General features: G+C 70.4%; 50 protein-coding genes (2 of these 50 only partly in view). 18 read left to right on the top strand and 32 right to left on the bottom strand.

Going from position 1 to position 57124, the window contains the following annotated elements:
* Positions 1 to 927: the 3' portion of an ABC1 kinase family protein gene (locus ACGFSB_RS30140; RefSeq protein WP_393405735.1), read on the top strand. 462 nt of this gene lie to the left of the window's left edge; 927 of the gene's 1389 nt are visible here — the last part of the coding sequence; its start codon lies beyond the left edge, outside the window; its stop codon occupies positions 925 to 927.
* A gap of 27 nt (positions 928 to 954) precedes the next feature.
* On the opposite strand, the gene ACGFSB_RS30145 is transcribed toward ACGFSB_RS30140, so the two are convergent.
* The 5 genes from ACGFSB_RS30145 to ACGFSB_RS30165 all read right to left on the bottom strand — a co-directional run bounded on the left by ACGFSB_RS30145 (position 955) and on the right by ACGFSB_RS30165 (position 4950).
* A complete protein-coding gene (locus tag ACGFSB_RS30145; RefSeq protein WP_393405737.1) occupies positions 955 to 1146 on the bottom strand; it encodes a hypothetical protein in 192 nt (63 codons plus the stop codon).
* Positions 1147 to 1264: 118 nt separating this feature from the next.
* Complete coding sequence (locus ACGFSB_RS30150; RefSeq protein ID WP_393405739.1) at positions 1265 to 1588, bottom strand: hypothetical protein; 324 nt, start codon at positions 1586 to 1588, stop codon at positions 1265 to 1267.
* The gene (locus tag ACGFSB_RS30155; RefSeq protein ID WP_393405741.1) at positions 1585 to 1953 is read right to left on the bottom strand and encodes a WhiB family transcriptional regulator; all 369 of its coding nucleotides are present in this window, start codon (positions 1951 to 1953) and stop codon (positions 1585 to 1587) included. The genes ACGFSB_RS30150 and ACGFSB_RS30155 overlap by 4 nt, the downstream gene beginning before the upstream one ends.
* Positions 1954 to 2121: 168 nt before the next feature.
* Positions 2122 to 2499, bottom strand: coding sequence for a hypothetical protein (locus ACGFSB_RS30160; RefSeq protein WP_393405743.1), 378 nt, complete (start codon positions 2497 to 2499; stop codon positions 2122 to 2124).
* Between the two features lie 162 nt (positions 2500 to 2661).
* On the bottom strand, positions 2662 to 4950 hold the full coding sequence (locus ACGFSB_RS30165; RefSeq protein WP_393405908.1) for an ATP-dependent DNA helicase UvrD2: 2289 nt from the start codon (positions 4948 to 4950) through the stop codon (positions 2662 to 2664).
* Between the two features lie 69 nt (positions 4951 to 5019).
* On the opposite strand from ACGFSB_RS30165, the gene ACGFSB_RS30170 reads away from it, so the two are divergent.
* Positions 5020 to 5262 carry a mycoredoxin gene (locus ACGFSB_RS30170; RefSeq protein WP_393405745.1) on the top strand — a complete coding sequence of 81 codons (243 nt, stop codon included), beginning with the start codon at positions 5020 to 5022 and terminating at the stop codon, positions 5260 to 5262.
* Between the two features lie 4 nt (positions 5263 to 5266).
* Here ACGFSB_RS30170 and nudC read toward each other — a convergent pair whose 3' ends face one another.
* From nudC to ACGFSB_RS30200, 6 genes are all read right to left on the bottom strand, one after another.
* Positions 5267 to 6214: an NAD(+) diphosphatase gene (nudC, locus tag ACGFSB_RS30175; RefSeq protein WP_393405747.1), complete on the bottom strand. Its 948-nt coding sequence runs from the start codon at positions 6212 to 6214 to the stop codon at positions 5267 to 5269.
* 58 nt (positions 6215 to 6272) lie between these two features.
* Positions 6273 to 7706, bottom strand: a complete 1434-nt coding sequence (locus tag ACGFSB_RS30180) for a dipeptidase (protein ID WP_393405749.1) — start codon at positions 7704 to 7706, stop codon at positions 6273 to 6275.
* A 10-nt stretch (positions 7707 to 7716) separates the two neighbouring features.
* The gene (locus tag ACGFSB_RS30185) at positions 7717 to 11349 is read right to left on the bottom strand and encodes a UvrD-helicase domain-containing protein (RefSeq protein ID WP_393405751.1); all 3633 of its coding nucleotides are present in this window, start codon (positions 11347 to 11349) and stop codon (positions 7717 to 7719) included.
* Between the two features lie 98 nt (positions 11350 to 11447).
* The gene (locus ACGFSB_RS30190; RefSeq protein ID WP_393405753.1) at positions 11448 to 12143 is read right to left on the bottom strand and encodes a hypothetical protein; all 696 of its coding nucleotides are present in this window, start codon (positions 12141 to 12143) and stop codon (positions 11448 to 11450) included.
* Between the two features lie 113 nt (positions 12144 to 12256).
* Complete coding sequence (locus ACGFSB_RS30195) at positions 12257 to 15559, bottom strand: ATP-dependent helicase (RefSeq protein WP_393405910.1); 3303 nt, start codon at positions 15557 to 15559, stop codon at positions 12257 to 12259.
* A 251-nt stretch (positions 15560 to 15810) separates the two neighbouring features.
* Positions 15811 to 16248 carry an MGMT family protein gene (locus ACGFSB_RS30200; RefSeq protein ID WP_393405755.1) on the bottom strand — a complete coding sequence of 146 codons (438 nt, stop codon included), beginning with the start codon at positions 16246 to 16248 and terminating at the stop codon, positions 15811 to 15813.
* Between the two features lie 200 nt (positions 16249 to 16448).
* On the opposite strand from ACGFSB_RS30200, the gene ACGFSB_RS30205 reads away from it, so the two are divergent.
* The 3 genes from ACGFSB_RS30205 (at position 16449) to ACGFSB_RS30215 (ending at position 22589) form a co-directional block, all read left to right on the top strand.
* The gene (locus ACGFSB_RS30205) at positions 16449 to 19280 is read left to right on the top strand and encodes a flippase-like domain-containing protein (RefSeq protein ID WP_393405757.1); all 2832 of its coding nucleotides are present in this window, start codon (positions 16449 to 16451) and stop codon (positions 19278 to 19280) included.
* Positions 19281 to 19341: 61 nt separating this feature from the next.
* Positions 19342 to 20886, top strand: a complete 1545-nt coding sequence (locus tag ACGFSB_RS30210) for an alpha/beta hydrolase (RefSeq protein WP_393405759.1) — start codon at positions 19342 to 19344, stop codon at positions 20884 to 20886.
* Positions 20887 to 21020: 134 nt separating this feature from the next.
* Positions 21021 to 22589, top strand: coding sequence for an alpha/beta hydrolase (locus ACGFSB_RS30215; RefSeq protein ID WP_393405761.1), 1569 nt, complete (start codon positions 21021 to 21023; stop codon positions 22587 to 22589).
* Positions 22590 to 22769: 180 nt separating this feature from the next.
* On the opposite strand, the gene moeZ is transcribed toward ACGFSB_RS30215, so the two are convergent.
* From moeZ to ACGFSB_RS30275, 12 genes are all read right to left on the bottom strand, one after another.
* A complete protein-coding gene (gene moeZ / locus ACGFSB_RS30220) occupies positions 22770 to 23948 on the bottom strand; it encodes an adenylyltransferase/sulfurtransferase MoeZ (protein ID WP_393405763.1) in 1179 nt (392 codons plus the stop codon).
* 63 nt (positions 23949 to 24011) lie between these two features.
* Complete coding sequence (locus ACGFSB_RS30225) at positions 24012 to 24761, bottom strand: spherulation-specific family 4 protein (protein WP_393405766.1); 750 nt, start codon at positions 24759 to 24761, stop codon at positions 24012 to 24014.
* A complete protein-coding gene (locus tag ACGFSB_RS30230; protein WP_393405768.1) occupies positions 24749 to 25702 on the bottom strand; it encodes an NAD-dependent epimerase/dehydratase family protein in 954 nt (317 codons plus the stop codon). The genes ACGFSB_RS30225 and ACGFSB_RS30230 overlap by 13 nt, the downstream gene beginning before the upstream one ends.
* Positions 25703 to 25897: 195 nt before the next feature.
* On the bottom strand, positions 25898 to 27142 hold the full coding sequence (locus ACGFSB_RS30235; protein ID WP_393405770.1) for a hypothetical protein: 1245 nt from the start codon (positions 27140 to 27142) through the stop codon (positions 25898 to 25900).
* 26 nt (positions 27143 to 27168) lie between these two features.
* Positions 27169 to 28932, bottom strand: a complete 1764-nt coding sequence (locus ACGFSB_RS30240; protein ID WP_393405772.1) for a glycosyltransferase — start codon at positions 28930 to 28932, stop codon at positions 27169 to 27171.
* Positions 28933 to 29133: 201 nt separating this feature from the next.
* The gene (locus ACGFSB_RS30245; RefSeq protein ID WP_393405774.1) at positions 29134 to 30771 is read right to left on the bottom strand and encodes a dipeptide ABC transporter ATP-binding protein; all 1638 of its coding nucleotides are present in this window, start codon (positions 30769 to 30771) and stop codon (positions 29134 to 29136) included.
* A complete protein-coding gene (locus tag ACGFSB_RS30250) occupies positions 30768 to 31757 on the bottom strand; it encodes an ABC transporter permease (RefSeq protein ID WP_393405776.1) in 990 nt (329 codons plus the stop codon). The genes ACGFSB_RS30245 and ACGFSB_RS30250 overlap by 4 nt, the downstream gene beginning before the upstream one ends.
* On the bottom strand, positions 31754 to 32746 hold the full coding sequence (locus tag ACGFSB_RS30255; protein WP_393405778.1) for an ABC transporter permease: 993 nt from the start codon (positions 32744 to 32746) through the stop codon (positions 31754 to 31756). Before ACGFSB_RS30255 ends, ACGFSB_RS30250 begins: the two co-directional genes overlap by 4 nt.
* A gap of 20 nt (positions 32747 to 32766) precedes the next feature.
* Positions 32767 to 34491: an ABC transporter substrate-binding protein gene (locus ACGFSB_RS30260; RefSeq protein ID WP_393405780.1), complete on the bottom strand. Its 1725-nt coding sequence runs from the start codon at positions 34489 to 34491 to the stop codon at positions 32767 to 32769.
* Between the two features lie 161 nt (positions 34492 to 34652).
* Positions 34653 to 34745, bottom strand: a complete 93-nt coding sequence (locus ACGFSB_RS30265; protein ID WP_344520500.1) for an Ms4533A family Cys-rich leader peptide — start codon at positions 34743 to 34745, stop codon at positions 34653 to 34655.
* A 78-nt stretch (positions 34746 to 34823) separates the two neighbouring features.
* On the bottom strand, positions 34824 to 36233 hold the full coding sequence (locus ACGFSB_RS30270; RefSeq protein ID WP_393405782.1) for a DUF3152 domain-containing protein: 1410 nt from the start codon (positions 36231 to 36233) through the stop codon (positions 34824 to 34826).
* 8 nt (positions 36234 to 36241) lie between these two features.
* Positions 36242 to 37294 carry an alpha/beta fold hydrolase gene (locus ACGFSB_RS30275; protein WP_393405784.1) on the bottom strand — a complete coding sequence of 351 codons (1053 nt, stop codon included), beginning with the start codon at positions 37292 to 37294 and terminating at the stop codon, positions 36242 to 36244.
* A gap of 219 nt (positions 37295 to 37513) precedes the next feature.
* On the opposite strand from ACGFSB_RS30275, the gene ACGFSB_RS30280 reads away from it, so the two are divergent.
* From ACGFSB_RS30280 to ACGFSB_RS30295, 4 genes are all read left to right on the top strand, one after another.
* Positions 37514 to 37735: a hypothetical protein gene (locus tag ACGFSB_RS30280; RefSeq protein WP_393405786.1), complete on the top strand. Its 222-nt coding sequence runs from the start codon at positions 37514 to 37516 to the stop codon at positions 37733 to 37735.
* 144 nt (positions 37736 to 37879) lie between these two features.
* Positions 37880 to 38521, top strand: a complete 642-nt coding sequence (locus tag ACGFSB_RS30285) for a TetR/AcrR family transcriptional regulator (RefSeq protein ID WP_393405788.1) — start codon at positions 37880 to 37882, stop codon at positions 38519 to 38521.
* Between the two features lie 140 nt (positions 38522 to 38661).
* Positions 38662 to 38889 carry a DUF3107 domain-containing protein gene (locus ACGFSB_RS30290; protein ID WP_055565193.1) on the top strand — a complete coding sequence of 76 codons (228 nt, stop codon included), beginning with the start codon at positions 38662 to 38664 and terminating at the stop codon, positions 38887 to 38889.
* Between the two features lie 196 nt (positions 38890 to 39085).
* Positions 39086 to 39358 carry a hypothetical protein gene (locus tag ACGFSB_RS30295; RefSeq protein ID WP_393405791.1) on the top strand — a complete coding sequence of 91 codons (273 nt, stop codon included), beginning with the start codon at positions 39086 to 39088 and terminating at the stop codon, positions 39356 to 39358.
* 33 nt (positions 39359 to 39391) lie between these two features.
* On the opposite strand, the gene ACGFSB_RS30300 is transcribed toward ACGFSB_RS30295, so the two are convergent.
* Complete coding sequence (locus tag ACGFSB_RS30300; protein WP_393405793.1) at positions 39392 to 40129, bottom strand: ferritin-like fold-containing protein; 738 nt, start codon at positions 40127 to 40129, stop codon at positions 39392 to 39394.
* Positions 40130 to 40590: 461 nt separating this feature from the next.
* On the opposite strand from ACGFSB_RS30300, the gene ACGFSB_RS30305 reads away from it, so the two are divergent.
* Together ACGFSB_RS30305 and ACGFSB_RS30310 are read left to right on the top strand one after the other, a co-directional pair.
* Positions 40591 to 42726 carry a DEAD/DEAH box helicase gene (locus ACGFSB_RS30305; protein WP_393405795.1) on the top strand — a complete coding sequence of 712 codons (2136 nt, stop codon included), beginning with the start codon at positions 40591 to 40593 and terminating at the stop codon, positions 42724 to 42726.
* A 530-nt stretch (positions 42727 to 43256) separates the two neighbouring features.
* Positions 43257 to 44111 (top strand): alpha/beta fold hydrolase, encoded by an 855-nt coding sequence (locus tag ACGFSB_RS30310; RefSeq protein ID WP_393405797.1) that lies wholly within the window; start codon positions 43257 to 43259, stop codon positions 44109 to 44111.
* On the opposite strand, the gene ACGFSB_RS30315 is transcribed toward ACGFSB_RS30310, so the two are convergent.
* Positions 44108 to 45004, bottom strand: a complete 897-nt coding sequence (locus ACGFSB_RS30315) for an NYN domain-containing protein (RefSeq protein WP_393405799.1) — start codon at positions 45002 to 45004, stop codon at positions 44108 to 44110. The genes ACGFSB_RS30310 and ACGFSB_RS30315 overlap by 4 nt on opposite strands.
* Positions 45005 to 45213: 209 nt before the next feature.
* On the opposite strand from ACGFSB_RS30315, the gene ACGFSB_RS30320 reads away from it, so the two are divergent.
* Positions 45214 to 45366 carry a hypothetical protein gene (locus tag ACGFSB_RS30320; protein WP_363308038.1) on the top strand — a complete coding sequence of 51 codons (153 nt, stop codon included), beginning with the start codon at positions 45214 to 45216 and terminating at the stop codon, positions 45364 to 45366.
* Between the two features lie 96 nt (positions 45367 to 45462).
* Here ACGFSB_RS30320 and ACGFSB_RS30325 read toward each other — a convergent pair whose 3' ends face one another.
* The 3 genes from ACGFSB_RS30325 to ACGFSB_RS30335 form a co-directional block, all read right to left on the bottom strand.
* Positions 45463 to 46068, bottom strand: a complete 606-nt coding sequence (locus tag ACGFSB_RS30325; RefSeq protein WP_393405802.1) for a MarC family protein — start codon at positions 46066 to 46068, stop codon at positions 45463 to 45465.
* Between the two features lie 75 nt (positions 46069 to 46143).
* Positions 46144 to 47010 carry a PHP domain-containing protein gene (locus ACGFSB_RS30330; RefSeq protein ID WP_393405804.1) on the bottom strand — a complete coding sequence of 289 codons (867 nt, stop codon included), beginning with the start codon at positions 47008 to 47010 and terminating at the stop codon, positions 46144 to 46146.
* A gap of 169 nt (positions 47011 to 47179) precedes the next feature.
* Positions 47180 to 47821: a DUF6758 family protein gene (locus ACGFSB_RS30335; RefSeq protein WP_393405806.1), complete on the bottom strand. Its 642-nt coding sequence runs from the start codon at positions 47819 to 47821 to the stop codon at positions 47180 to 47182.
* A gap of 184 nt (positions 47822 to 48005) precedes the next feature.
* Here ACGFSB_RS30335 and ACGFSB_RS30340 point away from each other — a divergent pair, with 184 nt between their 5' ends.
* Entirely contained in the window at positions 48006 to 49259 is a 1254-nt protein-coding gene (locus ACGFSB_RS30340; protein ID WP_393405808.1) for an MFS transporter, read from the top strand.
* Between the two features lie 18 nt (positions 49260 to 49277).
* On the opposite strand, the gene ACGFSB_RS30345 is transcribed toward ACGFSB_RS30340, so the two are convergent.
* Positions 49278 to 49862, bottom strand: coding sequence for a suppressor of fused domain protein (locus tag ACGFSB_RS30345; protein WP_393405810.1), 585 nt, complete (start codon positions 49860 to 49862; stop codon positions 49278 to 49280).
* A 473-nt stretch (positions 49863 to 50335) separates the two neighbouring features.
* Between ACGFSB_RS30345 and ACGFSB_RS30350 the strand changes: the two genes are divergently transcribed.
* Entirely contained in the window at positions 50336 to 51445 is a 1110-nt protein-coding gene (locus tag ACGFSB_RS30350; protein WP_393405812.1) for a magnesium and cobalt transport protein CorA, read from the top strand.
* Between the two features lie 23 nt (positions 51446 to 51468).
* On the top strand, positions 51469 to 51981 hold the full coding sequence (locus tag ACGFSB_RS30355; RefSeq protein ID WP_393405814.1) for a hypothetical protein: 513 nt from the start codon (positions 51469 to 51471) through the stop codon (positions 51979 to 51981).
* A 7-nt stretch (positions 51982 to 51988) separates the two neighbouring features.
* Here ACGFSB_RS30355 and ACGFSB_RS30360 read toward each other — a convergent pair whose 3' ends face one another.
* On the bottom strand, positions 51989 to 52711 hold the full coding sequence (locus tag ACGFSB_RS30360) for a hypothetical protein (RefSeq protein ID WP_393405912.1): 723 nt from the start codon (positions 52709 to 52711) through the stop codon (positions 51989 to 51991).
* 257 nt (positions 52712 to 52968) lie between these two features.
* Here ACGFSB_RS30360 and ACGFSB_RS30365 point away from each other — a divergent pair, with 257 nt between their 5' ends.
* From ACGFSB_RS30365 to ACGFSB_RS30375, 3 genes are read left to right on the top strand one after another with little or no spacing between them, the layout of a single operon-like run.
* Positions 52969 to 54249, top strand: a complete 1281-nt coding sequence (locus tag ACGFSB_RS30365) for a magnesium transporter MgtE N-terminal domain-containing protein (protein ID WP_393405816.1) — start codon at positions 52969 to 52971, stop codon at positions 54247 to 54249.
* Positions 54236 to 54811: a DUF1003 domain-containing protein gene (locus ACGFSB_RS30370; protein WP_393405818.1), complete on the top strand. Its 576-nt coding sequence runs from the start codon at positions 54236 to 54238 to the stop codon at positions 54809 to 54811. The genes ACGFSB_RS30365 and ACGFSB_RS30370 overlap by 14 nt, the downstream gene beginning before the upstream one ends.
* 44 nt (positions 54812 to 54855) lie before the next feature.
* Positions 54856 to 55989: an Mrp/NBP35 family ATP-binding protein gene (locus tag ACGFSB_RS30375; RefSeq protein ID WP_393405820.1), complete on the top strand. Its 1134-nt coding sequence runs from the start codon at positions 54856 to 54858 to the stop codon at positions 55987 to 55989.
* Positions 55990 to 56078: 89 nt separating this feature from the next.
* On the opposite strand, the gene ACGFSB_RS30380 is transcribed toward ACGFSB_RS30375, so the two are convergent.
* Together ACGFSB_RS30380 and ACGFSB_RS30385 are read right to left on the bottom strand one after the other, a co-directional pair.
* The gene (locus ACGFSB_RS30380) at positions 56079 to 56741 is read right to left on the bottom strand and encodes a hypothetical protein (protein WP_393405822.1); all 663 of its coding nucleotides are present in this window, start codon (positions 56739 to 56741) and stop codon (positions 56079 to 56081) included.
* A gap of 196 nt (positions 56742 to 56937) precedes the next feature.
* On the bottom strand, positions 56938 to 57124 hold the final stretch of the coding sequence (locus ACGFSB_RS30385; protein WP_393405824.1) for a sec-independent translocase. 302 nt of this gene lie beyond the right edge of the window; 187 of the gene's 489 nt are visible here — the last part of the coding sequence; the start codon falls outside the window, past its right edge; the stop codon is at positions 56938 to 56940.

Raw genomic sequence — 57124 nt, forward strand, 5'->3', positions numbered from 1 at the left:
TATCCGGGGGCCGGTGAGGCGCTGCTCTCCGACCTGAACCAACTCGGCAGGTTCGCCCGGCTCCTGGGGCCCCTGATCCCGGGGATGGACATCAAGCCGCTCATCGCGGAGCTGCGCGACCGGGTCTCCGAGGAGCTCGACTACGGCCTGGAGGCGCAGGCTCAGCGCGCACATGCCGAGGAGTTCACGGACGATCCGGATGTCGTGGTGCCCAATGTGGTGCACCAGTGCGAGCAGGTCCTGGTGACCGAGTGGATCGACGGGATACCGCTGTCGGACGTGATTGCGAACGGCACACGCGAGCAGCGGGACCGGGCGGGACAGCTCCTTGCCCGCTTCCTCTTCTCGGGTCCCGCGCGCACCGGCCTGCTGCACGCCGATCCGCATCCGGGCAACTTCCGTCTGCTGCCTGACGAGAAGGACGGCTGGCGGCTCGGGGTCCTCGACTTCGGCACGGTGGACCGGTTGCCCGGCGGGCTGCCCCCGACGATCGGCGAATCCCTGCGGATGACGCTGGACGGCGAGGCCGACGCGGTCTACGAGATGTTGTGCGAGGAGGGCTTCGTCCAGGAGTCGGTCACGCTCGATCCGGACGCGGTGCTCGACTATCTGCTGCCGATCATCGAACCCATGCTCGTGAAGGAGTTCACCTTCACCCGCGGCTGGATGCGCGGTCAGGCGGCGCGGGTGGCCGACCCCCGCTCCCCCGCCCATCAGTTGGGCAAGCAGCTGAATCTGCCGCCGTCGTATCTGCTGATCCACCGTGTGACGTTGAGCACGATCGGGGTGCTGTGTCAGCTCGGGGCCACGGTGCGGATGCGGGACGAGCTCGAGGAGTGGCTGCCCGGCTTCCTGGAGGAGTCGGCGGAACTGGAGGAGCTGGAAGAGCTGGAGGAACTGGAGGACGATCCGGCGGCGGGAGCCTGAAGCGCGCCGTCGGCGCCGGGCGCACCCTCACCACCAGTTGGAGTCGAGCCGCCCCTCGATGGCTCTGATGTTCTCGCGCGCGCAGGAGTCGCAGAGGTAGCGGCGGGCGCCGTTCTCCACGGAGCAGGTCCAGGTGAGCGGCGCGCCTTCGGCGACCGTTCCGCAGCGGGAACACACGACATTCTCGGCGCCCGCGGGCTGAGGAGTCTGCTGGTCCACCCGGCGACCATATCGCCGCTCGCGGAGGTTCGCCCGGCACAACGCACCGCGGGGGCCGGTCCGTTCGGACCGGCCCCCGCGGTGCGTTGTGGTGAAGGTCATGCGGCGCTTGTGCTCGTCACTGCATGACGGCGATGGCGAGCGCGCGCCTGGCGCGCAGCGACGCGCGCTCGGCGCGGCGCTGCATCCGGCGGGCCGCCATCAGACGGGCGGCCGGGCGTTGGATCTCGGCTTCGCGCATACGTTCGTGCATATGCGCACGAGCCAAGGCTTCTGGGATGAGTTGCATCTCGCGGGTCCTGTTCTGGCGCGAGTCGTTCGCACCGGTGGTGGTGAAGTCTGGGGAGGCGGAGCCTGCGGGCTCGGTGGTGATTGCCTTCATCGGGGCCTGCTTCTTGGGGTCGTGCGTCAGGGGGCGATCGATCGTTCCGGTGGTGTTCATGCCGCGACCGGGTTCTTGCGCGGACGGCCACGCGGCCGCTTGCGGGCAACGACGACGCCCTGGACGAAGAGCTCGCCGCCCCAGACGCCCCACGGCTCGCGCCGCTCCTTGGCGCCGGCCAGGCAGGCCTCCATCAGCGGGCAGGTACGGCAGAGGGACTTGGCGTACTCGACGTCCGCGGGCGACTCGGCGAAGAAGACCTCCGGGTCGTAGGCACGACAGGGGACGGGCACGCCGAGGTTCTCGATGGCGTCATCGAGCGCGGTGAGCGCGGTCAGGGGAGTCAAGGTCGGGTCCTCCGTAGGAACGGGCGGGGGGAGCGTCTCTGAAGGCGGTACGGACGGGGCGTGCGCTTCGAGTTGCACGGTGGTGTTTTCCTCGTCTGGTCGTGCCGGCCTGGGTCGGCCGGTTGGCGGCTGGTACCGGGTGTTTCTCCTGGCCCCTTCGCTCCGTCATCCCGTTTTGGGGAAAACAGAAGGGCCGCGGATCCCGGGTGGGGTTCCGCGGCCCTGAAGGCGCCTGTCTGATCGAGATCAGACTGGATCACTCCAGGGTTCGAGCCCACGGAAGGCCCACATCGTGTGGTGCTGCTGCGTCGTCTGGTGCTGCATCGTCTGGTGCTGCGTCGGCTGCTTCTTGGCTCCGGCACCGGCTGCGGCAAAGGCATAGGCCTGCGCCTGAGCCGTCACTACTGCTTCCGGTGCCTTGGTCGCTCGCTCGCTGCCTTCATTGACCTCACGCATCGGGAGAACGTTGAGAGGCAGCGGGGAGGACGCCGGACGGATGGCGGCGGCAGCGATGCCACCGGACAGACCGGTGCCCAGGTTCGAGAAGCCGAGAAGGCAGGAAGCGACGACCGAGCGATCGGTCATTTTCACGGTGCTGATGGAGCTCTCGTTGATGCTGATCACTGGAATCGCCTCCTCTCGGCGTCTATGGGATCGGTCGGAACCGAACCTGCGGCTATTAAGTACAGCACGGGGCCAGGGCTTCGGAGAAGCCGCCGTTCCCGTGCTTAAGAACCTATGGGTCTTCCTTGCGCCTGCGCAAACTATTTTTTCGACGAGTTTGAATCAGTTGCCATCGGCGCCCCTTACACCCTCGTCACCTGCACAGATGGCAAGCACATCTGATCCGAAGCGGTTGAACTTCCGTACGCCGACGCCGGGGATCCGGGCCAGCTCGCCCTCCTCGTCGGGCGCGGCCTCCGCGATGGCGATCAATGTCTTGTCCGTGAAGACGCAGTACGCGGGCTGTCCCAGCTGCTTCGCCTGGCCCTCGCGCCACTCCCGAAGACGCTCGTAGAGCCCTTCGTCCATGTCGGACGGGCAGTCCTCGCACCGCATGAGCTTCATCTCGCCCGCGTCGGTCAGGGTCCGCCCGCAGACCCGGCACCGGGCCGGGGACCTGCTCACCCGCCGGGTGCTCCTGGTGCTGCCGCTCTCCGCGCCGCCGGTGCCGCGCTCCACGCCGCCGGGTCCGCCGCCCGCGGTCCGGGCTCCGCCGCCCGCACCTGACCCCGGACGCAGCCCGTCGAGGAAGCGACTGGGGCGGCGGCTCGCGCGACCGCCCGGTGAGCGGGACAGCGCCCAGGAGAGGGAGAGATGGAGGCGGGCCCTGGTGACGCCCACGTACAGGAGGCGGCGCTCCTCCTCGACCTGCTCGTCGGTCTTGGCGTAGGCGATCGGCATCATGCCCTCGGCGAGGCCGACCAGGAAGACGGCGTCCCACTCCAGGCCCTTGGCCGCGTGCAGCGAAGCGAGGGTGACGCCCTGGACGGTGGGCGCGTGCTGGGCGTTCGCGCGCTCGTCGAGCTCCCCCACGAGGTCGGAGAGGGTCGCGGCGGACTTGGCTCGCGTGAAGTCCTCGGCAAGGCGCACAAGGGCCGCCAGGGACTCCCAGCGGTCACGGGCAGCACCGGATCCCGCCGGGGGCTGTGTCGTCCAGCCCTTCGTGGACAGCACGGCCCGCACCTGCGAGGCCAGGTCGATGACGTCGTCGAGCAGTGCGTCGTTGCCCCCGAAGCGGGCCGCGCCGCGCAGGGCCGCGATCGCCTCACGGACCTCGGGACGCTCGAAGAAGCGTTCGGCGCCGCGCAGCTGATAGGGCACACCGGCGTCGGCGAGCGCCTGTTCGTAGATCTCGGACTGGGAGTTCGTGCGGAAGAGGACCGCGATCTCGCTCGCCGGTACGCCGCCGGAGATGAGGGCGCGGATGCGGCGGGCGGCACCTTCGGCCTCGGTGGGCTCGTCCGCGTACTCCGTGTAGACCGGCTCGGCTCCCGCGTCGCGCTGCGAGATCAGTTCGAGGCGGTGGTCCGCGGCACGGCCGCGGGCCTGGGAGAGCAGGCCGTTGGCCAGGTGGACGACCTGGGGCGTTGAGCGGTAGTCCCTGACGAGCTTGACGACCGTCGCTCCGGGATGACGGGTGCGGAAGTTCAGCAGGTGGTCGGGGGTCGCGCCGGTGAAGGAGTAGATCGTCTGGCTGGCGTCGCCGACGACGCAGAGGCTGTCGCGGTCGCCGAGCCACAGCTCCAGGAGTCGCTGCTGGAGCGGGCTGACGTCCTGATACTCGTCGACCACGAAGTGTTGGTACTGGGCGCGGACCTGTTCGGCGATGTCATGGCGGTCCTGGAGGATGCCGACGGCGAGCAGCAGGACGTCTTCGAAGTCGATGACGGAGCGGTCGCGCTTGAGATCTTCGTACGCGCCGTAGACCTGCGCGATCTCCGCCGCGTCCCGGGGGATGAGGCGGCCCGACTTCGCGGCCGCCGCCACATAGTCCGAGGGGACGGTCTGGGTGACCTTGGACCACTCGATCTCGCTCGTCACATCGCGCAGTTCGTTGCGGTCGAGGCGGATGCGGCAGGCGGCAGCCGCTTCCGCGACGACCTTGATCTTGCGGTCGACGATCCGGGGCAGCGAGCCACCGACCGCTTTCGGCCAGAAGAACTGGAGCTGGCGCAGGGCCGCGGAGTGGAAGGTGCGCGCCTGGACCCCGGAAGCACCGAGCTGGCGGAGGCGGCCGCGCATCTCGCCCGCCGCGCGGTTGGTGAAGGTGACCGCGAGCACGCTGGCGGGCGGGAGGATCCCGGCGCGCACGCCGTAGGCGATGCGGTGAGTGATCGCCCGTGTCTTGCCCGTCCCGGCCCCCGCCAGGACACACACCGGCCCGTGCAGGGCGGTGGCCACTTCGCGCTGCTCGGGGTCGAGCCCGGCGAGCACCGCGTCGGCAGAGTCCGGGACCTGCGGGAAGAGGGTGGAGTGCGTTGCTGCTGTCACCCCGCCATGCTGCCAGGTCGCCGGGGGCACGTGAGCCGGTTGTCCACAGGGAGGCCTACGCGGTCGTACTAATGCGGGAATGGTGGCCGGGTCACGTACGTTCTGGTCATTGCGATGACGCACCCCGAGCTACAAAGGAGCGCGAAACACATGCCGGGCACTGTGACGATGTACAGCACCACGTGGTGCGGCTACTGCCGTCGGCTCAAGGGCCAGATGGACCGCGAGGGCATCACGTACAACGAGATCAACATTGAGCACGACCCGGATTCCGCGACCTTCGTCCAGGAAGCGAACGACGGAAACCAGACGGTTCCGACCCTTCGCTTCCCGGACGGCTCGACGCTGACGAACCCGTCGCTGGCCCAGGTGAAGCAGAAGCTGGCCGCCTGAGCGACTAGCCCACGGTGCCCGGCTTCGGCAGGGGCTTTCCGTACCAGAGCTCGATCAGTCGGGCCGCAATCGAGATCCCGTAGGGAGGCAGGACCTCCCCGGACTCGAATGCGGCCCGCAGGTCTTCCCGGGAGAACCAGCGGGCTTCGGAGATCTCCTCGCCGTCCACGTTGATCTCCGATGACGTGGCATCGGCCATGAAGCCCAGCATCAGGCTCGAGGGGAACGGCCAGGGCTGGCTCGCCACGTACTCGACGTCGCCGATCATGACCCCGGCCTCTTCCCAGACCTCGCGCCGCACCGACGTCTCGATGGACTCGCCCGGCTCCACGAAGCCCGCGAGCGTCGAGAAGCGGCCTTCGGGCCAGTGCACCTGACGGCCCAGGAGCGCGCGGTCCTGGTCGTCCGTCACAAGCATGATCACGGCCGGGTCCGTACGCGGGTAGTGCTCGGCGCCGCACGCCTGGCAGCGGCGGATGTGGCCCGCGGCCGCGATGACGGTGCGCTCGCCGCAGCGCGAGCAGAAGCGGTGCAGGCGCTGCCAGTTCTCCAGGGCGACGGCGTGCACCATCAGGCCCGCGTCACGGGGCGACAGGAGGAGGCCAGCCTCGCGCAGGCCCGCGGGGCGCGCCTGCTGGTCCATGCGGCCGGGCAGGGAGTCCTTCTGCAGCGCGAAGTAGCTGACGCCGTCCTCGTCCGTGCCCAGGAAGTAGCGGTGGGCTTCGGTAAGAGGCGCCTCGAAGGACGGGGTCATCACCAGTTCGGTGGTGCCGTCCGGTGTCTCGTCGATGAGCACCTGGCCGCCGGAGACCACGAAGACCCGCGTCGTGGGGTGGCTCCAGGCGGCGGCGAGCCAGGCCTCGTCGAGGCGGTGGTGGGCGGCGCGATCGATGCCGCTCGGTGCGGTGAGCGAGACGGGACGATCAGCGGCGCGCTCGGTCCAGGTGGTCACAGGTGCTTCCAACTCCCCCGATGGAATGGGTGGTGCGGCAAGGTCGACAAGGTGCGGCTCAGTGTGCATCGCGCCAGTGCCCGGCGAGATCGCCCCACAGGTAGGCCGTCGTCTCGACTCCCTTGAGGAGCAGGTCGAGCTCGACCTTCTCGTTCGGTGCGTGCCAGCCGTCCGACGGAACCGAGATGCCCAGGAAGAGCACGGGTGCCGCCAGGACGTCCTGGAGATCGGCCGCCGGTCCCGAACCGCCCTCACGAGTGAAGCGGATCGGCTGCTCGAAGGCCTGGCCCATCGCCCGTACGACGGACCGCAGAGCGGGGTGGTCGAGCGGCGTCAGGCAGGGGCGTGTGGCGGCGCCGAAGGTGATCGTGTGGCTGATTCCGGGCGGCAGCTGGTCGGCGACCCAGGTGCCTACGGCTTCTTCGATGCGGTCCGGGTCCTGGCCCGCGACCAGCCGGAAGGAGAGCTTCAGGAAGGCGGACGAAGGGACGATCGTCTTGCCGCCCGGTCCTTGGTAGCCGCCGCCGATGCCGTTGACCTCGGCGGTCGGGCGGGCCCAGATGCGCTCCAGGGTGGAGTGGCCCGCTTCTCCGTAGGTGGCGTGCGACTTGGCCGTACGCAGCCAGCGCTCTTCGTCGAAGGGCAGCTCGGCGAAGAGTTCGCGCTCGCGGTCGGTGAGTTCGGTGATGCCTTCGTAGAAGCCCGGGACGGCCACGCGCGCGTGCTCGTCGTGCAGCGCGGCGACCAGGCGGGCTGCCGCGGTCGCCGGGTTCGGCACGGCGCCGCCGAAGGAGCCGGAGTGGATGTCCTGGTCGGGGCCGCGCAGCTCGATCTCGCAGTCGGCGAGGCCGCGCATACCGGTGCAGACCGTGGGAGTGTCCTCCGCCCACATTCCGGTGTCCGAGACGATCACCGCGTCGGCCGCGATCCGGTCCTTGTGCTCCTCGATCAGCGCACGGAAGTTCGGGGATCCCGACTCCTCCTCGCCCTCGATCAGAAGCTTCAGGTTCACGGCGGGAGCGGTGCGGCCGGTGGCGGTGAGGTGGGCGCGGACGCCGAGTGTGTGGAAGAACACCTGGCCCTTGTCGTCGGCGGCCCCGCGCGCGTAGAGGCGGTTTCCCTGGACGACCGGCTCGAAGGGGTCAGTGTGCCAGCCGTCCTCGCGGGCCGCGGGCTGCACGTCGTGGTGGCCGTAGACCAGGACCGTGGGGGCCTCCGGGTCGCCGGCGGGCCACTCGGCGAAGACGGCGGGCGCTCCGGCCGTCTGCCAGACCTCGGCGGTCGGGAAGCCGGTCTCCTTGAGCTTGGCGGCGAGCCAGTCCGCGCTGTACCGCACGTCCCCCGCGTGGTCGGGCTGGGCCGACACGGACGGGATGCGCAGCCATTCGGCGAGATCGTCGAGGAAGGCGGCACGGTGGGCCTGGATGTATGTACGGACGGCGCTGACGTCAGCGTCAACGGCGCTGACGTCACTGTCAACGGGCTTGCTCATGGTCACGAGCCTAGCCGTCCGCCGCCGTCGGCTCGTCCGGTGGTTCGTCACCCGACTGGCCGCCCGGTTCCCCCAAGAGGATCCGCTCCAGTTCGGCCCTGCCCGGCAGATGTGCGGGGCGGGCGGTCTCACCGCTGCGTACGTAAAGGAACGACGCCTTGACCGACTCCGGAGGCACGTCGTGCAGCTCGGCCCAGGCCAGGCGGTAGACGGCGAGCTGCAGGGGATCCGCGGTGCGGGTGCGGCTGGTCTTCCAGTCGACGATCTCGTACGTCACGTCGTCGCCGTCGATCTCCTTGTAGACCGCGTCGATCCGGCCGCGGACGACGCGGCCCGCGAGCGTCAGCTGGAAGGGCACCTCGACGCGGTGCGGGGTGCGGTGGGCGAACTCGGTGCGCTCGAAGGCTTCCTTGAGCGCTTCCAGATCGCGTTCGTCGGCGATCTCGGCCTCTCCGGGGCCGCCGCCCGGCAGGTCATCCGGGGCGAGCAGCGGGAGGCGCAGCTCTTCGAAGCGGGTCTGGACCCAGGCGTGGAACCGGGTGCCCCGGCGGGCGGCGGGCTGCGGCGGGCTGGGCATGGGGCGCGCGAGATCCTGCGCGAAGCCCTCCGGGTCGGCGGCGAGGCGCAGCACCTCGGACGCGGTGAGGGAGGCGGGGACGGGGATGTCCCTGATCGCCTCGCGGGCGCGCAGGAGCTCGCCGGTGAGGGCGTCGAGGTCACGGTCCCAGGAGGCGAGGGTGCGGGCCTCCTCCGGAGTGAGGCGGGTCCGCTCCGGGGTGGCTTCGGGGGCTTCGGGCGGGTGCGGCCGGGCGTCGGGCTCGGGCGCCTGGTGCGGGACGGCCGCCTGGTGCGGGTCCTGCTCCGGGGCCTCCTCCGGGGCCTCCTGCGGCTCCGCGGCGAGGGGCACCCGCGCGTGGGGCACGTCACCGGGGGCGGCAGCGGGGTGCGGTGCCGCCGGGCGTTCCTGGGCCAGGGTGTCCCAGTCGTCCGGGGTGACGTCCGGGAAATCCCCTTCCCCGTAGGGCGGTTCGTCGTCCTCCGGCGGAGGCGGCCAGTCCGGGTCTTCGGCCGGGGGGACGTCGTCGTACGCCGAGGGGTGGGCCTCTTCGTGCGAGCGGGCCTCCTCCGGTGCGCCATCGCCCGTCAGGCGGTCCAGGTGGGTGAGGACCGTCCTCGCGGCGGCCCGGCGGCGGGCCAGGAACGTGTCGTCCAGCGGGAGCGGCCACGCGTGCTCGGCGGCCGCCTCCGTCAGGGCGGGGTTCTCCTCGCCCTCCTCCGGCTCGTCCGCCCAGGCCTCGATCTCCCCGTGGCCCGCCACGCAGTGGTCGTACAGCGCGGTGAGGAAGTCGGACGGGCCGCGCGGCTTCTTCTGCGAGGGGCCCCACCAGTGGCCGGAGCCCAGGAGCAGCGAGCGGGGGCGGGTGAACGTCACGTAGCCGAGGCGGAGCTCCTCGGTGCGCTGGTGGTCCTTCATGTCCTCGTGGAACGCCTTCATGGACCTGGCGTCCCACGCGTCGATGTCGGGCAGCGTCGCCGCGTCCCCGCGCAGCGCATGCGGGACGACCTTGCCCTGGGCCGTCCATTTCTCGCGGCCCTGGGTGCTGGGGAACGTCCCGGTGACCAGGCCGGGGACCGCCACGACGTCCCACTCCAGGCCCTTGGACTTGTGGGCGGTGAGCACCTTGACGGTGTTCTCGCCGCCCGGCAGCGCGTTGTCGAGGCCCTTCTCGTACTGCGCGGCCGTCCTCAAGAAGGCGAGGAAGGCGAGCAGGCTCGCCGAGCTTTCGTTCGCCGCGAAGGACGCGGCGACGTCCAGGAAGTTCGAGAGTGTCTCGCGGCGGCGGGCCGCCAGGGCGTGCGGTGACGCGGACAGTTCGACTTCCAGACCCGTGACGGCGAGCACCCGGTGCAGCACGTCCATCAGCGGGTCGGACAGCGAGCGGCGCAGATCACGGAGTTCGGCGGCGAGGCGGGCGAACCGCACCCTCGCGTCCGCCGAGAAGGGCAGTCCGTCGTCCTCCCTGTCGTCGTCCAGGGGCGACTCCAGGAACGTGTCGAGCGCGTCCGCGAGCGATATCACCTCGGCCGGGTCGACCCCCTCGACCGCTTCGGCGAGCCGCCGGTCCGGGTCGTCGGGTGCCGCGTGCCCATGCCGTACGAGAAGGCGTGCACGGCGTCCCAGGAGGGCGAGGTCGCGCGGGCCGATGCGCCAGCGCGGTCCTGTCAGGAGGCGCACCAGGGAGGCGTTCGCCCCCGGGTCCTGGAGCACCTCGCAGACGGCGACCAGGTCGGCGACCTCCGGGAGGTGCAGAAGCCCGGAGAGGCCGACGACCTCCACGGGGACATCGCGGGCGACAAGGGCTCCCTGGATCTGCGCGAAGTCCGTCGCCGTACGGCACAGGACCGCGATCTCACCGGGCGCCTTTCCGGTGTTCACGAGGTGCGCGATGGAGTCGGCGATCCAGTCGATCTCCTCGGCGTGCGTACGCAGCAGGGCGCAGCGCACCATGCCGTCGCGCTCGGCTCCGGGCGCCGGGCGCAGGGCCTCCACGCCCGCGTGCATCGCGCGCAGCGGCTCCGCGAGGCCGTTCGCGAGGTCCAGGAGTCGGCCGCCGCTGCGGCGGTTCTCGCTGAGCGCGTGGCGGGCGGCGGGGCGCCCGTCGGCGTACGCGAAGTGCTCGGGGAAGTCGTCCAGGTTCGCGACGGACGCGCCACGCCAGCCGTAGATCGCCTGACAGGGGTCACCGACCGCCGTCACGGGGTGTCCTGTGCCGCCTCCGAAGAGGCCTGCCAGGAGGATGCGCTGGGCCACCGACGTGTCCTGATACTCGTCGAGCAGGACGACGCGGAACTCCTCGCGCAGGATCTCGCCGACCTCCGCGCGCGCGTCGGCGAGCGTCGCGGAGAGGGCGATCTGGTCGCCGAAGTCGAGGAGGTCGCGGGCGCGCTTCGCTTCCCTGTAGCGGCCGACAAGATCCGTCAGTTCGAGCCGGGCCGCCGCCGTCTCCGGCACCTTGCGCAGGTCGGCGTTGGAGAGCTTGGCGCCCTCCAGGGAGCGCAGCAGTTCGGTGTCGTACGCGCGAAGCCTGTCGGGCCGTACGAGGTGCTCCGCGAGCTCGCTGTCGAGCGCGAGGAGGTCGCTGACGAGATCGGGGAAGGAACGGGTCAGCGCGGGATAGGGGCCCGGCGCCTCGCGCAGCACGCGCGCGGCAAGCTGGAAGCGGGTGGCGTCGGCGAGGAGGCGGGAGGTCGGCTCGAGCCCTATGCGCAGGCCGTGGTCGGTCAGGAGGCGGCCCGCGAAGGCGTGGTACGTGGAGATGACCGGCTCGCCCGCGGGGTGGTCCGGGTCGAGCGCTTCGGGGTCGGTGACCCCTGCCTTGATGAGCGCCTGGCGCACCCGCTCGGCCAGTTCGCCCGCCGCCTTGTTCGTGAACGTCAGGCCCAGGACCTGCTCAGGCGCGACCTGGCCGGTGCCGACGAGCCAGACCACGCGGGCCGCCATCACCGTCGTCTTGCCCGACCCGGCTCCGGCCACGATGACCTGCGGGGCGGGCGGCGCGGTGATGCAGGCCGTCTGCTCCGGGGTGAACGGGATACCGAGGAGCTCTTTGAGCTGCTCGGGGTCGGTGATACGAGGTGGCACGTCAGAGAGGCTAGCGGCGGCCACTGACAATCGGGGCATTCCCGAATGTCAGTGGCCGCCGTCGCTCAGGGCGTCAGAGCGTCAGGGCTTTTCGGGCGTCAGGACTTCATGAGCTCTTCGAGGTCCACGACCTCGTCCGGCGCCGGGGCCTTGATCGCGACCGACTTGCCGTAGTCGGAGAAGTTCATCGTGCCCGGGTCTTCCTTGCTCGTGGTGACGACCTTGAGGAAGTACGGCTTGCCCTCGGCGGCGACGTAGAAGGTGGTCTTCTTGCCCGACTTGTCCTTCGTGAGCACGGCCGCCTTCTTGCCGTCGACCTCGGCGTCCTTCTCACGCTTGAGCTTCTTGAGGTCTTTGGACTGGAACATGGCCTCTGCGTCACAGACGCCCGCGCCCTTGGCGTTCGGCGACTTCACCCACTTGCCCTCGAAGCTCGAGGTCTTGCCGCTGCTGCCCATGGCTTTCTCCCAGTAGGCCTTGTCGCCCTTCATGTACTGGGTGTCGCCGGACACGAGGAACTCGGCTGTGCCGCCCGCCCCACCGTCCATCTTCCCTTCGCAGTCACCGGACTTGGCGACCGAGAAGTCGACCTTGATCGGCTTGCCCTCCTGCTTGCCCTCGCCGGTCACCTTGAAGGAGCCCGCGTCCTTGGACGCATCGGCCGCCTTCTTGGCGATCTTGTCGGCGCTCATCCCCTCGAAGGGGTCCTTCTCCTCGCTGGAGCAGCCCGTGATGCCGACGAACGCGACGGCGCAGACGACTGCCGCGGCCAGGAGCTTCCGGTTGGCTGCCATGTGTGTTTCTCCTCGAGAGACGTGGAACTTTGCCGCGACTTTAGATGGTCTGTGTGGCTGCTATGAACGCGAGCGCCCAGAGGTGACGTTGGCCACTGGCTCCCCCGTGGGTGTCAGTCCACGATCTGCCGGCCCTCCGGCCGCGCGCTGCACGAGGCGCGGAAGGCACAGTGCGTGCAGTGCTGGCCCGTGGTGGGTGAGAAGCGTTCATCGAGGACCTTGCCCGCCGCGGTGGCGAGCAGGTCGCCCACCCACTCTCCGGAGAGCGGCTCCTGGGCCTGCACCTTGGGGAGGGTCTCGCCGCCGTCCTTCTTGGCGGCGCCCTGGCGCAGCTGCACCAGTTCGGCGCCGCCCGCTTCGGGGCGTACGCCTTCGAAGACGTCATCGACCGCGCCCTCGCGAAGAGCGAGCTGGTAGACGGCGAGCTGCGGGTGGCGGGTCACTTCGGCGGCGGTGGGGGTCTGTTTGCCGGTCTTGAAGTCGACTACGTAGGCGCGGCCTTCCGTGTCCTGCTCGACGCGGTCCATGGAGCCGCGCACGCGTACTTCGTAGGGACCGGCTTCGAGGGTCACGTCGAAGTCGTGCTCGCTGGTGACGGGGGTGCGGGTCGCACGGTCCATCACATGCCACTGGAGGAAGCGCTCGAGCGCCACGCGCGCGTGCTCCTTCTCCTGCGCCGACTTCCAGGGAGCGTCGAAGGCCAGCGCGTCCCAGACCGAGTCGAGGCGCTCCATCAGGACGGCGAGGTCGGCGGGTGTCCTGCCGGACGCGACCTCGTCGGCCAGGACGTGCACCACATTCCCGAAGCCCTGGGCGGCGGTCGCGGGGGCGTCGGCCTTCACCTCGCGGCCCAGGAACCATTGCAGGGAACAGGTGTTGGCGAGCTGGTCCAGGGCGCTTCCGGAGAGGACGACGGGCTTGTCGCGGTCCCTCAGCGGGACCTCGCTCGCCGTCGGCTCGTACATCCCCCACCAGCGGTACGGGTGCGCGGAAGGCACCAGCGGGCGCCCGTCGGCGTCGCTGAGCGCGGCGAGCCGGGCCAGACGGTGGGCGGCGGCCTCGCGCAGGGGCTCCGAGACCCGCGGGTCGACCGTCGTGGAGCGGAGCTCGGCGACGAGCGCGGAGACGGACAGCGGGCGGCGCGGGCGGCGACCCGTTATGTCCTTGGGCTCGACGCCGAGTTCGGTGAGGAAGCGGGAGGGCTGGTCGCCGTCATCCGCGGGCGCCTTGACGGCGGTGACGACCAGGCGCTCACGCGCGCGCGTGGCGGCCACGTAGAACAACCGGCGCTCTTCGGAGAGGAGCGCTCCGGGGGTGAGGGGCTCAGCGAGGCCGTCACTGCCGATGCGGTCGGCCTCCAGGAGGGAGCCGCGGCGGCGCAGGTCGGGCCAGAGGCCCTCCTGGACGCCCGCGACCACCACGAGCCGCCACTCCAGGCCCTTGGAGCGGTGCGCCGTCATCAGGCGTACGGCGTCGGCGCGTACGGCCCTGCGCGTGAGGGTGTCGGCGGCGATGTCCTGCGCCTCGGTCTCCTCCAGGAAGTTGAGGGCGCCGCGCCCTCCGGTGCGTTCCTCCGCGCGAGAGGCGTACGCGAACAGGGCGCAGATCGCGTCGAGATCGCGGTCGGCGTTGCGCCCGGCAGCGCCGCCGCGGCGTGCGGTGCGCTCCAGTCGGCGCGGCCACGGGGTGCCGTTCCACAGCTCCCAGAGCGCCTCTTCGGCAGTGCCGCCGCCCGCGAGAAGCTCACGGGCCTTACGAAGCAGCGCACCCAGCCGCTGGGCGCCACGCGCGTAGGCGGGATCGTGCGCGACGAGCCGCTCCGGCTCGGCGAGCGCGCGGGCGAGCAGCTGGTCGGAAGGCGCCGGAAGGTGGTTCCCCGCAGCACGCTCCTCCGCCCGGAGGGCCCGCCCCAGGCGACGGAGGTCGGCGGCGTCCATACCGGCCAGGGGTGACGTGAGAAGCGCCAGGGCGGTCTCGGTGTCCAGCCAGGTGGGGACGGTGGCTTCGGACTCGGGGGCGGTGGGGGGGGGGGGGGCGGCCCCCTGCCGCACCACCGCCCCCGCCACCACCCGCAGCGCGGCAAGCAGCGGTGTGACCGCGGGCTCGTGGCGGAGGGCCGTGTCGTCGCCGTCTATGGCCAGGGGGACGCCCGCCGCGGTGAGGCTGCGGCGGACCGCCGGGATCGTGTGGGCGCCCGCGCGGACCAGGACCGCCATGTCGCTCCAGGGGACGCCGTCCTCCAAGTGCGCGCGGCGCAGGATGTCCGCGATGTTGTCGAGCTCGGCGCCCGACGTCGGGTAGGTGTACGCCTCGACGTGACCGCCGTCCCGGACCGCGGTCAGCTCGCGGTGGGCCCGCACCTTCCCGGCGGGCAGCCGCGTCAGCGGCATACGCCGGGTGAGCAGGCGTGTGGCCGCGAGGAGGCCCTCGCCCGACCTGCGGGACGTCGTCAGGACCTCGACCGGCGCCGGGGTGCCGTCCGCGCGCGGGAAGTCGGAAGGGAACTCCAGGATGCCGTTCACGTCGGCGCCCCGGAAGGTGTAGATCGACTGGTCGGGGTCGCCGAACGCGACAAGGGAGCGGCCGCCCCCTGCCAGGGCGTGCAGCAGTCGTACCTGCGCCGGGTCCGTGTCCTGGTACTCGTCCACGAACACGGCGTCGTACTGCGCGCCGAGCGCCCGCGCGACCTCGGGGCGCTGCGCGAGCAGCACCGCGCGGTGTACGAGTTCCGCGTAGTCGAGCACTCCTTGCATGTCGAGTACGTCCAGGTACTCGGCGAGGAACGCCGCAGCCGCACCCCAGTCCGGACGCCCCGCACGGCGGGCGAAGGCGTCCAGGGCGTCGGGGCCGAGGCCCAGTTCACGGCTCCGGGCGAGCACCGCGCGCACTTCGTCGGCGAAGCCCCGCGTCGTCAGACAAGCACGCAGTTCGTCGGGCCAGCGGACGCGTGAACGCCCCTCGCCCGCCAGGTCGATCTGGCCCGCGAGGAGCTCTCGTACGGCCACGTCCTGCTCGGGACCCGAGAGGAGCCGGAGCGGCTCGACGAACAGGTCCGCGTCCTGGTGGGCGCGGATGAGGGCGTAGCAGAAGGAGTGGAAGGTGGTGGCCTGCGGGGCGTTGGCCGCCCCTATGCGCAGCGCCATGCGGTCGCGCAGCTCCACCGCGGCCTTGCGGCTGAAGGTGAGGACGAGGACACGCTCCGGGTCCGTGCCCTTCGCGACGCGCGCGGCGACGGACTCCACGAGCGTCGTCGTCTTGCCCGTGCCCGGCCCCGCCAGGACGAGCAGCGGCCCTCCGGAGTGGTCAACCACCGCCCGCTGCCCTGCGTCAAGACGAGGGGGATCCACGCGGACCGGCGGGGTACGCACAAGGCGATACGCGCCCTGGGTCCCCTGTCGTACCGGAAGGTGCGACAGGTGCCTGGTGCGCCGGGCGGAAGAAGGGGAGCTCACGTGGGTCGCCGGTCCTGGTGGGTGTACTGGTCGAAAAAAGGCTGCTCGTCGGAGAACTGCCGCGCGATGGCTGCGGGGTAAGACGCGATGGCTGCGGGGTAAGAGAGGGGCGAGAAATGCGTGCTGTCGACGCTACGCCAGCGGGCGTGCGGGACGCGCCGCTTCCCCCGTACGGGCCACCGGCCCCCCGCAGGGCCACCGAATGGCGGAAGCTGTCAGGTGTGAGCCCCCGGAGCCTGTGGGCGAGCGGCACCGCCGCTGCCCGCCGCGTCACGAGTCGCGACATCGCCCCCACCCGGCACCCCGCCGTCCCAGCGCGCCCGCCGCATGTCGAGGCGCGGCAGGTGCCCGGCGGACGCGCGGCTCGCCTCGCGCAGCGGCGTGCCCTCCGCGCGGTAGTGGTCGAGCGCCCGCAGCTCGTGGCCCGGCAGCAGCACACCGTCCGCGCGCACCACACGCCACCAGGGAACCGCGTCTCCGTAGAGGGCCATCACCCGGCCGACCTGCCGGGGGCCGCCCTCCTCCAGCCATTCCGCGACGTCTCCGTATGTCATCACGCGCCCCGGAGGGATCAGCTCCGCGACCTCGAAGACCCGCTCGGCGTACTCCGGGTACCCCGAAAGTCCCTGCTCCGATCCGCTCTCCTCGCTCATCCGGTCCATCCTGCCGTACCCGACCGACACCGTGACCGGGCCGCGACAGAGTGTGCGGTACGAGACAAACTGGCGCTCGGTGAACACTTCACGCCCCCGCATTGCACCCTGATGCCCCCCTCTGTCGGTGGGACATGCCACCATCGTGCGGGCGATGACTGGTGATACGAGATCAAGAAGAGACGACGGAGCAGCAGGATGTGTACCCCGATGAGACGGCGGGCACCCCTGCGGCCGAGTCGCACCCGGACACCGGTGGGCACTCCCTGAAGAAGCACGAGAAGCACGAGAAGGACCCAAAGGACCAAGAAGAGCAGCCGGAGGAGGGGGCGGAAGGCGGGCACGCCGCCTTCGTTCCGGACGGCACGGGTGACCGCTACACCGACGGCTGCACCGACGACGAGGACGTCCACACCGACCGCGTCGCCGGCGACGAACCGCTGCTCGCCGCGCGCGTGCACCGTCCTTCGGACCTGATGCGGCTGCTCGTCGGCGTCCTCGGGATCGCCATCGTCCTCGCCATCGCCGCGTTCGCCCATGGCACGACGTCGGGGCTCGCCCAGGACATCGACAAGGGCACGGATCAGGCGCCCGACCTCCTGATCAAGTTCGCCGGTCTCACCGCGAGCATCGGCGTCCTGCTCGTCCCCGTCGCGTTCGCGATCGAGCGCCTGGTCAAGCGGGACGGTCTGCGCATCGCCGACGGCGTCCTCGCGGCCGTCCTCGCGCACGGCGTGACGCTCGCCACCGACCTCTGGGTCGCCAAGGCCGCCCCGGACTCCATCCAGGAGGCGCTGACCCGGCCGTCCCCCGGCGATCTGCACGCTCTCACCGACCCCGTACACGGCTATCTCGCACCGGTCATCGCGTACATGACAGCCGTGGGGATGTCCCGCCGACCACGCTGGCGCGTCGTGTTGTGGGTGGTGCTGCTGCTCGACGCCTTCACCATGCTGGTCACCGGCTACACGACGCCGTTCTCGATCATCCTGACGGTCCTCCTCGGCTGGAGCGTGGCCTACGGAACGCTCTACGCGGTCGGCTCGCCGAACGTACGGCCCACAGGACAGACGCTGCTCGCCGGTCTGCGGCACGTCGGCTTCCACCCGGTGAGCGCGGCCCGCGAGGAGTCCCCGGACAGCGAGCACGGCGACCGGGGCCGCCGCTACTTCGTCACGCTCGAGGACGGCCCGCCCCTGGACGTCACGGTCATCGACCGCGAGCAACAGGCGCAGGGCTTCTTCTACCGCGTCTGGCGCAGACTCACCCTGCGCGGCATCACCCAGCGCCGCAGCCTTCAGTCGCTGCGTCAGGCCCTTGAGCAGGAGGCGCTCCTCGCGTACGCGGCGATCGCGGCCGGGGCCAACGCGCCCAAGCTGATCGCCACCTCCGAGCTCGGACCCGACGCGGTGATCCTCGTCTACGAGCACACAGGCGGCCGTTCCCTGGACTCCCTGCCGGCCGACGTCATCACCGATGAGCTGCTGTGCGACACCTGGCGGCAGGTGCAGGCGCTGCAGTCGCGGCGGATCGCGCACCGCAGGCTCGCGGGTGACGCGGTTCTGGTGGATCGTTCCGGCACGGTGATCCTGACCGATCTGCGGGGCGGTGAGATCGCCGCGGGCGACCTGGTCCTGCGCATGGACATCGCCCAGCTCCTGACCGCCTTCGGCCTGCGCGTGGGCGCCGAGCGCGCGGTCGCGACCGCCGTCGACGTCCTCGGCCCCGACTCGGTCGCCGACTGTCTGCCGCTGCTCCAGCCCATCGCCCTGACCCGCTCCACCCGCGCGACCCTGCGCAAGCTGGCCAGGGAGCGGTCACAGCGCGAGCGCGACGCGGTGCTCGAAGCGTCCCGCAAGGACAAGCTGGCCCGCACCGAGGCGGCGAGCGCCGCCGCGACGGCCGACGTCTCGTCGGCGGAGCCCGCCGACGGCACCAAGAGTCCCGACCGCAAGACCGTGCGCGCGGAGAGGCAGGCCGAGAAGCAGGCGATAGACGTCGCGCTCGACCAGGCCCGCGAGGAGGATCTGCTCACCCAGATCCGCCACCAGGTGCTGCTCATCCGCCCGCAGGCACCCGTCGAACCCGCCCAGCTGGAGCGGATCAGGCCGCGCACACTGATCAGTTTCATCGCCGGTGCCATCGGCGCGTACTTCCTGCTCTCGCAGCTCACCCACGTCGACTTCAACACGATCGTCGGCGAGGCCGAGTGGGGCTGGGTCGCCGTGGCCGTGGCGTGCTCGGCACTGAGCTACTTCGCGGCGGCGATGAGCCTGCTCGGCTTCGTGCCGGAGCGTGTGCCGTTCCTGCGCGCGGTGCAGGCGCAGGTCGCCGGGTCGTTCGTGAAGATCGTGGCGCCCGCCGCGGTGGGCGGCGTCGCGCTCAACACGCGCTTCTTGCAGCGCTCCGGGGTGCGCTCGGGCCTCGCGGTGGCGAGCGTCGGAGCGTCGCAGCTGTTCGGGCTCGGCTCGCACATCATGCTGCTGATGATCTTCGGCTATCTGACCGGCACGGAGAAGACGCCGTCCCTGACGCCGTCCCGCACGGTCATCGCCGGTCTCCTCTCGGTCGCGGTGCTCGTGCTCGTCGTGACCGCGATCCCGTTCCTGCGGAAGTTCGTGGTCACCCGCGTGCGGTCGCTGTTCGCGGGCGTCGTACCGCGCATGCTCGACGTGCTGCAGCGCCCGCAGAAGCTGCTCACCGGCATCGGCGGCATGTTGCTCCTGACGCTCCTCTTCGTGCTCTGTCTGGACGCTTCGGTACGCGCGTTCAGCAGTACGGAGATGACGACGCTGAGCCTGGCGAGCGTCGCCGTGGTCTTCCTCGCCGGTAACGCGCTCGGCTCGGCGGCGCCTACACCCGGCGGCGTCGGAGCGGTCGAGGCGACTCTCACCTTCGGTCTGATCGCGGTGGGTGTGCCCAAGGACGTGGCGGCGCCCGCGGTGCTCCTGTACCGACTCCTCACGCTGTGGCTGCCGGTGCTCCCCGGGTGGCTGTTCTTCAACCACCTGACAAGGAAGGGCCTTCTCTAGAAGTCCACGGAAGGCCGAGCCAGCCGTGCGCCCCGTCTGCGCCCCCCGCAGGATGGGGAACATGCCCAACCTCAAGGCGCGTGCCGCCGCTTCCGTCGTCCTGCTGTCCGCGACCCTCGCGGCCTGCGGCAGCGACGGCTCCAAGGACTCCGAGGACGCGGACCTTTCGGCCCAGAACCTTCAATGGGAGGACTGCCCCGCGCCTGACGCCTCCGAGGGCGGTGGCGAGGCTCCCTCCCCGCTGCCCGGTGGCACCGAGTGGCAGTGCGCCACCATGAAGGCACCTCTCGACTGGGCCAAGCCCAAGGGCGACACCCTCGACATCGCACTGATCCGCGCCGCGGCGAGCGGCAAGAAGGACCGGCGGATCGGCTCGCTCGTCTTCAACTTCGGCGGCCCCGGCGGATCGGGCGTCACCACGCTGCCCGCCTTCGGAGAGGACTACGCCAAGCTGCGCACCCGCTATGACCTGGTGAGCTTCGACCCGCGCGGTGTCGGCCGCAGCGCGGGCGTGAAGTGCGGGGACGACGAACAGCTCGACGCGTACTTCCAACAGGACTCCACACCCGACGACGATGCTGAGCAGAAGAAGCTCGTCGACAACGTGAAGACCTTCAACAGCGCCTGCGAGAAGAACTCCGGCGAGGTCCTCCCTCACGTACGCACCACCGACGCCGCCCGCGACATGGACCTGATGCGCCAAGTGCTCGGCGACGACAAGCTGCACTACTTCGGCATCTCGTACGGCACCGAACTGGGCGGTGTCTACGCCCACTTGTTCCCCAAGAAGGTGGGACGTGCCGTCTTCGACGGTGTCGTGGACCCCACCGAGACGGTGGAGCAGGGCTCGCTCGGTCAGGCCGAGGGCTTCCAGCTCGCGCTCGACAACTTCGCGAAGGACTGCACGTCGAAGGCCGAGGACTGCCCCGTCGGCGACACCGAGCAGGACGTCAAGGACAGGATCGCGGGGCTCCTCAAGGACCTGGACGCCAAGCCGCTGCCCGCCATCGCGCCGCGCGAACTGACCCAGACCGCGGCCACGAACGGCATCGCGCAGTCGCTGTACTCGAAGGACTTCTGGCCGTACCTCACCGACGGTCTCGATCAGGCTTACGACGGCGACGGCAAGATCCTCATGGCGCTCTCCGACTCCATGAACGGGCGCAACGAGGACGGGACGTACAGCAACATCCAGGCCGCCAACGTCTCCATCAACTGCGCGGACGACAAACCGCGCTACACGAAGGAGTACGTCGAGGGAAAGCTCCCCGCGTTCCGTAAGGCCTCGCCGCTGTTCGGCGACTATCTGGCCTGGGGCATGGTCGGCTGCACCGACTGGGCGGTGAACGGCGCCGCGGACCACCCGGACGTCAGCGCGCCGGACGCGCCGCCCATCGTCGTCGTCGGCAACACGGGCGACCCTGCCACGCCGTACGAGGGTGCGAAGAAGATGGCGGGCGCGCTGGGCAAGGGCGTCGGTGTCGAGCTGACCTACAAGGGCCAGGGACACGGGGCGTACGACAGCAAGAACACGTGTGTCCGGGACGCGGTGAACGGCTATCTGCTCGACGGCACCGTGCCGAAGGAGGGCACGGTCTGCTCGTGAGGGCAGCGGGGCCGTGCGGACCACCGGGCCCGCCCTGGCCGCCATGGTCGCCATGGTCGCGAAGGCCGCCAAGGTCATTGTCGGTGGCCCCGCCTACTATGGTCTGACTGTCTTTCCGAGGGGGGAAGCGCTCCATGCCGCGTTTCGTACGGTCAGCGGCCCTGGCCGCCGCAGGGGTTCTGGTGGCGGGGCTCGCCGCCGGCTGCGGCGGTTCATCCGACGGGGACGGCGGCAAGGACGACGCGAAGCCCGCGCCGACCGGCCCCGAGCAGTCGCCGAAGCCCGACCCCTCCTCCACTCTGCCCGCCTCTCTCACCACCCAGAAGCTCGGCTGGGGCACGTGCAAGGCGACCGACGGCGAGCCCGCACCGGGCTCCGAGTGGCAGTGCTCCACCCTCAAGGTCCCCTTGGACTACGAGAAGCCGGACGGCCAGACGATCGACGTCGCGCTGATCCGCGCCAGGTCCACCGGCAAGGGCGACCGCATCGGCTCGCTCCTGTTCAACTTCGGCGGCCCCGGCGGCTCCGGCGTCTCGATGCTGCCTTCGTTCGCCGACATGTACAGCAAGCTGCGCGAGCGGTACGACCTGGTGAGCTTCGACCCGCGCGGGGTCGGCGGCAGCGAGGGCGTGCGGTGCCGCAGCGACAAGGAGACGCAGGCCGCGGAGTCCGTCGACCTCACTCCGGACACCCCGGCCGAGGAAGCGGCGTACTTCAAGGACGCGGCCGACTTCGGCGCGGGCTGCGCGAAGAGCTCGGGCAAGCTCCTCGGACATGTCTCGACGGTCGAGGCCGCCCAGGACATGGACGTGATGCGCCAGGTGCTCGGCGACAAGAAGCTGAACTACATGGGCATCTCGTACGGCACCGAACTGGGCGGCGTCTACGCCCACTTGTTCCCCAAGAAGGTGGGCCGCCTCACTCTCGACGCCGTGGTCGACCCGAGCGCGGACTCGGTGGGCCACGCCAAGAACCAGGCACGCGGCTTCCAGCGTGCCCTGGACAACTACCTGAAATCCTCGGGTCAGGACCCGAAGGCGGGCTCGCAGAAGATAGTGCGGCTCCTGAAGCGGCTCGACGCCGAGCCGCTGCCCGCGACCGGCGACCGCAAGCTGAACCAGTCCCTGGCGCTGACCGGCATCACGGTCACGCTCTACAGCAAGCAGAGCTGGCCCGCCCTGACCCGAGGCCTGGAGCAGGCCGAGAAGGGTGACGGCTCGGCACTGCTTCAGCTGGCGGACTCCTACAACGAGCGGTCTCCTTCCGGCCGTTACAGCACGCAGAGCCACTCGCAGCGCTCGATCTCCTGCCGCGACGACAAGGCGCGGACGACCCCCGCCGAGGCGAAGGAGCGGCTGGCCGACTTCCGCGGGATATCTCCGGTCTTCGGCGAGTTCATGGGCTGGGACACGGCGGGCTGGTGCCACGACTGGCCGGTGGCCGGGCTGCACGACTCCCCCGATGTCAGCGCTCCGGGCGCGGCCCCTGTCCTGGTCGTCGGCAACACCGGAGACCCGGCCACGCCCTACGAAGGCGCCCGCAAGATGGCGGACGAGCTGGGCAAGGGCGTCGGCGTCGAGCTGACCTGGAAGGGCGAGGGCCACGGGGCGTACGGCAGCGGCAGCGACTGCGTGGACGGCACGGTCAACGACTACCTGCTGGATGGCAGGACGCCGAAGGACGGCAAGGTCTGCGAGTCCTGACGGACTCAGCCCCGCCCGGCATCTCAGCCCGTCCGGCATCTCAGCCCGTCCGGCGTTCGAGGACGAGCCGTCAAGGCGATGCCTGAGGGCCGACCCAGGACGACCCGCACGAGACACGAGACACAAGATGGGGCCCGCACCTTCAAAGGCGCGGGCCCCATCTCCGTTCAGGCGCTACGCCTAGTAGACCGGCTTGTCGGGCTCGATCTGGTGGACCCAGCCGATCACGCCGCCGCCCACATGCACCGCGTCCGCGAAGCCCGCGGACTTGAGCACGGCGAGGACTTCCGCGGACCGGACACCCGTCTTGCAATGCAAGACGATCTTCTTGTCCTGCGGGAGGCTCTCCAGGGCGGTGCCCATGAGGAACTCGTTCTTCGGGATCAGCTTGGCGCCGGGGATCGAGACGATCTCCCACTCGTTCTGCTCGCGGACATCGATGATCTCGATCTTCTCGTCCGCGTCGATCCACTCCTTGAGCTGCTTGGGAGTGATCGTCGAGCCGAGCGCCGCTTCCTGGGCCTCGTCCGACACGACGCCACAGAAGGCTTCGTAGTCGATGAGCTCGGTGACGGTGGCGTTCGGGCCGCAGACCGCGCAGTCGGGGTCCTTGCGGACCTTGACCTGGCGGTACTGCATCTCCAGGGCGTCGTAGATCATCAGGCGGCCGACCAGCGGGTCGCCCACGCCGGCCAGGACCTTGATCGCCTCGGTGACCTGGATGGAGCCGATGGACGCGCAGAGCACGCCGAGGACGCCACCCTCGGCGCAGGACGGAACCATGCCGGGGGGCGGGGGCTCCGGGTAGAGGCAGCGGTAGCACGGGCCGTGCTCGCTCCAGAAGACGGAAGCCTGGCCGTCGAAGCGGTAGATCGAACCCCATACGTACGGCTTGTTCAGCAGCACGCAGGCGTCGTTGACCAGGTACCGCGTGGCGAAGTTGTCCGTGCCGTCGACGATCAGGTCGTACTGGCTGAAGATGTCCATCACGTTCTCGGCCTCGAGCCGCTCTTCGTGGAGGATCACGTTCACGTACGGGTTGATGCCGAGGACGGAGTCCTTCGCCGAGGCCGCCTTCGAGCGGCCGATGTCGGCCTGGCTGTGGATGATCTGGCGCTGCAGGTTCGACTCGTCGACCTCGTCGAACTCCACGATGCCGAGCGTGCCGACGCCCGCCGCGGCGAGATACATCAGCGCCGGTGACCCGAGGCCGCCGGCGCCGACACACAGCACCTTGGCGTTCTTCAGCCGCTTCTGCCCGTCCATCCCGACGTCGGGGATGATCAGGTGGCGGGAGTACCTGCGAACCTCGTCGACGGTGAGCTCAGATGCTGGCTCGACCAGGGGTGGCAGCGACACGGGGACTCCGTTGGTCGGTATTCAGGAACGGTGGTTCTTTCCGTAACACTGCCACGCCCTTCTTCATTCCGAGACACCCGTTCCGATACGCGAGACGATTTCGTCCCAGTACGCGGGCATGGACTCCCACGGGTCGTCCGCTCCCCCGCCGTCCATGCGGTCGGTGAAGTAGATCGTCGACGCGCCCTGCCAGCGGGCGATGCGCAGTGCCTCGTCGAGGTGCCCGCGTGGCATCCCGTGCACGAAGTGGCAGAAGCGCTCGGGCGGATAGTCGGCGGTCCACTCGGCCACCTGCGACCAGCGGTAATCGCTCCAGGGCCCCGCGAAGGTCACCAACTGGTCGGCGGATTCGGCATATCCGGGATACGGATGGGTGCCGTGCCCCAGGACGATGTGCGCGTCGTCGCAGAGCGCACGCAACGTCGTGACCGTCCGGCGCACCTCCGGGAGCGCGGCGCGCTCCGTAGGGCAGCGGTCCAGCGAGAAGCCGTCGACCTGATACCAGTCGAGGTAGCGGTGGGCGTCGGAGACGAGCTCTCCGAAGCCGCGGGCGCCGTACATCACGTCGAGGTGACCGAGAACACGTACGCCCGCGTTCCGCAGCCGCCCCGCCGCTTCCAGGCAGTGCGGGTCGGGCCGGTCCCCCGGCCCCCTGCTCACATTCAGTACGACCCAGTGCAAGGGGGAGCCGGGGCGGGTGAGTTCGGACCATTCGGCGGGCGCGACGAGCGGGTGCGCGAAGCCCGGGATGCCGAAACCGAGCCGTATGTCGGTGTGCGCGGTGCCTGTGGCTGTGCTGGTCAGATGCGGCATGCCGCCTCCATCCAGATGTCGGCGAGTGACTCTTCGAGGTTGATCCGGGGGCGCCAGCCGAGCCGGTCGCGCGCGGTGCGCACATCGGCCTGCTGCCAGCTGCCGCAGCCGTCCGGGTAGGGGTACGCGGCTGGGTTCCCGTGGTCAGATTCGGAGCGGGGGTGCCCGATGGATTGCCGCAGGGGCCCCTGATCCAGCTCGTGCAGGGCTCCGCCGTACCCCGCGACGCGGGCAAGGACGGCCGCCGCGTCACGCAGGGGCACCGCGCGGCCCGCGCCGATGTTCACGACCCCCTGGGCCGCGGAGAGCGAGGCGGCATGTACGGCGCGCGCCACATCGCGTACGTCGATGAAGTCCCGCTGCGCACCGAGGCCACCGAGTTTGAGCTCGCCGTCACCGGCCTGCATGGCGCGCCGCATGGCTTCGGCGAGCCGCCCGAGCGGTGACCCCGCGGGAGTGCCGGGCCCCGCCGGCGAGAACACCCGGAGCACCACGGCATCGAGGCCGGACCCGAGCACCAGCTCGGTGGCGGCGAGCTTGCTGACTCCGTACGGTCCGCCGGGCCTCGGCACGGCGTCCTCCGCGGTGGACGACCCCGGCTGGCTCGGCCCGTACTCGGCAGCGCACCCCAACTGCACGAGCCGCGCCCCGCATCCACTGCGGCGCAGGGCCTCGCAGATCGTGGCGACGGCGACGGTGTTGTGCCGGGTCAGGTCGCGGGCACCGCCTCGGGTCGCCCCCGCGCAGTTGATGACGACCCCGGGATGCACGGCGTCCAGGAAGCGCGTGAGCGCGCCGGGGCTGCCGCTCGCGAGGTCGAACCGTACGTCCGAGTCGTCGCCGCGGCCGAGCGCGGTGAGCTGCACCGCCGGGTCGGCGAGCAGCCGGTCGGCGACGAACCGGCCGAGGTATCCATTGGCTCCGATCAGCAGCACCCTCATCGGGCGGCTCCCGGGTCGGATTCTCGGATGCTGAGGGTGCTCATCTGGCGTTCTCCTTCAGGGGGTTGCCGTGATTCACGGGATGAGGCCCGCGGTGTCGGCCCCGCGGGAGAGATGGTCTTGGGGATGGTCTCGGGGTGGACGGGGCGCGGCCTGTGTTCCGGGCGCCCCGTGGTGGGCAGGCGTGAGCGCGGCTCAGGGCGCCTCGCCCGCATGAGCGGATGCGCGGCTGAGCACCCGCAAGGAATGGAGCAGCAGTACGCCCGCGGCGACGCCACAAGCGACGACGGGTACGACTCCGGGGCCCAAGGCCTGGACCGCCCCCTCCACCGGGGATGCGACCCACCCGCACCCCGGAAGGCGCCCCGCGAACACTGTGGCGAGGGAGACCCCCTCCACCGCACCCGCGGCCCCCAGCATCAGCACGGGCGCCCGCCAGCACCCGTACGAGGAGAGCAGCCGGGACAGCAGAAGCAGCGCGCCCAGCGCCCCGGCCCCGGCAGGCGTCGGCACTCCGTAGAGCGCCCCGGCCCCGGCGAGCAACGCCCCGAGGGCACACAGGTAGAGCGCGACCACGCCAACGAGCAACGGCCGTGCGGAGGCGGTGAATTCGGCGAGACCCCGGCTGCGCGAGAGCCGCCGCCGAGCTCCCACGGTGAACAGCCGGGCGCACCACATCCCCGGCGCGACAGCGAGGGAGAGCCCCAGTACGGCAGCGGTGGACGGCGCCCAGGGGCCATCGGGCCCGCCCGCGACGGCGGCCCGCATCAGGCCGTCGCCAAGAAGGGCGTACGCGACGAGAAAACACACCCACGCGCGCGTGGCCCGCACGACATGGTGGGCGGAACGCAGCGGACCGTACCGAAGAGTCATCCGCAACGCGACGCCCACGGCGAGCACGCCCCCGAGCCCCACCGCGACCCGCGCACGCCCCTCGCTCAGCTCGAGCCCCGCGGCAGCGAGCCCGCACACCGCACCCGGCAGCAGCGCGAGCAGCGCCCACCCGGTGGGGAGAGCGGGCGCGCCGCTGGACGGAAGAGCGAGCGGAACGCCCCGTTCCTCCTCGTCGCGGGGCATACGCGCGTACATCTCCTCGGCGAGGGCGAACACGTCCCGGTGCCTGAACCGCGCGGCGGTCCGGTCGGTCACCCCGTGCGCCTCGAGGCCCGCGGCGATCTCCAGCGGGTCGACGGCGCGCTCGCACAGCTCCCGGTGCCGGTGCATCAACGCCTTCACCGGGTCGACGGCACCGCGCCGCACGGGCCTGGCATCAACACCGGGACCAGCACTCGCACCACCACCCGCGCCCGCGCCCGCACCACGCCAAGCCGCAGGCTCCCGCACCAGCGCCGTCTCGGACAGGAGCTCCTCCGAGCGCTCGTCCCACCCGCCTGGGCTCCCCGGAGCCCGCGGCGCATCAACCTTCTGCTCCTTGCTCACACGCCCGCCGCTCACACACCTGCCGCTCACACGCCCGCCCCCTTCAACTGCTCAGGCCTGCCGTCCTCTTGGGCCGCGACCGGCACCGCCCAGCTGGGCGCACCGCCCGAGCCCGTGTCCCCGCCGCCCGCGGCGAAGGCCCAGCGACCCGGCAGATACGCCTCCGCCGGATTGCCGAACGGCACCGGCTCGCCCGCGTCGTCGACGGCTTCCCTGCGCACCGGGCAGTGCGAGACGATCTCCAGGTAAATGCCGCGAAATGCCTCGATGTTCTGCTCCACGGTGAACAGTTCGAGCGCTCGCGCACGCGCCGCCGCACCGAGCCGCTCGCGCCGCCCGGCATCCCGCAGCAGCGCCACGCACGCCTCGGCGAGCGCCCGCGGATTGCGCGGCGGCACCACGAGCCCGGTGCCGCCGATGACCTCGACGACGGCGCCGACATCCGTGGAGACCGTCGCGCGCCCGCAGAACATTGCCTCGACCAGGCTGATCGGAAAGCCCTCGACGACACTGGAGAGCACCACGACGCTCCCCGCCGCGTACGCGTCCTCCAATTCGGGCGCCTCCGGAGTGCCGATCTCCTCGAAGGACACGGGGTTGTCGCCGACCGCGTGCACGCCCGCTGCCTCGTCCGGGAAGAGCTGCGCGGCGAGCGCCCTGCAATGGGCGAGATATCCGGCCGCCTCCGGGCCTTCGGCGGGCGCGCCGACGATCCGCAGCCGCGCCTTCGGCTCCTCCTTGCGGATCTCCGCGAAGGCGTGGAGCAGCGAGATCAGGTCCTTGGCGGGCTCGATGCGCCCGACCCAGAGGAGGGTGTCCGGGTCGCCCGGGTCCTCCCGCTCGCCGACCTCGGCGAAGCGGGCCACCTCCATGCCCGGGTAGACCGTGCGCAGCTTCGCCCGCTCGGCTCCGCACCGCTCCTGCCAGCGCCGGGCGTGCGTGTTGCCGGGCGTTATGATCGTGGCCTTCTTGTACACCTCGGCGGCGAGCCTGCCGTGGAAGGAGGTGAGCAGCGCCCGCGCCGGCGCACTCAGTGCCTCGTCGCCCGCCGCCAGGTAGTGCGCCCGCAGCTGTACGCCGTATTCGGTGACCAGGAGCGGCACTCCGGAGAAGTGCTCGGCGAGGAGCCCGGGGACGGCCGCCGGGCCGCCGGACGTGGCATGACACAGGTCCACCGCGCCGAGGCCTTCGTCGTCGTACCAGTCGAGGGAGAGCGGTCGAAGGGCGCGCTCCAACAGGCCCGCCACGGTGAGCAGATCAGGCACCCTGGCAGTGCGTGCCGCACGTAACGCGCCCGGCGCGCGGCACGCGCGCTCCAGCGTGCGCACGGCCACCTCGGAGCGCAACGCGTCGACCAGGCCGCCTTCGTCCCTGGCGAGTTCGGCGAGCCCGTACAGCGCACTGCCGAAACGGTCCGCCAACTCATCGGCGGCTCCGTACGCTCCAGATGCTCCCGCTCCGGAAGCTCCCGCGGTCCCGGCGGCCCCGGAGTCGCACATCACGGCGGCAAGCTCCCCGAAGCACTCCGCGAACCGCCGCCGTGCCCGTCGGCCGTACCCGGCCCCGAAGGCGGTGCCGTCGTCGTCGACGGTCCACAGGGGCGCGGTCCGCACCCGGTTCACCTGGGGCGGCAGCTCGATCCAGCCCTGCGTCTCCTGCCGCTCACTGCGGCTGAGTGCGTAGATGTCGAATTCATGCTGCCCGAGCCCGCGCACGAGCCGGTCACACCAGAGTCTGGCCTCACCGCTCACATACGGATAGCCACCCTCCGTAAGCAGTCCGATGCGCACGAGTACACCCCCGTTCTCCCATATGGGGAGCCGCCGTTGGACCGGCGGCTCGCAGCGGGACGAACGTATGCGGACATGACGGTGGCGTGATGGACGGTTGTCCATCACGCCACCAAAAGGGGTGAACGGCCGTAACTTTCCCGCACCGGTTGCGTTCCGTCGCGCTATAGCGTCAGGAAAGCGCTCTTTCGTTACGGAGAGTCAGGCTGCGGCCAGCTCCCTGCGAGTCGCCCGGCGCTGTGCCGCGGCCTCCGGGTCGAGCGCGGGCACGGCCGCCAACAGCTGTTTCGTGTACGCCTGCCGGGGCGCGCCGTACACCTCGTCGACGGAGCCGTACTCGACGATCCGCCCCTGCCGCATCACCGCGACCCGGTCGCTGACCTGGCGTACGACCGCGAGATCGTGCGCGATGAAGACGAGCGCGAGGCCGAGCTCCTGCTGCAACTCGGCGAGCAGCGCGGTCACTTGCGCCTGGGTCGTCACATCGAGCGCGGAGACCGGTTCGTCGCAGACGATGAGGTGTGGCTCGGCGGCGAGGGCCCGCGCGATCCCGACGCGCTGCCGCTGGCCGCCGCTGAACTCGTGCGGATAGCGCCCGTAGTGCGCCGGATCGAGCCCGACGCGCCTCAGGAGGTCTTCCACGCGAGCGCGCACGACGGACTCGTCGCTCCCCCGCACACCCCGCGCGCGCAGCGGATCGGCGATGGACTCCCCGATGCCGCGGCGCGGATTGAGCGAGGAGACCGGGTCCTGGAACACCATCTGCACACCGGCCCGCACACCGCCGCCCGGCTTCTCGGCACCCCCGTGCCGCAGTTCCCCGGCGGAGGGCTCGAGCAGCCCCACCAGCATCCGTCCGAGCGTCGTCTTGCCGCTGCCGCTCTCCCCCACGACCCCGAGGGTCTCCCCCCGGCGGACCGTGAGCGACACGCCGTCCACCGCGGCGAACGCGCGCTTGCCGCGCCCGAACTCCCGCCGCAGACCGACCGCTTCGAGCACCACGTCCGCGTCGTCGGCCTCCCGCGCGCGGGAGGCCGATTCAGGTGTTCCCCGTGTTCCCCGTGGCGCGTCCACCCGTGGCACCGCCCCGAGCAGCTCCCGCGTGTACGCCTCCTTCGGCGCCCCGAGGACCTCACGCACGGGCCCCTGCTCGACCGCCCGTCCGTGCCGCATGACCAGGACGTCGTCGACGCTCTCCGCGGCGACGCCCACGTCATGGGTCACCAGGAGAAGCCCCATCCCCGTCTCGGCCCGCAGCGCGTGCAGGAGGTCGAGGATCTGGGCCTGCACGGTGACGTCCAGGGCCGTCGTCGGCTCGTCGGCGATCAGGAGCGCGGGCTCGCAGGCAAGGGCCATGGCGATGAGCGCGCGCTGCCGCATTCCGCCGCTGAACTCGTGCGGCCGGGAGCGAGCCCTGCGGACGGCGTCCGCGATGCCCACCCGGTCGAGCACCTCGACGCCACGCGCGCGTGCCGCCCGCCGTGAGGCCCCGGTGTGCACGCGGTACACCTCGGCGATCTGGTCGCCCACCGCGTAGTACGGGTCGAGGGAGGACAGCGGGTCCTGGAAGACCATGGCCGCCCTCCCGCCCCGCAGCCGCTTCAGCTCCTCTCCGGACGCTTCTTGTACGTCGATGCCGCCGACCCGCACCGCGCCGCCGACGCCCGCTCCGGTGCCCCGGTGGAGCCCGAGCAGCGCGGAAGCCACCGTGCTCTTGCCGGACCCCGACTCGCCGACGAGGCCGAGTGCGGCGCCCTCTTCCAGAGTGAAGGAGAGCCCGTCGACGGCACGCGTGTCGCCGAAGTCGACGGTCAGGTCGGTCACTTGGACCAGGCTCATGACAGGACCACCCGTCGGTCGGCCACCGCGTACAGCACATCCGCGACGGCATTGGCGAGCACTACGAAGAAGCCGGTCACCAGGACCATGCCGACCACGACCGGCAGGTCGACGTCCTTGACCGCGAGCACGAGTTCGCGCCCCATGCCGGGCAGCCCGAACAGCGTCTCGCTGAGCACGGCCCCGCCGAACATCGACCCGAAGTCGTTGGCGCTCATGGCGATGACGGGCGCGACCGCGCCCCGCAAGGCGTGCTTGCCGATGATCGAGCGCTCCCCGACGCCGTACGCGCGAAAGGTCCGCACATGGTCGTCGGCGAGGGTCTCCAGCATCGACGCGCGGGTCAGCCGCGCGTACTTGGCCGCCTCGATCAGCGCTAGGCAGAGCCAGGGCAGGAGCAGGTTCCACGCCCACTGCTGGGGGTCGTCGGTGAACGGGACGTACTGCGGGAAGGGCAGCCAGCGCAGCTGCCCGCAGACCACGATCATCAGCAGCAGGCCGATGACGAAGACGGGCGTGGCGGTGCCCGCGAGCGTGACGGCGGTCAGGACGCGCTCGCTGACCCGCCCGCGCCGCCAGGCGGACAGGACGCCAGTGCCCACGCCGAGGGCCAGCCACATCACCATCGCGCCGAGCACGAGCGATCCGGTGACCGGCAGCTTCGTCAGGATGAGCTGGGTGACCTGCCGGTCGCTCTGGTAGGAGAGGCCGAGGCAGGGCGCGTCGCAGTGCTCCACGGACGTGCCGGTCGAGTAGTCCTGGCCCACGAAGATGCCCTGGAGGAAGTGCCAGTAGCGCACGTACAGCGGATCGTCGAGCCGCAACTGCTCGGTGACCTGCTGCACTTGGCCGGGCGAGCAGCGCGGCCCGCAGGTGATCTGGGCGACGTTGCCCGGCGCCACGTAGAAGACCAGATAGATGATCACGGAGATGACGAAGAGGGTGACGAGAGCGCCCGCCGAGCGCCTCAGGAGGAAGCCGGTCATGCCTTGCCCTCCCGCTTGCGCCCCGTGCCCACGCGCAGCCGCGAGGCCGCCCGCGGATCGAGTGCGGTCCGCACCCCGTCACCGAGGACCGTCAGCGCGAGCACCGTCACGAAGAGCGCCCCGGTAGGCAGCAGTAGGTACTGCGGTGCCGCCTGATACCAGATGTCGGCCGAGGTCAGCATCTGTCCCCAGGAGGCGGTCGGCGGCTTGACGCCGACGCCGAGGAAGGAGAGCGCGGCCTCCACCGTGATGTTGATGGGGACGAGCAGGGCCGCGTAGGTGATGACGGGCGCGGCGAGTCCGGGAAGCAGCTCACGGCGCGCGATGTGCCAGGTGCTCCAGCCGCTCAGCCGGGCGGCCGCCACGTAGTCGAGCTCCTTGAGGGTGATGGTCTGCGCACGCACGATCTTCGCCACGCTGCCCCAGGCGACGAACCCGATGACCAGGGCGACGAGCACCGGCCGCGGGAAGCCGCCGGGCACGATCGCCATCAGGGCGAGCGAGAGGACCATCAGCGGCATCGCGACGATGACGTCGGTGGCACGGCTGAGCACCTGGTCCACCCAGCGGTTGCCGAGCCCGGCCGCGAGGCCGATCCCGACGCCGAGCAGCACCTGCACCAGGGTCGCGGCGAGCGCGACACCGAGCGAGACCCGCGCCCCGTACACGAGACGGGCGAACAGATCACGTCCTGTCTGCGGTTCGACGCCGAGCCAGTGCTCGCCGCTGATCCCGCCGAACGAGCCGACGGGCACGCCGCCGCGTGCCGAGTCGATGAGGTCGGGGTGGTACGTGGTCGGGTCCTGGCCCTCGACCGCGGTGAGCAGCGGCGCGCCGAGCGCGACCAGGACGAGCAGCGCGACGACGATCGCCGCGACGAGGGCGGCACGCTGCGCACGCAGCCGCCGCCAGAATTGCCGGGCTCCGGAAGCCGGGACGGGCGCACTCGCGCCCGTCCCCGTCTCCGAGGCCAACAGGGCCTCGCTCATGGTGATGTGCCCCGTAACCCTTACTTGACCGCGACCTGCGAGACGTCGAGGACGCCCGTCCAGTCGCTGATCACGATGTTCTTGACGTCCTTGCCGTACAGGCGCTTGTAGACCGGGTGGAAGAGCGGCACGGTCAGGGCCTGCTCACCGATCTTCTTGTCGAGTGCGCCCCAGCGCTTCGCGGCAGCGTCGAGGTCGGTGAGCTTGTTGATCTCGTCGATCTCGTCGTTGACGGACGTGTCGTCCAGGAAGCCGGTGTTGAAGTTGGCGCCGTCCTTCACGATCTGCCGCCCGTCGAAGATCGGGGCGAGGAAGGGGCCGCCGGAGGGCCAGTCGGCACCCCAGTGGGCGAGGAAGAGGCCCGGCTCGGTCTTGGCGCCGTGCACCTTGTCCTTGTAGTCGTTGTCCTCGAGCCCCTCCAGCTTGACCTTGATCCCGGCCTTCTTCAGGGCGTCCTGGAGTGCGGTGGCGATCTCCGGGCTCGTCTCGAAGTCCTTGGCGTTGGAGTGGGTCAGCGTGATGGTCAGCCCGTCCTTGTGACCGGCCTCCTCCAGGAGCTTCCTGGCCTTCTTCGCGTTGCCGTTCGCGCCCGCCGGGAAGTGGTCGTACTTCGTGTATCCGAATGACTTCTGGTCCGGCAGGTACGTCGTCGCGGGCTCGGCGAGCGACGATCCGCCGGCGGCGTTGACGACGGACGAGCGGTCGACGGCGTACGAAATGGCCTGGCGCACCTTCGGGTCGTCGAAGGGCTTCACCTTCGGGTTGAAGGCGAGGTAATTCGTGTATCCGAAGTGCCCGGTGCCGACGCGCGAGGCCAGGGCCTTGTCGCCGGTGACCTTGGCGAGTTCGGCCGGTCCGAGGTTGGTGTCGGTGGTCACGGCGGCGGCGTCCGCGCCCTGGCCCGCCGAGAGGCGCTGGTTGATGACGGACGGGTCGAGCCCGGAGCGCACGTCGATCTTCTCGGGGTAGGCCTTGCGCTCCGGGTCGGTCTTCGCTGACCAGTGCGTGTTGCGCTCCAGGGTCAGGCGCTCGCCGTCGTTCTCGTTCTTGACGACCTTGTACGGGCCCGATGAGACGGGGTGCTCCTCGTACTTGGTGCCCTTGTCCTTGCTCTTGGGGACGGGCGTGAACTGGGTCTGGGTAGCCAGATAGGGGAATTCGCCCTCGGGCTTGTCGAGGTGGAAGACGATGGTCCGCTCGTCGGGCGTCTCGATCGACTCGAGCCCCTTGCCGCTCTTGTCCTTGTAGGGCCCGGCGTACTTCTCGCCACCGATGAGCCAGTCCCTCAAGTAGGGCGCGCCACCGGAGAGTTCACCGGCGAAGGACCGCTCGATCCCGTACTTGATGTCGGCGGACGTGATCGGCGAGCCGTCCTCATACTTGAGGCCCTTCTTCAGGGTGTACGTCCATACCGTGGCGTTCTTGCTCGACTTGCCGAGGTCCGTGGCGAGGTCGGGCACGACCTCCGAGCCCTTGGCGCCGTCCTCGCGGTTGCGGGTGGTCAGGGTGCGGAAGACGAGCGAGGGGACGTTGCCGCCGCCGGAGGTGTAGAGCCGCGCCGGGTCGAAGTCGACCTGCGGATCTCTGTTGAGGACGGTGAGCGTGCCGCCCTCGGCCGCCTTGCCTCCGCCGCCGTTCCCGGCGTCGTTGTCCTCGGGGCCCGCGCAGGCTGCAGCGCCCGCTGCCAGGACCAGGCTGACGGATGCCGCTGCCACGCGGCGGGCTATGACGGACGGTTGACGCATGGGAAAGGACCTCTCGGAGAAGCAAGCAGGGGAAAGGAGCAGAGCTCGCCCCGGGGTCGCCGAAGAAGGTCAGTCAGGACCGCAGAGGGTGCACAGGGCGCAAAGGGTGCACGGGGTACGGAGGTCCCGAGAGAAAGCGACGCACTCGCCAGGGGCGGGCGTCAGCAACAGTGAATGTCGGACACGCAGAGCGCGGTCACGCCGAAGAGCGCCAGCTCAAGGGCGGCGCGCGAGGAGGCGTGACGAGGCGACATGCGGAGAAATATGAACGAACTTTCGGCGGATGTCAAAGCTGCCGACCGCACACCGAACGCATACCGGATGCTTCTGTCTCAACTCTTGGGAAAGGCCCAGGCGTTGGCCTTGCACTTGATTCCGTCATGGTCGAGGAACTTCGTCTGCTGCTGCATGACGGGTGCGAGCTCGCCGTCCTTGGTGCAGTCCGTGTGATTGAAACCGAGCCGGTGACCGACCTCGTGATTGATCAGCATCTGCCGGTAGGGATGGATGCGGTCGCCGTAGGTCTTGGCACCCTGCGCCCACCGATAGGCGTTGATCATGACGCGGTCCGTGGCCGCGGAGTCGCACGACACGTTCTGCTCCAGGGTGTCGAGCCCTGACTTCGCGCACCATTTCGCGGTGGTCCCCGGGCTCGCGAGCGTAATGACGAAATCGGGCTTCCCCGAAGAGATGCGCTCGAAGGTCCGGCCTCCGCCGTGCGCCCAGCTCCGCTCATCGTTCAGGGTCTTCTGCACGGCCTCCGCGAACAGCCCGCCGTCCAGGCCCATCCCCTTCTCGACATCGACGCGGTAGCGGAACAGCTTCCCCTTGCCCGGCGCCTTGTCGAACCCGGCTATCGCGTCGAAGTCGCCGGACGCCGTGAGGTTCGACTTGAGCGGGTACTTCACGCCCATCTTCTTCTCGTACGTCGCCGGGGCGGCGCCCTGTGGAGTGGCGCGGTCGTCCGAGCGGGACGTGTCGGTGTCACCCGCGGCGCGGCCGTCCTCGCCCTTGGCGGCCTGTGCCTGCGGAGCAGAATCCTTTGCTCCGTCGGCCACTTGGCCAGCGACGACGACGGCGAGGACGGTGGTGACAGCGGCGGCCGCGATGCCGGTGAAGGTGCGGCCCCTGCTGCTCTTGCCGTCCTTGGCGTCACCTTCGTCGGTGCCGTCGGCGCCGTCGATGCCGTCGGTGCCGTCAGTGCCGTCGACCCCGCCCGCTCCGTCGGTCCACAGCCCTCCGTGCGCCTGCTCTTCCTCGTCGACCGCGCGGTCCCAGTCGGTGACGGAGGCGTACGGATCGCGGGGCGGGGGTGTCCCCAGGGGCGGGGCACCGGTCACGACGGGCATGGCACCGGTGCCGCCGCCCGCGAAGAGATCCTCGTCGGCGAATTCGCCGCCGCCGAACGCGTCCACGTACTCGCGGCGCGGCCCCGGCACACGGGGCGGCCCGGTCCGCACACCCGGCGCTCCGTAGGCGGCGCCCATCCGCGGCCCCGTACCCCACGCCCCGCCCGGCTCACGCTGCTCGGGATGCCCCCCACGGACGTGCGGTACCCCGTGCGGAGGCGTGGCCTGCGGAACCCCGTGCGCGGGCGTGCCGTCCTCCCCCGGGGCGCGCCTGCGCCGCCCTGTGCCGGGACCCGGCGGGCGTGCGCCCTGCGGCGACGGCATGTCGGTGGTGTTCGTGCTGCCCGTGTTGTCTGCGAGGTCGGCCGGACCCCGGCGGCTGTGTCGTCCCACGCGCCGCCTCAGCTCCCCGCACTCGAAGTACTGCTACTGGTTCCACCTGAAATACTGCTACTGGCTCCACCCGAAGCACTGCTACCGGTTCCACCCGAGTCGCTCAACTCGCCCGAATCCACGAGCAGTTCACGGAAGGCCGTGGCCACCGTATCTGGATACTCCATCATCGCCACATGCCCCGCGTCCGGCAGTGTGAGCAGCCGTGAGTCGCGGAACGCGGCGGCGGCCTTCCTGGCCATGCGGTACGAGACGAGCAGGTCACGTCCGCCGTAGATGAGCAGCGTCGGCGCGAGCACCCGCTCCGCCTGCCGCCACAGACCGTGCTGACCGCCCAGCGTGTACGCGTTCACGATGCCGCGCGCCGAGCGGGTCATCGCGTCCCACATGTACGGAAGGGCGAGCCTGCGCTCCATCTCCCGCACGGCCGCGCTGAACCCCTCGGGCGAGATCCGGCCCGGATCGCCGTAGCAGAGGGCCATGACGCCGCTGACGCGCTGCTCGGGCGTCCAGTCCTTGGTGAGCTTGGTGAAGAGACCCGCGATGCCGGGCACCGCGAGGAGGCCGGTCGGCAGTGCCGTGCGCTGCACCCGCAGCTCCGGAAGCGCGGGTGAGATCAGCGTGAGCGTGCGGACCAGGTCGGGGCGGACGGCGGCGACGCGGGTGGTGACCGCGCCGCCCAGTGAGTTGCCGATCAGATGCACGGGTCCGCGCTCGCGCGCGTCCAGATAACGGATGACGGCGCGCGCGTGCCCGGTGATCGAGTAGTTCCCGTCGTCCGGCGGCGGCGAGTCACCGAAGCCGGGCAGGTCGAGTGCCTCGCAGTCGACGACGTCCTCGAGGAGCGGCATCAGAGCCGACCAGTTCTGCGATGAGCCGCCGAGGCCGTGGACGTACAGCGCGGGAGGCAGCCCTTCGCGGACCGACGGCCTGGAACGCACGGAGAGCGTGAGCCCGGGGAGGCCGACCGAGTCGAGCCGCTCACCCGCCGCGACCCCGACGACACCCGGCTTGGGCGCGGCGGTGGCGGCGATTACGTGCGGCAGGTCGGTCGAAGACATGCGGCAATGTTACGAGACGATCACACGTGGGTTCATGTGTTCGCCGTCACAGATCCCGAACAGATCCCGAACCGATCCAGACGATGTCGCGGGGAGATCGCATAGCGCTCGGTTCGGCAGTCTCCTACGCTCATAGAAGAGGGCGAACACGGCACTCGACTCGCACTACTGGTCCGCCAGGGACGAGAGCCACGCAGCCCGCCAGGGAAGAGAGCCACGATGACCGTCGATCCGTCCGACCCCGAGACCTTCCAGACCGAGGAATCCGAGGAGAGCGAGATCAGCGCCGAGGCCCCGGAGGCCGACTCCGCGGAGCAGCACACGGACCTCACTCCGAGCGAGGACGACTCCTTGCGGGACGCCGATCCGGCCTCGGCCAGCGAGGCCGACCTGGCCGAACAGGCCCGCGTCGTCACCCTCGACGAGGACGACTATCGCTGAGGTGACCGTGTTTGCCCTGCTACGCACGGGTTTCACGGCCATCCAGTCCGTGAAATTCTCCGCTCGTACCGCGCACATCACGGTTACCGAAAAGTACGATGGCCGCGCGGCGCACACCGCACATTCACGATCATGGGAGGCGGCGTGACAGCCATCGAGCAGACAGAGGCAGCGCGCCCGCGGGGCACACGCCTGCCGCGTCGCGCCCGACGCAATCAGTTGCTGGGCGCGGCGCAGGAGGTCTTCGTCGCGCAGGGGTACCACTCGGCGGCGATGGACGACATCGCCGAGCGGGCCGGGGTCAGCAAGCCGGTGCTCTACCAGCACTTCCCGGGCAAGCTCGACCTGTACCTCGCGCTGCTCGACCAGCACTGCGAATCACTGCTGCAGTCCATTCGTACGGCTCTGGCCTCGACGACGGACAACAAGCTGCGGGTCGCGGCCACGATGGACGCGTACTTCGCGTACGTGGAGGAAGAGGGCGGCGCGTTCCGCCTCGTCTTCGAGTCCGACCTGACGAACGAACCCGCCGTCCGCGAGCGCGTGGAGCGGGTCACGCTCCAGTGCGCGGAGGCGATCTGCGAGGTGATCGCCGAGGACACGGGGCTGCCCCGCGACGAGGCGATGCTGCTCGCCGTGGGACTCGGCGGCTACTCACAGGTGGTGGCCAGGTACTGGCTCGCCAGCCGCAGCACAGTGCCGCGCGAGAAGGCGGTCCAGCTCCTCACCTCGCTTGCCTGGCGCGGCATCGCGGGCTTCCCGCTGCACGGCACGGACGGGCACTGAGCGGGGCCGCCACTTCTGTTCCCGTTTTCTGTTCGCTACCGGCGTGCGGCGGCGGAACGTTACGCATCGCCTCACCGGGCTAATGTGGCTGGGTACAGCGCGGACGGCCGCGCATCACTGACCGTCGGAGGGACAAAGCCGTGGAGGTCAAGATCGGCGTGCAGTACGCGCCCCGCGAGATCGTGCTGGAGAGCGGCCAGAGTGCCGAGGAAGTCGAGCACGCGGTGTCCGAGGCGCTGACCGGCAAGTCGCCGCTGCTGAGCCTCGTGGACGACCACGGCCGCAAGGTCCTGGTTCCGGCCGACCGCCTCGCCTACGTCGAGCTCGGCGAGCCGACCGCGCGCAAGGTGGGCTTCAGCGCCCTCTAGGGCGAACGGGAACGGCCCGGTGGTCACTGACGTGACCGCCGGGCCGTTCTCTGTTGATGTACGAGTTGATGTACGCGTTGATGTACGAGGGGTGAACACCTCCCTCTCCACCTGCCCTGGAGGGTTGCGTTCCGGCAGCCAGGGGTAAGACCGGCTACGACCGTTTTGCACCTGGCCGCGAGGGAGGGAACACCCTGTGATTCTGGAAGCGCTCGGCTCCGCACTGCTCGGTCTCGCCCTGGCGTGGGCCACGGCCCACCGCCTGCCCCACCGGCTCCCCGCCCGCAACCTGGTCCTGTCGACCGGATCGGCGGGCGCCGTGATCGGCTCCTTCGTCACGCACATGGCCCTGGGCGCGGGCCACGCCCCCGCAACGATCGCGGGCGCGGTGGCCGTATCGGCAGCCCTGCTGTCACTCCTGATCCGCCCGGACCGAGGCAGAATGCGCCGCCGCTCAGCGACGGCGTAGCGGGCTTCGAGGTCCGCGCCCGAGCCCTCGCTCCTAGGCGGCCAGCCCCAGTGCGGCCATCCGCTTCGTGTGCGCCTCAGTGATCCGAGAGAACATCCGCCCGACCTCGGCAAGGTCGAACCCATCGGCCACGCCCCCGACCAGCATGGTCGACAACGCGTCCCGGTCGGCAACGACCCGCTGAGACTGCGAAAGCGCCTCGCCCATCAGCCGCCGGGCCCAGAGCGCGAGCCGCCCGCCCACACGCGGATCCGCGTCGATCGCGGCCCGCACCTTCTCCACCGCGAAGCTCGCGTGCCCCGTGTCGTCGAGCACGCCGAGGACGAGGCGGCGGGTGTCGCCGTCGAGCCGCGCAGCCACCTCCCGGTAGAAGTCACTGGCGATCGAGTCGCCCACGTACGCCTTGACCAGGCCCTCGAGCCAGTCGGACGGCGCCGTCTGCCGGTGGAAGCCGTCGAGGGCCGCCACGAAGGGCTCCATCGCGTCGGTCGCGTCCGCGCCGATGGCGGAAAGCCGGTCCCGCAGCTGCTCGAAGTGGTGGAACTCGGCGGACGCCATCTTCGCCAGCTCCGCCTTGTCGCCGAGCGTCGGCGCCAGCTTCGCGTCCTCCGCTAGCCGCTCGAACGCCGCGAGCTCTCCGTAGGCGAGCGCCCCGAGCAGATCCACGACCGCGGCGCGGTAGTGCGGTTCGGCAGCGGCGGTCGTCCAGTCCTGGGCGGCGATTCCCTTGGGCTCGGCGGGTGTGTCAGCAGCAGTGTCAGGCGTCTCCATAAACCGCACAATAGCCCGCTCGCAGCAACGCGTAAGGGCCTGGTCGGTGACTGTGACGACGGCTACGTGACCAAATCGCCAGACGCAGCTGCGAGAATCCGGGGTACAGTGGTAATGCGCCTGCCGAATATTCGACGGGCCGTACGAATGAGGATGCCCGGTCGGAGGCCCGATCGGCTCCGCCCGACAGCCCTCCCGGTGATACGCATAGTGCGTACGGCACGAGGAGGGAACCTCAGCGGTACGAGCGCTCGAGCGCAGGCAGTGGTCCCGCGCCCCCGGCCCCGCCCCCCAAGCAGCCGGCGGTAGTGGCACGGTCACGACCCCCAGCGTTCGCCTCGGACCGCGTCCACAGAAGAGGCAATGCCCTGACTACGACTTTCCGCGATCTCGGAATTCTTCCCGAGACGGCCGAGGCCCTTGAGGCCGTCGGCATCATCAGCCCTTTCCCCATCCAAGAGATGACGCTGCCCGTAGCGCTCTCCGGCTCCGACGTCATCGGCCAGGCCAAGACCGGCACCGGCAAGACGCTCGGCTTCGGACTCCCGCTCCTGGAGCGCGTCACCGTCCCCGCGGACGTCGAGGCGGGCCGGGCCAAGCCCGAGCAGCTGACCGACGCCCCGCAGGCGCTCATCGTCGTCCCCACCCGTGAGCTGTGCCAGCAGGTCACGAACGACCTGATGACCGCCGGCAAGGCGCGGAACGTACGCGTCCTCGCCATATACGGCGGCCGTGCGTACGAGCCGCAGGTCGAGGCCCTCAAGAAGGGCATCGACGTCGTCGTCGGCACGCCTGGTCGTCTCCTCGACCTCGCGGGCCAGCGGAAGCTCGACCTCAAGCACGTCAAGTGCCTGGTCCTCGACGAGGCCGACGAGATGCTCGACCTGGGCTTCCTGCCCGACGTCGAGCGGATCATCAACATGCTGCCGCCGAAGCGTCAGACGATGCTGTTCTCGGCGACCATGCCGGGCGCCGTCATCGGCCTGGCCCGTCGCTACATGTCGCAGCCCACGCACATCCGCGCCTCCGAGCCGGACGACGAGGGCCAGACCGTCGCGAACACCGCGCAGTACGTCTACCGCGCACACAACATGGACAAGCCGGAGATGATCTCCCGCATCCTGCAAGCCGACGGCCGCGGGCTCGCGATGGTCTTCTGCCGTACGAAGCGGACCGCCGCCGACATCGCCGAGCAGCTCGAGAAGCGCGGCTTCGCCTCGGGCGCCGTGCACGGCGACCTCGGGCAGGGCGCCCGTGAGCAGGCGCTGCGCGCCTTCCGCAACGGCAAGGTGGACGTGCTCGTCTGCACCGACGTCGCCGCCCGTGGCATCGACGTCGGGGGCGTCACGCACGTCATCAACTACCAGTCCCCCGAGGACGAGAAGACCTACCTCCACCGCATCGGCCGCACCGGCCGCGCTGGGGCCAAGGGCATCGCGATCACGCTGGTCGACTGGGACGACATCCCGCGCTGGCAGCTGATCAACAAGGCGCTCGACCTGGGCTTCAACGACCCGGTCGAGACGTATTCAAGCTCTCCTCACCTGTACGAGGAGCTGAGCATCCCGGCGGGCACGAAGGGTGTGCTGCCGCGCGCCGAGCGGACCCGTGCCGGGCTCCGTGCGGAGCAGGTCGAGGACCTCGGCGAGACCGGTGGGCGTGGCGCGCGCGGGGGCCGCGGAAGCGGTCGTCCGCAGGAGCGGACTCCCGAGCCCGCCCCCGAGCGCCAGCGCGAGGCGCGTACGCCGCGTCGCCGCCGCCGTACGCGGTCGGGTACGCCGCTGGAGACTCCGTCGGCGGAAACGCAGTCGACTGCCTCGCCCGTGGCCGCGGTCGCGCCTGCGGCTGACGCCGAGGTGTCGGAGCCGCGTACGCCGCGTCGCCGTCGCCGGACGCGGAGCGGCTCGGAGGCCGCGGAGGCTGTCGTCGAGACGGTCGAGGCCGCGGAGGTCGTCGAGGTCGAGGCGCCGGTGGAGAAGCCGCGCCGCCGCACCCGTAAGGCTGCTGAAGCCGTCGTCGACACAGTCGAGGCCGTCGAGGCAGTCGAGGCCGAGGTCCCGGCGGAGAAGCCGCGCCGCCGCACCCGCAAGGCTGCTGCGCCTGTCGTCGAGGCCGTCGAGGCCGAGGCGCCGGTGGAGAAGCCGCGCCGCCGCACCCGCAAGGCCGCTGAAGCCGTCGTCGACACAGTCGAGGCCGTCGAGGCAGTCGAGGCCGAGGTCCCGGCGGAGAAGCCGCGCCGCCGCACTCGCAAGGCCGCCGAGCCTGTCGTCGAGGCCATAGAGGCGGAGGCTCCGGCGGAGAAGCCGCGTCGTCGGACCCGTAAGGCCGCTGAAACAGGCGTCGACACAGTCGAGGCCGTCGAGACCGAGGCTCCGGCGGAGAAGCCGCGCCGCCGCACCCGTAAGGCCGCTGCGCCTGTCGTCGAGGCCGTCGAGGCCGGGATTCCGGCTCAGCCGACGGAGGAGACCAAGCCGCGTCGGCGTACGCGGAAGGCTGCGGAGGCGCCTGTGGTCGCCGAGGTTGCCGAGGAGGCCGCCGTTGCCAAGCCGCGTCGCCGTACGCGCAAGGCGGTGGCTGCGCCGGCCGAGGAGAGCTGAGACGCTCCGCTGAGGTTTGACGCTTGAAGGCCCGGCCCCCCTTGTGGGGTGCCGGGCCTTCTTCGTGGTCCGTCTTCTCCTGTACCGACGCTTCGCGCCGGATCTTCCCCACCCACCCACCCAACACTCGGCAGCCACTGCCCGGCGCCGAAGAACCAGCCCGCCCGATCACCCCGTAGCTACAGGGCAATCAGGCGGGTGGGCGGGGGAGAGATCCGGCGCGGACCACCGGAATGCCGACCCACCCCCGTAACTACAGGGCAATCGGGCGGGTGGGCGGGCGGGAAAGATCCGCGCGGAGCACGGGAATGCCGACCCACCCCCGTAGCCACAGGGCAATCGGGCGGGTGGGTGGGAAAGATCCGCGCGGAGCGCGGGATTGTTGACTCGCGGCGGGGCACGGGCGCAGGTGGGAAAGATCCGCGCGCAGCGCGGGAACGTTGACCCGCGGCGGGGGCACCGCACTGGCGGACCAAGCGCCAAGCCGCCCACCCACTCAAGGCCCCGTGCCTACGGATAGCCTCGAACCCATGAGCAGGCCCCCCACCTTCACCCCGCCCCCCGGCGTCGACGCGCGGCGTCTCCGGACCGCGCGCGGCGACTTCGCCACGCTCGATGCCCGCCCCCCGGCCGGTCAGGCCAAGGGCACCGTCCTGCTGCTCCCCGGATTCACCGGGAGCAAGGAGGACTTCATCGCCCTGCTCAGGCCCATCGCCGATGCCGGGTACCGGGCGGTTTCCGTGGACGGTCGCGGGCAGTACGAGACCCGAGGCCCCGAGAAGGACGAATACGCTTACTCTCAGGGCGAGTTGGCCCAGGACGTCCTCGCGCAGTCCGACGCCGTCGGTGGTGCGCCGCACCTCCTCGGGCACTCCCTCGGAGGGCAGATCGCCCGTGCCGCCGTCCTCCGCGCCCCCGCGGACACCTTCGCCTCGCTCACCCTCATGTCCTCGGGACCCGCCGCCATCTCGTCCTCGCAGCAGGCCCGCGCCAAGATGCTGACGGACGCGCTCGGCGTCCTTTCGATGGCCGAGGCCTGGGCGGCCATCCAGGCCATGGATCCGCCCGAGGAAGCCGACCTCGACGGTGACGTTCTCCGCGAGCGCTGGCTGCGGCACAGCCCGGCCCAGCTCATCGCCACCGGCAAGCAGCTCTGCGCCGAGCCCGACCGCGTCACGGAGCTCGCCGCCGTCCCGCTGCGCAAGCACGTCGTATCCGGGGAGCGCGACGACACGTGGCCCGTCGCCTGGCTCGACGACATGGCGGACCGGCTGCACGCGCACCGCACGGTCATCGCCGGCGCCGAGCACTCCCCCAACACCGACCGGCCCGCGGAGACCGCCGCAGCCCTCATCGCCTTCTGGAACCGGAGCACCACCGGCTAGTACTGCGTCTGCAAGTGCTCCCAGAAGCCGTCCCGCAGTGCCCGCCGCAAGTCCGACTGGCCCCGCAGCGAGTACGCGAGCAGCTTCTCGGCCTCCACCAGGAGCTCCTGGTCCACCGACCCCGGCAGGTACGGATGCCCCGGCAGCAGGTCCACCAGCGCCGCGCGCCCCCGCGCGCCCAGCCACTTCGCGGCGATCTGCGCGCCCACGAAACGCACGTCATCGCGCGAGGGCCGTGGCGTGCCCGCCCCCTCGTACGACATCGCGGCGGTGCGCCGGGACACGTACGGCTTGAAGAACTCGAGGTCGAACGTGCGCTGGCTGTCGACCTCCCACAGCAGCGGCTCTGCCTGATTGCGGCCCTCGGACGCCTCGATGCCCCAGAGATGGACCCGCGCGCCGTAACCCTGCGCCGCCTCCACCGCCGAGACCAGGTCCTCGTCGCCCCCGATCAGCGCCGCGTCGCTGATCGCGCGATGCCGGGCCAGTGACTCCAGGTCCGTCCTGATGAGGGAATCGACGCCCTTCTGTTGATTGTTCGCGTTGAGGTTGCCCAGGCGGACCTTGACGTCCGGCAGCTCCGCGATCGACTGCTGCTCCACCGTGTGGATCCGGCGCCGTGCACCGTCGTACCAGTAGACGCGCAGCAGACGGCTGTCCGCGAAGATCGTGCGCGCCTTGTCGATGAACGCCTCGATCAGCCCCTCCGCGTCCAGGTCGAAGGCCCGCCGGTCCTCGGTGCCGACCGCGAGCCGCCCCGCAGCCGCGTACACATACCCGGCATCGACGAAAATCGCGTGCGTGGACGGTGTCTTCGCGACCTCGGCGAGCACGCGCTCGAGGAGGCTGTTGGCGCGCTCAAGCTGGGCGCTGATCTCGATCTCGTCGTTCATTGGGGTCCATTGTCCCGCTGGTCACGCAGCGAACACAAACAGTCTCGCTACTCGTGGGTAATTAGCCTGTCGAAAAATTTCCTTAGCGTAGGGAATGTTTGCTGGGGGCAACTCGTTCTACCCATTGGAACGCCGGACACAGCTGTCCCGGTGACCACAACTCCAGTAGTTCTCCTTCAGGAGGATGACCAGACGAAGGGAGAAGCCATATGCGCTTCGAAATCATGCGACTCGACGACGTCGACGGCTCCGCCGTGGACCGGACCGTCGTAGACGCCGCCTCCGTCAATCGGATCGTGCAGCAGGCCGCAGCGATCGGCCAGCGCATCTATATCCGACCGGCCGAATCCCCGGCCTCGTAACGCACAGGTTGAAGGGCCCCCGTACGCAAGTGGTACGGGGGCCCTTGGCATGTCCGAGCTGGGGCGATGACCGCCCCCGGCGGAACTAGGGCGCTTCTAGCCGCCCTTGATCACCTGCGTCACGCCGTTGATGATCTGCTGCACCGCGATGGCGGAGAGCATCATGCCCGCGAGGCGCGTCACCAGGACCACACCGCCGTCCTTGATGACCCGGATGATCAGCAGCGAGTAGCGCATCACCAGCCACAGCACGACGTGCATCGCCACGATCGCCGCCCAGACGGAGATCTGCGTAGCAACGCTGTCGGCGTTCTGGACGGCAAGGATGACGGAAACGATCGCGCCGGGCCCCGCGAGCAGCGGCATACCGAGCGGCACGAGGGCGACATTGACGTCCTTGGTCTGCTTCGGCTCGTCGTTCTTGCCGGTGAGCAGATCGAGCGCGATGAGCAGGAGGAGCAGCCCGCCCGCGATCATCAGCGCGGGGACGGAGACATGCAGGTAGTCGAGGATCTGATGGCCCAGGAGCCCGAAGACCGCGATCACGCCGAAGGCGACGCACACGGCCTGGAAGGCCATCTTCTTCTGCACCTTGGCGGGGCGGCCGGAGGTGAGACCGAGGAAGATCGGCGTGATCCCAGGAGGGTCCATGATCACAAAAAGGGTGAGAAAGAGGGATCCGAAGACGGCAACGTCGAACACAGTGATGGCCTTGCAGTGAAGTGAGTCGTACGAAAATGCCGCGCGAGGGCGGCAAGGAACGTGGAGGCAGCCGCCTTACGCGGCCGGGCCTCCGCCCGCCCCCGGCACCGGGAACGCACCGGTCGCCCGGCGCGTGATCTCCCCGTAGATCTCGGGGTCGGTGGTGAACTCCCCGAGCACACACGTCTTGCGGCTGCCGTGGTAGTCGCTCGACCCCGTGGCCAGGATGCCGAGGTCGTCGGCGAGGCCGTGCAGCCGGGTACGGATGGCCGGTTCGTGGTCCATGTGGTCCGCCTCGACGCCGTCGAGACCGGCGGCGGCCAGTGCCGCTATCGCCGCCTCGGGCACGACCTGGCCGCGCTTGACGGCCGCGGGGTGCGCGAAGACGGTGACACCGCCCGCAGCCTTGACCAGGCGGATCGCGTCGAAGGGGTCGAGCTCGTGCTTCTCCGCGTACGCACGGCCGCCGTCGGCCAGCCAGTCGGAGGTGAAAGCGTCCGAGACGGTGGGCACGACGCCAAGTTCCACCATGGCCTCGGCGATGTGCGGGCGGCCGACCGAGCCGTCGCCCGCGATGCGCGCGACCTGCTCCCAGGTGACCTCGACGCCGAGCCCCTGGAGCTTGCCGACCATCGCCTTCGCGCGCGGCACCCGGTCGTCGCGCACGAGCTCGCGCTCACGGGCGAGCTCCGGCTCTTCGGGGTCGAAGAGGTAGGCCAGCATGTGCAGGCCCACGCCGTCGAGGCGGCAGGAGAGTTCGGCGCCGGTGACGAGAGTGAGGTCGGCGGGAAGTGCCTTGATGGCCTCCGCGTATCCGCGCGTGGTGTCGTGGTCCGTGAGCGCGACGACGTCGAGTCCGGCCGCGGCGGCGTTGCTCACCAGCTGGGCCGGGGTGTCCGTGCCGTCGGAAGCGGTGGAGTGGGTGTGCAAGTCGATGCGCACGACGTGTACTCCAGGCTCTGACGGGGCGGAAGGCGGGGACGCTCAAGGATAACGGGACGCGAACGTTCCGCCGTCCGCCCCCGAGGAGACGCCCCTCACGTGCCCGAGAGGCACCCCTCACGCGCCCGAGAGGCACCCCTGAGGCCCGAGAGGCACCCCTGAAGGCCCCTCACGGCATCAGAAGCCGAGGCGAAAGCGCCCCGCACGGCAGCAGATCCACCTCCGCGCCCGCGTCCCGCAGATCGGTGAGCACCAGCTCGTCGTACATCATCAGGCCCGACTGCTCCGGCCAGGCGACCGCCCACAGCCAGAGGCCGCGCGCCTCGCCCGCGAAGACCGCGCGGTCGTCCGGTGTGCCCGCCACATGCCACATCGGCGTCGGCCTGCCGGCCGCGAGGACCTTGGCCTGCGCCGGTTTCTCGACGTTCAGATACGGCCCGGGGTCCGGTCCGTCGATGCCCGCGTACCGCGCGCCGAGGCCGACGCCGAGCTCCTCGGCGACAAGGACCAGCTCACCCATGCCGCCGAGCGGCGCGGGTCCCGAGCAGGCCACGGCGGTCGCACGGCCGCCGCTGCGGTCGTCACCCGCGCAGGCCACGCCCGTGAAAAGCCAGCCGACCGGAAGCGGCCACGGCATCCACACCGGCACCTGCGCGCGGTGCACCACCACCTCGAGCGCCTCGACGCTCGGCGGGATCACAGGCTGCAGCGGATGCACCGTCCCGTGCACATCGCACTGCCAGGAGTCGGCAAAGAGACCGGGAGCCCTGACCCGGCCACCACACTTCGGGCAACTGGGTTCGCCCCTCATAGCGCCCAACGGTCCTCCCCGGTCGTCGCCCCGTCAAGGACGATCACCCGTCCGGTGGCCGTGTCACCAGGCAAAACTAGATGTAGCTTGCATCTTTTAGCTTGGCTAACTAATATGTGTATACGTCAACGATCTCGGCCGGAGCGCTACGGAAAGCCGCTACGGAAGCCGCTAAGGAGCAGGCATGAGAAGCAGTACAGGAGGGCCCTCCGAAGGGGACCCATTCGACGAGGGAGCGACCAGCCTTCTGCGTCAGCCGAAAGCCGTCTGGGCCACGGCAGGCGCGTCCGTCGTCGCCTTCATGGGCATCGGGCTCGTCGACCCGATCCTCCCCTCCATCGCCAAGGGCCTCGACGCGTCGGCCAGCCAGGTCTCCCTGCTCTTCACCTCGTACTTCCTGATCACCGCGGTCGCGATGCTGGTGACCGGCTTCGTCTCCAGCCGGATCGGCGGCAAGAAGACCCTGCTCCTCGGTCTCGCGCTCGTCGTGGTCTTCGCGGGGCTCGCCGGGACCTCGGGGTCAGTCGGCGAACTCGTCGGATTCCGCGCGGGATGGGGGCTCGGCAACGCGCTCTTCGTGTCGACCGCACTCGCCGTCATCGTCGGAGCGGCGGCCGGCGGCAGCGCCGCTGCGATCCTGCTGTACGAGTCGGCGCTGGGCCTCGGCATGGCATGTGGGCCGCTGCTCGGCGCGGTGCTCGGCAACGCCAGCTGGCGCTACCCCTTCTTCGGCACCGCGGCCCTGATGGCGGTCGGCTTCCTCTGCATCACGGCGTTCCTGAAGGAGCAGCCGAAGCCCGCGCAGAAGACGTCCCTGCTCGCACCGATCAAGGCACTCGGCCACGGCGGGCTCGCGTCAGCCGCCGCCTCCGCGTTCTTCTACAACTACACGTTCTTCACCGTCCTGGCCTTCACACCGTTCGTGCTGAACACGACCCCGTACAAATCGGGTGCGATCTTCTTCGCCTGGGGTCTGCTGCTCGCGGTCTTCTCGGTGCTCGTTGCCCCGCGACTACAGGCGAAGTTCGGCTCGCTGAAGGTGCTCGGCGGTTCGCTCGTCCTGCTCGCGGTGGACGTGCTGGTGCTCGGGTACGGCGACCACACGACGGCCGTCGTCTGCACGATCCTGTCCGGCGCCTTCATCGGCGTGAACAACACCGTCTACACGGAGCTCGCACTCGGCGTCTCGGACGCGCCGCGGCCGGTGGCAAGCGCCGGTTACAACTTCGTCCGGTGGTTCGCCGCCGCCGCCGCGCCGTTCTTCGCGCCGAAGATCGAGGAGTGGAGCAACATCCACATCCCGTTCGTGGTCGCGGCCGTCACGGCGGTGCTCGGCGCGGTCGTGGTCTGGGCCCGCAAGGACTCCCTCAACCATGACGCCGAGGAACTCGAACCGAAGCACGCGACGGAGGACGGCGTCACCGTCTTCGCCAACTGACGCCCCGCATACGGGACTTCAGTCCAGTGACACGGACCTGCGCAGCGGATCGCGCAGGTCCGTTCCGCTGCTCAGCCACCGCTCCTGGAGTGCCTGCGCGCCGTGCACCCGCTTCCACGCCGCCTCGTTCGGCGTCATGGGCAGCAGCGGCAGGAAACGTACGGCCTCCATCGGCTCGTCGAGCTCCAGGTCCTCCACCAGACCGCCGGGCTCCGCGACGAGGACCGAAGTGAACTGCGCGCCGGGCCACAGTGGTTCACCCACGTCGAGTGAGGCGCCGGGTGCCACGATCAGGCCCTCGACCTGGGGCGAGGCCGCCAGGACCGCGAGGGGGCGCAGGACCTTGTCCGTGTCGGCGACGCCTCCTCTTACCGACAACACCAGTTCCGCGCGCGGGCCCTTGACCGGGTCGGCGAGGGCGGCGGTCGGATCGGCCATCGGCTGGGCCGACATACCGAGGGTGGCGTACCTGACCACGTCCCCGTCCGTGAAACGCAGCACTTCTACGCGGTCGGTGCCGAGGAAGGTCACCGCGGCGCGGGCGTCCGGTTCACCGAGGCCAGTACGGAGACGGGCCTCGACCAGAGCAAGAACATCAGCCATGACGCTGAGCATAGAACTCGTCAGTGCTGGGTAAAGGCGGGGCTTGACACTTCTGTCGGCTGATAGTGTTGGCCGCTGGTTCCGGGCAGCACGCAGAGCGCGCTCTCAAGCCCGGACAGATGACTTCGCGCGCTACGCGCTTTGGGACTCCCCTACGGGGGACCGGCCGGAGGAGGTGGGGCTGCCATGGATCGAAGTCGACCGTGCAGTACCACCCGTTCTTCCGTCTGACACCTCACGCAGCTCTGTAGCTGCCACTGTGCGCCTGCACTCCCCGTGCTCGCGTGCGACGGAAGAGCACTTCGTTTCCACCTGATCTCTCTGAGTTCTCCGGTCTGAGTCAGTAGCGAAGCTGCCACCGCGATGGTGCGGTGCTCCCCGCTTTGTGGACGTGCCAAACATCCTCAGCAGGACGTCCCCATTCCGGGTAGTTCCAACCGTTCGCCGGCCGCCTCCGTCGAAGGAGCCTGCCCATGTCGATGATCCGTGACCTTCGCGCCGCCGTCCGCCCCGCGCCCCGCAAGGACGGCAACGCCTACACCTCGTACGACGCGACCCGTGACGCCGCTTCAGCCGTCGTCGACTGCGCCGTCTACCGCGACGGCAGCCGCGCCGCCTGCCACGACACGCTCACGCCGCACGAGGCGATGCTCCAGGTGCGTCGCGACGGCGGCTTCGCCTGGATCGGTCTGCACGAGCCGACCGAGGCCGAATTCGCCGGTATCGCCGCCGAGTTCGGGCTGCACCCCCTCGCCGTCGAGGACGCCGTGCACGCCCACCAGCGGCCCAAGCTGGAGCGCTACGACGACACGCTCTTCACCGTCTTCAAGACCATCCACTACGTCGAGCACGCCGAACTCACCGCCACCAGCGAGATCGTGGAGACCGGCGAGGTGATGTGCTTCACCGGTCCTGACTTCTTCATCACCGTGCGGCACGGCGGCCACGGCTCGCTGCGCGCGCTGCGGCGCCGGCTCCAGGAGGAGCCCGAGCTGCTCGCCAAGGGCCCCTCCGCCGTCCTGCACACCATCGCCGACCATGTGGTCGACGGCTATCTGGCGGTGGCCGATGCCATGCAGGACGACATCGATGACGTCGAGACCGAGGTGTTCTCGGCGCCGGGCAAAGGGACTTCGCGGGGTGTCGACGCGGGGCGGATCTACCAGCTCAAGCGCGAGGTCCTGGAGTTCAAGCGGGCCGTTTCGCCACTGCTGAGGCCCATGCTGCTCCTCAGCGAGCGGCCGATGCGGCTCGTCGACCCGGACATCCAGAAGTACTTCCGTGACGTCGCCGACCACCTGGCCCGCGTCCAGGAGCAGGTCGTCGGCTTCGACGAGCTGCTCAACTCGATCCTCCAGGCCAATCTGGCGCAGGCCGCGGTCGCGCAGAACGAGGACATGCGCAAGATCACCTCCTGGGCGGCGATCATCGCCGTGCCGACGGCGGTCTGCGGGGTCTACGGCATGAACTTCGACCACATGCCCGAGCTGCACTGGCGCTTCGGCTACCCGATGGTCCTCGGCCTCATCGCCGGTGCCTGCTACACCATCCACCGCACTCTGAAGCGCAACGGCTGGCTGTAGCACCCACTCGGTAGGCTGCGCGCATGACAGAAACGCTGCTCGCCCAGGCCCTCCTCGAGGAGGCCACCAAGAAGTCGGGCCTCATCTGGGTGCGCGGCGAAGGACCGGACCGCGCCCTGTGGCACGTATGGCACGAGGGCGCCGTCTGCCTGATCGGCGACGGCCCCGGCGAGCAGCCGCTGCCCGGTCTCGTCGACGGCGGCACCGCCGAAGTGACCGTACGCAGCAAGGACAAGGGCGGCAGGCTCATCGCCTGGACCGCGAAGGTGACCGAGCTCGTGCCGCACTCAGAGGCGTGGGAGGCGGCCGTCGCCGAGCTCAAGGGCAAGCGTCTGAACGCCCCCGACGGCGAACGGATGCCGCAGCGCTGGGCCGACGAGTGCCGGGTCGTCCGCCTCACCCCGCAGGACACGATCACCGACCTGCCCGAAGGCTCCCTCGCGGCCCCGCCGCTGCCGACCGTGGCGACCACCCGGAAGCCCGTGCCCGATGCGCTGCCCCGGCTGCTCTTCAAGCGGAAGAAGCGGCGGAGCTAGCGCGCCCTCAGGACTCGGGCAGCTGCTCTCCGTAGTCCACCATCTCGTCCTTCTCCGGCTCGCTGAGGGTGAAGTCCCTGCCCCAGTCGCTGAGCCGGAGTGAGCCCGCGTCGCCCGCGCGCTCCAGGCTCAGCGGGTAGGGCTTGCCCTTGAGCGCGACGTCCAGGGTGCCGCCCGCGCCCTTGTCGCCGGTGACCTCGATGCTGGGGTTGCCGGACGTCGTGCCGCGGTCGCCGGTGGCGAGCTTGCCGTGCAGGGCGAGCATGCCCTCCAGGAGGAGGTCCTTGTCGGTGAAGCCGCTCAGCTGCTTGTAGGCCGCGTCCCCCGCGGGGACCTTCACGAACTTGCCGTTGAGCTTGGCCGCGGCGGCGTCGTCCGTCTTGCCGGGCTTCTCGCCGCCGCCCTTGGCGTCCTTGTGGGTCCAGAAGGCGGAGTCGGCCTTCAGGAAGAGCTGCTTGCCGACCCGAAGGAGTTGGAAGGTCTCCCCCTTCGAGGTGACCGAGCCGGTGCCGCCGTTGTCCTTGAGGCGCATGTCGAGCTTGTACGTGTGGCCCTTGCTGACCAGGGTGCCCGAGAGCCGCACCGTGGGGGCCGCGTCGGCCGCCGCGCGGGACTTGCTCTGGATCTTCGCGGCGGAGAGCTTGCCGATGCCGTTCGTGCCCGCGTCCGGGTCCTTGTCGCTGCTGCACCCGGTGAGACCGGTGACCCCCACGACGAGACCCGCGCACATCGCGCTCACGAGTGCCGCCTTGCGGGTGCGGCGGGCCAGGGGAATAACGGTCACAGGGGGCGCTGCCTCTCGTGGGGACGACGGCTACGGCTACGGCAGTACGGCAGCGTACCCGTGCTGACCAGTTGCATCGCCCCCAGTCCTGCCGGACGCTCCGCCGGGGCGGATCCGACCGGGACGGGCTAGCCTGAAGCCCGCATTACCTGACAGAACGGCAGAAAACACCAGGAGCTCGCAGTGAGCGGAGGAGGGCGCGTGTGAGGGCGGCAAGCGCCTCCCGGGTCTTCGTCTCGCATCTGGCGGGCACCGCGGTCTTCGACCCGAACGGCGACCAGGTGGGCCGGGTGCGCGACCTGGTGGCGATGCTCCGGGTGCAGCGCAGACCGCCCCGGCTGCTCGGCCTCGTCGTCGAGCTGTCCACGCGCCGCCGCATCTTCCTGCCCATGACCCGCGTGACCGGCATCGAGACGGGCCAGGTCATCACCACCGGCGTCCTGAACGTGCGGCGCTTCGAGCAGCGGCCCACCGAGCGGCTCGTGCTCGGCGAGATGCTCGACCGGCGGGTCCATCTGGTCGAGACGGGCGAGGAGGTGACCGTCCTCGACGTGGCGGTGCAGCAGCTGCCTGCCCGGCGCGACTGGGAGATCGACCGGGTCTTCGTACGTAAAGGGAAGGGAGGCACCTTCCGGCGCAAGGGCGAGACGCTCACCGTCGAGTGGTCCGCGGTCGACGGCTTCTCTCTGGAAGAGCACGGCCAGGGCGCCGAGAGCCTGCTCGCCACCTTCGAGCAGCTGCGCCCCGCCGACCTCGCCAACGTCCTGCACCATCTGTCGCCCAAGCGGCGGGCCGAGGTGGCCGCCGCCCTCGACGACGACCGGCTCGCCGACGTACTCGAAGAGCTCCCCGAGGACGACCAGATCGAGATCCTCGGCAAGCTCAAGGAGGAGCGCGCCGCCGACGTCCTGGAGGCCATGGACCCGGACGACGCCGCCGACCTGCTCGCCGAGCTGCCCGAGGACGACAAAGAGCGGCTGCTCACCCTGATGCAGCCGGACGACGCGGCCGATGTGCGGCGTCTGATGGCTTACGAGGAGCGCACCGCGGGCGGTCTGATGACGACCGAGCCGATCGTGCTCAGGCCCGACGCGACGGTCGCGGACGCCCTGGCGCGGGTGCGCCAGCAGGACCTCTCCCCCGCGCTCGCCGCGCAGGTCTATGTATGCCGTCCGCCGGACGAGACGCCGACGGGCAAGTACCTGGGCACCGTGCACTTCCAGCGGCTCCTGCGCGATCCGCCGTACACACTGGTCAGCTCGATCCTCGACGACGATCTTCAGACGCTCGCCCCGGAGACCTCGCTGCACGGGGTCGCCGGGTTCTTCGCGACGTACGACATGGTGGCGGCACCCGTCGTCGACGAGGGCGGCTCGCTGCTCGGTGCGGTCACCGTCGACGACGTGCTCGACCACATGCTGCCCGACGACTGGCGCGAGACCGAGTTTCACCTGGAGGAGGAGACGCCCGGTGCCGCCGGCTGACCGCGAGCGGGACGGGCGCGCCGAGCCGCGGGCCACGCCCCGCTTCCGGCTCGACCAGCCGCGGCCACCGCGCCGCAAGCTCCTTCCGGAGTACGACCCCGAGGCCTTCGGGCGGCTCTCGGAGCGCATCGCGCGCTTCCTTGGCACGGGGCGCTTCATCGTCTGGATGACGATCACCATCATCGTGTGGGTCGTCTGGAACGTCTCGGCACCCCAGGAGCTGCGCTTCGACCCGTTCCCTTTCCTGTTCCTGACCCTCGCGCTCTCCCTCCAGGCGTCCTACGCGGCTCCGCTGATCCTGCTCGCGCAGAACCGGCAGGACGACCGGGACCGGGTCAATCTCGAACAGGACCGCAAGCAGAACGAGCGCTCCATCGCGGACACCGAATATCTGAGCCGTGAGATCGCCGCACTGCGCATGGGCCTCGGCGAGGTCGCCACCCGCGACTGGATCCGTTCCGAACTCCAGGACCTGGTCAGGGAGCTGGAGGAGCAGCGGATGGCGAACCGTGTCGTATTCCCTGCCGAGGAGCGCGGCGGGAGTGATGTAGGCGACCGTTGACCACCCTTTCCGGAGCAGGGTTACCGCGCCGTACTATCGGTCGTATGGCTATGGAAGACGCGGTGCGTGAAGCACTGTCGACGGTGAACGACCCCGAGATCCATCGACCCATCACCGAATTGGGGATGGTCAAATCGGTCGATATCGCCGCCGATGGGGCGGTAGCGGTCACCGTGTACCTCACGGTCTCCGGCTGCCCGATGCGCGAGACCATCACGAAGAACGTGACCGACGCGGTCGCCGCAGTCGAGGGCGTCACGCGCGTCGACGTCACCCTCGACGTGATGAGCGACGAACAGCGCAAGGAACTGGCGAGCGCGCTGCGCGGTGGCACCGCCGAGCGCGAGGTCCCCTTCGCCAAGCCGGGCTCGCTGACCCGGGTCTACGCAGTGGCGTCCGGCAAGGGCGGCGTCGGCAAGTCGTCGGTGACGGTGAACCTCGCGGCCGCGATGGCGGCGGACGGCCTGAAGGTCGGCGTCGTGGACGCCGACATCTACGGCCACTCCGTGCCCAGGATGCTGGGCGCTGACGGCAAGCCCACCCAGGTCGAGGACATGATCATGCCGCCGTCGGCGCACGGCGTGAAGGTCATCTCGATCGGCATGTTCACGCCGGGCAACGCCCCGGTCGTCTGGCGCGGCCCGATGCTCCACCGCGCACTCCAGCAGTTCCTCGCGGACGTCTTCTGGGGCGACCTCGACGTCCTGCTCCTCGACCTGCCGCCGGGCACCGGCGACATCGCGATCTCCGTCGCGCAGCTGGTCCCGAACGCCGAGATCCTCGTCGTGACGACGCCCCAGCAGGCCGCGGCCGAGGTCGCCGAGCGCGCGGGCTCCATCGCGGTGCAGACCCACCAGAAGATCGTCGGCGTCGTCGAGAACATGTCGGGCCTGCCCTGCCCGCACTGCGACGAGATGGTCGACGTCTTCGGCACGGGCGGCGGCCAGCGGGTCGCCGAGGGCCTCACCAAGACCACCGGCACCAACGTCCCCGTCCTCGGCTCCATCCCGATCGACGTCCGCCTGCGCGAGGGCGGCGACGAGGGCAAGCCGGTCGTCCTGACGGACCCGGAGTCCCCCGCGGGCTCGGCGCTCCGCACGATCGCGGGCAAGCTGGGCGGCCGCCAGCGCGGCCTCGCGGGCATGAGCCTGGGGGTCACCCCGCGCAACAAGTTCTGAGGCCTCAGCCGTACGTACGCCGATGGGGCGCCGCTCGTCATGAGCGGCGCCCCATCGGCGTACGTAACTGTGCGAGGCGCTAGACGGCGCTAGGCGTCGTATTCGTGGATGTCCTTGACCACCGAGAAGCCCAGGCCGTACGCGCTCATGCCGCGCCCGTACGCGCCCAGGTGCACGCCCTGCTTGGTGGAACCGGCGAGCACCCAGCCGAACTCCGACTCGCGGTAGTGGAACGACGTCGGCACGCCGTCCACCGGGAGCGAGAGCGTCGACCAGTCCTCGCCCCGCAGATCGTCCGCGAGGACCCATGCCGTCTCGGTCTGCTGGTCGAGCCAGTCGTCGCGCAGCGTGTGGTCCATCTGGCTCGGCCAGGTGAAGGCCAGCAGCCCCACGCCGGCGAGCCAGGCCGCCGACGACACCGAGGTCGCCTCGAGCAGGCCCGTGCCGTCCGGGCTGCGCCGCACCGGGTTGGCCGCGACGGTCACCACGGCCGCGAAGCGCTCCGTGTCCTGCGTGCCTTCGCTGCGTACCGACGGCTCATCACCGTGGCCGATGGAGCCGTGCTCCACCGCGCCGTCCGCGGCGGTGCCGACCTGCATCAGCCAGCGCTGCCCCGTGAAGGCCTCGTCCAGGCCGTACCAGGGGAAGGGTGCCAGCAGATAGCTGTCGACCGTGCGCCGGGCGGAGGGCATCGCCTGTGCGGTGCCGTCCGCGGTCGGCGCCTGCGCGCTCACGCGACTTGTCGTCTCCATGTACCCGGCCGCCTCCTCGTTCTCATCGGTCCGCGGGCCCGCCCCCCTCGGGCGTCCTCAGCCGGACAACAAGGCAGGATAGCCACACCTGTTCCGGAAGCTGGGATCCCGGTCGGCGTACGGGTGGCTCGAAGGGAGTGCCCCGGGGCTCGCTCAGGGGCGTACGGCGGGTGAGTCGCAGGAGGTCAGCAGGAGGTCAGGTGGCGTCCGCGTCGAACGGCGGGGGCTCGATGGGCGCGGCCTTCTCGGGCTTCTTGTCCATGTCGATCCGGCCGTCCTTCTTGGCCATGTCGATACGGCCGCCGCCCGTGGCGGCGTCGGACGCAGCGTCTGTGCCGGTCGTGCCGTCGGCGGATTCGCTCTCGCGCCCGTGCACGGCGTCC

The sequence above is a fragment of the Streptomyces sp. NPDC048441 genome, from assembly GCF_043200235.1.
Classification (GTDB): Bacteria; Actinomycetota; Actinomycetes; order Streptomycetales; family Streptomycetaceae; genus Streptomyces.

What these genes read in the sequence shown, in the direction of transcription:
- ACGFSB_RS30150 (WP_393405739.1), bottom strand. Translation starts at nt 1,588, where the DNA reads ATGAACACCACCGGAACGATCGATCGCCCCCTGACGCACGACCCCAAG.
- ACGFSB_RS30170 (WP_393405745.1), top strand. Translation starts at nt 5,020, where the DNA reads ATGCCGGGCACTGTGACGATGTACAGCACCACGTGGTGCGGCTACTGC.
- ACGFSB_RS30180 (WP_393405749.1), bottom strand. Translation starts at nt 7,706, where the DNA reads ATGAGCAAGCCCGTTGACAGTGACGTCAGCGCCGTTGACGCTGACGTC.
- ACGFSB_RS30190 (WP_393405753.1), bottom strand. Translation starts at nt 12,143, where the DNA reads ATGGCAGCCAACCGGAAGCTCCTGGCCGCGGCAGTCGTCTGCGCCGTC.
- ACGFSB_RS30200 (WP_393405755.1), bottom strand. Translation starts at nt 16,248, where the DNA reads ATGAGCGAGGAGAGCGGATCGGAGCAGGGACTTTCGGGGTACCCGGAG.
- ACGFSB_RS30210 (WP_393405759.1), top strand. Translation starts at nt 19,342, where the DNA reads ATGCCCAACCTCAAGGCGCGTGCCGCCGCTTCCGTCGTCCTGCTGTCC.
- ACGFSB_RS30215 (WP_393405761.1), top strand. Translation starts at nt 21,021, where the DNA reads ATGCCGCGTTTCGTACGGTCAGCGGCCCTGGCCGCCGCAGGGGTTCTG.
- ACGFSB_RS30225 (WP_393405766.1), bottom strand. Translation starts at nt 24,761, where the DNA reads ATGCCGCATCTGACCAGCACAGCCACAGGCACCGCGCACACCGACATA.
- ACGFSB_RS30230 (WP_393405768.1), bottom strand. Translation starts at nt 25,702, where the DNA reads ATGAGGGTGCTGCTGATCGGAGCCAATGGATACCTCGGCCGGTTCGTC.
- ACGFSB_RS30245 (WP_393405774.1), bottom strand. Translation starts at nt 30,771, where the DNA reads ATGAGCCTGGTCCAAGTGACCGACCTGACCGTCGACTTCGGCGACACG.
- ACGFSB_RS30250 (WP_393405776.1), bottom strand. Translation starts at nt 31,757, where the DNA reads ATGACCGGCTTCCTCCTGAGGCGCTCGGCGGGCGCTCTCGTCACCCTC.
- ACGFSB_RS30255 (WP_393405778.1), bottom strand. Translation starts at nt 32,746, where the DNA reads ATGAGCGAGGCCCTGTTGGCCTCGGAGACGGGGACGGGCGCGAGTGCG.
- ACGFSB_RS30260 (WP_393405780.1), bottom strand. Translation starts at nt 34,491, where the DNA reads ATGCGTCAACCGTCCGTCATAGCCCGCCGCGTGGCAGCGGCATCCGTC.
- ACGFSB_RS30265 (WP_344520500.1), bottom strand. Translation starts at nt 34,745, where the DNA reads ATGTCGCCTCGTCACGCCTCCTCGCGCGCCGCCCTTGAGCTGGCGCTC.
- ACGFSB_RS30275 (WP_393405784.1), bottom strand. Translation starts at nt 37,294, where the DNA reads ATGTCTTCGACCGACCTGCCGCACGTAATCGCCGCCACCGCCGCGCCC.
- ACGFSB_RS30280 (WP_393405786.1), top strand. Translation starts at nt 37,514, where the DNA reads ATGACCGTCGATCCGTCCGACCCCGAGACCTTCCAGACCGAGGAATCC.
- ACGFSB_RS30300 (WP_393405793.1), bottom strand. Translation starts at nt 40,129, where the DNA reads ATGGAGACGCCTGACACTGCTGCTGACACACCCGCCGAGCCCAAGGGA.
- ACGFSB_RS30305 (WP_393405795.1), top strand. Translation starts at nt 40,591, where the DNA reads ATGACGCTGCCCGTAGCGCTCTCCGGCTCCGACGTCATCGGCCAGGCC.
- ACGFSB_RS30310 (WP_393405797.1), top strand. Translation starts at nt 43,257, where the DNA reads ATGAGCAGGCCCCCCACCTTCACCCCGCCCCCCGGCGTCGACGCGCGG.
- ACGFSB_RS30315 (WP_393405799.1), bottom strand. Translation starts at nt 45,004, where the DNA reads ATGAACGACGAGATCGAGATCAGCGCCCAGCTTGAGCGCGCCAACAGC.
- ACGFSB_RS30320 (WP_363308038.1), top strand. Translation starts at nt 45,214, where the DNA reads ATGCGCTTCGAAATCATGCGACTCGACGACGTCGACGGCTCCGCCGTG.
- ACGFSB_RS30335 (WP_393405806.1), bottom strand. Translation starts at nt 47,821, where the DNA reads ATGAGGGGCGAACCCAGTTGCCCGAAGTGTGGTGGCCGGGTCAGGGCT.
- ACGFSB_RS30340 (WP_393405808.1), top strand. Translation starts at nt 48,006, where the DNA reads ATGAGAAGCAGTACAGGAGGGCCCTCCGAAGGGGACCCATTCGACGAG.
- ACGFSB_RS30345 (WP_393405810.1), bottom strand. Translation starts at nt 49,862, where the DNA reads ATGGCTGATGTTCTTGCTCTGGTCGAGGCCCGTCTCCGTACTGGCCTC.
- ACGFSB_RS30350 (WP_393405812.1), top strand. Translation starts at nt 50,336, where the DNA reads ATGTCGATGATCCGTGACCTTCGCGCCGCCGTCCGCCCCGCGCCCCGC.
- ACGFSB_RS30355 (WP_393405814.1), top strand. Translation starts at nt 51,469, where the DNA reads ATGACAGAAACGCTGCTCGCCCAGGCCCTCCTCGAGGAGGCCACCAAG.
- ACGFSB_RS30360 (WP_393405912.1), bottom strand. Translation starts at nt 52,711, where the DNA reads ATGTGCGCGGGTCTCGTCGTGGGGGTCACCGGTCTCACCGGGTGCAGC.
- ACGFSB_RS30375 (WP_393405820.1), top strand. Translation starts at nt 54,856, where the DNA reads ATGGCTATGGAAGACGCGGTGCGTGAAGCACTGTCGACGGTGAACGAC.
- ACGFSB_RS30380 (WP_393405822.1), bottom strand. Translation starts at nt 56,741, where the DNA reads ATGGAGACGACAAGTCGCGTGAGCGCGCAGGCGCCGACCGCGGACGGC.